General features: G+C 70.7%; 48 protein-coding genes (2 of these 48 only partly in view). 16 read left to right on the top strand and 32 right to left on the bottom strand.

Annotation, left to right across the window (positions count from 1 at the left end):
* The 4 genes from ACFWJX_RS29050 to ACFWJX_RS29035 all read right to left on the bottom strand — a co-directional run.
* Positions 1-746 carry the 5' portion of a hypothetical protein gene (locus ACFWJX_RS29050; RefSeq protein WP_383248922.1) on the bottom strand. The gene continues 1582 nt to the left of window position 1, outside the view, so the window shows 746 of its 2328 coding nt (coding positions 1-746); its start codon is at positions 744-746; its stop codon lies beyond the left edge, outside the window.
* Between the two features lie 154 nt (positions 747-900).
* Positions 901-1311, bottom strand: coding sequence for a DUF6113 family protein (locus ACFWJX_RS29045; protein WP_383248920.1), 411 nt, complete (start codon positions 1309-1311; stop codon positions 901-903).
* Complete coding sequence (gene mshB / locus ACFWJX_RS29040) at positions 1311-2174, bottom strand: N-acetyl-1-D-myo-inositol-2-amino-2-deoxy-alpha-D-glucopyranoside deacetylase (RefSeq protein WP_383248918.1); 864 nt, start codon at positions 2172-2174, stop codon at positions 1311-1313. The genes ACFWJX_RS29045 and mshB overlap by 1 nt, the downstream gene beginning before the upstream one ends.
* A gap of 77 nt (positions 2175-2251) precedes the next feature.
* Complete coding sequence (locus ACFWJX_RS29035) at positions 2252-2446, bottom strand: hypothetical protein (protein WP_073498771.1); 195 nt, start codon at positions 2444-2446, stop codon at positions 2252-2254.
* Positions 2447-2625: 179 nt separating this feature from the next.
* On the opposite strand from ACFWJX_RS29035, the gene ACFWJX_RS29030 reads away from it, so the two are divergent.
* The gene (locus ACFWJX_RS29030) at positions 2626-4782 is read left to right on the top strand and encodes a prolyl oligopeptidase family serine peptidase (RefSeq protein ID WP_383248916.1); all 2157 of its coding nucleotides are present in this window, start codon (positions 2626-2628) and stop codon (positions 4780-4782) included.
* A gap of 205 nt (positions 4783-4987) precedes the next feature.
* On the opposite strand, the gene ACFWJX_RS29025 is transcribed toward ACFWJX_RS29030, so the two are convergent.
* From ACFWJX_RS29025 to ACFWJX_RS28970, 12 genes are all read right to left on the bottom strand, one after another.
* Entirely contained in the window at positions 4988-6091 is a 1104-nt protein-coding gene (locus tag ACFWJX_RS29025) for an ABC transporter ATP-binding protein (protein WP_383248914.1), read from the bottom strand.
* Complete coding sequence (locus ACFWJX_RS29020; protein ID WP_383248912.1) at positions 6084-7058, bottom strand: ABC transporter ATP-binding protein; 975 nt, start codon at positions 7056-7058, stop codon at positions 6084-6086. Before ACFWJX_RS29020 ends, ACFWJX_RS29025 begins: the two co-directional genes overlap by 8 nt.
* A 7-nt stretch (positions 7059-7065) precedes the next feature.
* Positions 7066-8079, bottom strand: coding sequence for an ABC transporter permease (locus ACFWJX_RS29015; protein WP_383248910.1), 1014 nt, complete (start codon positions 8077-8079; stop codon positions 7066-7068).
* Positions 8072-8995 (bottom strand): ABC transporter permease, encoded by a 924-nt coding sequence (locus ACFWJX_RS29010; RefSeq protein ID WP_383248908.1) that lies wholly within the window; start codon positions 8993-8995, stop codon positions 8072-8074. The genes ACFWJX_RS29015 and ACFWJX_RS29010 overlap by 8 nt, the downstream gene beginning before the upstream one ends.
* 6 nt (positions 8996-9001) lie before the next feature.
* Positions 9002-10630: an ABC transporter substrate-binding protein gene (locus tag ACFWJX_RS29005; RefSeq protein ID WP_383248906.1), complete on the bottom strand. Its 1629-nt coding sequence runs from the start codon at positions 10628-10630 to the stop codon at positions 9002-9004.
* Positions 10631-11680: 1050 nt separating this feature from the next.
* On the bottom strand, positions 11681-12817 hold the full coding sequence (locus ACFWJX_RS29000; protein WP_383248904.1) for an ABC transporter ATP-binding protein: 1137 nt from the start codon (positions 12815-12817) through the stop codon (positions 11681-11683).
* A gap of 13 nt (positions 12818-12830) precedes the next feature.
* On the bottom strand, positions 12831-13892 hold the full coding sequence (locus tag ACFWJX_RS28995) for an ABC transporter ATP-binding protein (protein ID WP_383248902.1): 1062 nt from the start codon (positions 13890-13892) through the stop codon (positions 12831-12833).
* Between the two features lie 15 nt (positions 13893-13907).
* Entirely contained in the window at positions 13908-14885 is a 978-nt protein-coding gene (locus tag ACFWJX_RS28990) for an ABC transporter permease (RefSeq protein WP_383248900.1), read from the bottom strand.
* A gap of 101 nt (positions 14886-14986) precedes the next feature.
* On the bottom strand, positions 14987-16780 hold the full coding sequence (locus tag ACFWJX_RS28985) for an ABC transporter substrate-binding protein (protein ID WP_383248898.1): 1794 nt from the start codon (positions 16778-16780) through the stop codon (positions 14987-14989).
* Positions 16781-16880: 100 nt separating this feature from the next.
* Positions 16881-17927 carry an ABC transporter permease gene (locus ACFWJX_RS28980; protein ID WP_383248896.1) on the bottom strand — a complete coding sequence of 349 codons (1047 nt, stop codon included), beginning with the start codon at positions 17925-17927 and terminating at the stop codon, positions 16881-16883.
* A 420-nt stretch (positions 17928-18347) separates the two neighbouring features.
* Positions 18348-20255 (bottom strand): translational GTPase TypA, encoded by a 1908-nt coding sequence (gene typA, locus ACFWJX_RS28975; RefSeq protein WP_383248894.1) that lies wholly within the window; start codon positions 20253-20255, stop codon positions 18348-18350.
* A 162-nt stretch (positions 20256-20417) separates the two neighbouring features.
* Positions 20418-22658: an ABC transporter family substrate-binding protein gene (locus tag ACFWJX_RS28970; RefSeq protein WP_383248892.1), complete on the bottom strand. Its 2241-nt coding sequence runs from the start codon at positions 22656-22658 to the stop codon at positions 20418-20420.
* Between the two features lie 297 nt (positions 22659-22955).
* Here ACFWJX_RS28970 and ACFWJX_RS28965 point away from each other — a divergent pair, with 297 nt between their 5' ends.
* From ACFWJX_RS28965 to ACFWJX_RS28950, 4 genes are read left to right on the top strand one after another with little or no spacing between them, the layout of a single operon-like run.
* On the top strand, positions 22956-23246 hold the full coding sequence (locus tag ACFWJX_RS28965; RefSeq protein WP_383248890.1) for a hypothetical protein: 291 nt from the start codon (positions 22956-22958) through the stop codon (positions 23244-23246).
* Positions 23247-23263: 17 nt separating this feature from the next.
* Positions 23264-24082, top strand: a complete 819-nt coding sequence (locus ACFWJX_RS28960; RefSeq protein WP_383248889.1) for a hypothetical protein — start codon at positions 23264-23266, stop codon at positions 24080-24082.
* A gap of 17 nt (positions 24083-24099) precedes the next feature.
* Positions 24100-26067, top strand: coding sequence for a fumarate reductase/succinate dehydrogenase flavoprotein subunit (locus tag ACFWJX_RS28955; protein ID WP_383248887.1), 1968 nt, complete (start codon positions 24100-24102; stop codon positions 26065-26067).
* Positions 26064-26840: a succinate dehydrogenase/fumarate reductase iron-sulfur subunit gene (locus tag ACFWJX_RS28950; RefSeq protein ID WP_383248885.1), complete on the top strand. Its 777-nt coding sequence runs from the start codon at positions 26064-26066 to the stop codon at positions 26838-26840. The genes ACFWJX_RS28955 and ACFWJX_RS28950 overlap by 4 nt, the downstream gene beginning before the upstream one ends.
* Positions 26841-26858: 18 nt before the next feature.
* Here the strand turns inward: ACFWJX_RS28950 and ACFWJX_RS28945 are convergent, their stop codons facing one another.
* On the bottom strand, positions 26859-27797 hold the full coding sequence (locus tag ACFWJX_RS28945) for a class I SAM-dependent methyltransferase (protein WP_383248884.1): 939 nt from the start codon (positions 27795-27797) through the stop codon (positions 26859-26861).
* Between the two features lie 173 nt (positions 27798-27970).
* Positions 27971-29020, bottom strand: a complete 1050-nt coding sequence (locus tag ACFWJX_RS28940) for a hypothetical protein (protein WP_383249006.1) — start codon at positions 29018-29020, stop codon at positions 27971-27973.
* Between the two features lie 161 nt (positions 29021-29181).
* On the opposite strand from ACFWJX_RS28940, the gene ACFWJX_RS28935 reads away from it, so the two are divergent.
* A complete protein-coding gene (locus tag ACFWJX_RS28935) occupies positions 29182-30753 on the top strand; it encodes a hypothetical protein (protein WP_383248882.1) in 1572 nt (523 codons plus the stop codon).
* 215 nt (positions 30754-30968) lie between these two features.
* Here ACFWJX_RS28935 and ACFWJX_RS28930 read toward each other — a convergent pair whose 3' ends face one another.
* The 7 genes from ACFWJX_RS28930 to ACFWJX_RS28900 all read right to left on the bottom strand — a co-directional run bounded on the left by ACFWJX_RS28930 (position 30969) and on the right by ACFWJX_RS28900 (position 38702).
* Positions 30969-33620 (bottom strand): SpoIIE family protein phosphatase, encoded by a 2652-nt coding sequence (locus ACFWJX_RS28930; RefSeq protein WP_383248880.1) that lies wholly within the window; start codon positions 33618-33620, stop codon positions 30969-30971.
* A 286-nt stretch (positions 33621-33906) separates the two neighbouring features.
* Positions 33907-34371, bottom strand: a complete 465-nt coding sequence (locus tag ACFWJX_RS28925) for an ATP-binding protein (protein WP_383248878.1) — start codon at positions 34369-34371, stop codon at positions 33907-33909.
* A 78-nt stretch (positions 34372-34449) separates the two neighbouring features.
* Positions 34450-34908: a (deoxy)nucleoside triphosphate pyrophosphohydrolase gene (locus ACFWJX_RS28920; RefSeq protein ID WP_383248876.1), complete on the bottom strand. Its 459-nt coding sequence runs from the start codon at positions 34906-34908 to the stop codon at positions 34450-34452.
* 51 nt (positions 34909-34959) lie between these two features.
* Entirely contained in the window at positions 34960-35151 is a 192-nt protein-coding gene (locus ACFWJX_RS28915) for an SPOR domain-containing protein (RefSeq protein ID WP_383248874.1), read from the bottom strand.
* A 396-nt stretch (positions 35152-35547) separates the two neighbouring features.
* Entirely contained in the window at positions 35548-36300 is a 753-nt protein-coding gene (locus ACFWJX_RS28910) for a GntR family transcriptional regulator (protein ID WP_383248872.1), read from the bottom strand.
* A 147-nt stretch (positions 36301-36447) separates the two neighbouring features.
* A complete protein-coding gene (locus ACFWJX_RS28905; protein WP_383248870.1) occupies positions 36448-37665 on the bottom strand; it encodes a DUF4190 domain-containing protein in 1218 nt (405 codons plus the stop codon).
* Between the two features lie 209 nt (positions 37666-37874).
* A complete protein-coding gene (locus ACFWJX_RS28900) occupies positions 37875-38702 on the bottom strand; it encodes an SDR family NAD(P)-dependent oxidoreductase (RefSeq protein WP_383248868.1) in 828 nt (275 codons plus the stop codon).
* Positions 38703-38798: 96 nt separating this feature from the next.
* On the opposite strand from ACFWJX_RS28900, the gene ACFWJX_RS28895 reads away from it, so the two are divergent.
* On the top strand, positions 38799-39716 hold the full coding sequence (locus ACFWJX_RS28895) for a LysR family transcriptional regulator (protein WP_383248866.1): 918 nt from the start codon (positions 38799-38801) through the stop codon (positions 39714-39716).
* Positions 39717-40201: 485 nt separating this feature from the next.
* Here ACFWJX_RS28895 and ychF read toward each other — a convergent pair whose 3' ends face one another.
* Positions 40202-41290: a redox-regulated ATPase YchF gene (ychF, locus tag ACFWJX_RS28890; protein WP_383248864.1), complete on the bottom strand. Its 1089-nt coding sequence runs from the start codon at positions 41288-41290 to the stop codon at positions 40202-40204.
* Positions 41291-41702: 412 nt separating this feature from the next.
* Between ychF and ACFWJX_RS28885 the strand changes: the two genes are divergently transcribed.
* Complete coding sequence (locus ACFWJX_RS28885; protein WP_383248862.1) at positions 41703-42104, top strand: DUF6542 domain-containing protein; 402 nt, start codon at positions 41703-41705, stop codon at positions 42102-42104.
* 3 nt (positions 42105-42107) lie between these two features.
* Here the strand turns inward: ACFWJX_RS28885 and ppgK are convergent, their stop codons facing one another.
* Together ppgK and ACFWJX_RS28875 are read right to left on the bottom strand one after the other, a co-directional pair.
* Positions 42108-42857, bottom strand: a complete 750-nt coding sequence (ppgK, locus tag ACFWJX_RS28880) for a polyphosphate--glucose phosphotransferase (RefSeq protein ID WP_383248861.1) — start codon at positions 42855-42857, stop codon at positions 42108-42110.
* A gap of 29 nt (positions 42858-42886) precedes the next feature.
* Entirely contained in the window at positions 42887-43912 is a 1026-nt protein-coding gene (locus tag ACFWJX_RS28875) for a 4-hydroxy-3-methylbut-2-enyl diphosphate reductase (RefSeq protein ID WP_383248859.1), read from the bottom strand.
* An 82-nt stretch (positions 43913-43994) separates the two neighbouring features.
* Here ACFWJX_RS28875 and xseA point away from each other — a divergent pair, with 82 nt between their 5' ends.
* From xseA to ACFWJX_RS28860, 3 genes are all read left to right on the top strand, one after another.
* A complete protein-coding gene (gene xseA / locus ACFWJX_RS28870; protein WP_383248857.1) occupies positions 43995-45218 on the top strand; it encodes an exodeoxyribonuclease VII large subunit in 1224 nt (407 codons plus the stop codon).
* Positions 45215-45439, top strand: coding sequence for an exodeoxyribonuclease VII small subunit (locus ACFWJX_RS28865; RefSeq protein WP_383248855.1), 225 nt, complete (start codon positions 45215-45217; stop codon positions 45437-45439). The genes xseA and ACFWJX_RS28865 overlap by 4 nt, the downstream gene beginning before the upstream one ends.
* A 147-nt stretch (positions 45440-45586) precedes the next feature.
* On the top strand, positions 45587-46177 hold the full coding sequence (locus ACFWJX_RS28860) for a malonic semialdehyde reductase (protein WP_383248853.1): 591 nt from the start codon (positions 45587-45589) through the stop codon (positions 46175-46177).
* A gap of 90 nt (positions 46178-46267) precedes the next feature.
* On the opposite strand, the gene ACFWJX_RS28855 is transcribed toward ACFWJX_RS28860, so the two are convergent.
* Positions 46268-46795: a DUF4245 domain-containing protein gene (locus ACFWJX_RS28855; protein ID WP_383248851.1), complete on the bottom strand. Its 528-nt coding sequence runs from the start codon at positions 46793-46795 to the stop codon at positions 46268-46270.
* 125 nt (positions 46796-46920) lie between these two features.
* Between ACFWJX_RS28855 and glpX the strand changes: the two genes are divergently transcribed.
* The gene (glpX, locus tag ACFWJX_RS28850) at positions 46921-47955 is read left to right on the top strand and encodes a class II fructose-bisphosphatase (protein WP_383248849.1); all 1035 of its coding nucleotides are present in this window, start codon (positions 46921-46923) and stop codon (positions 47953-47955) included.
* A 262-nt stretch (positions 47956-48217) separates the two neighbouring features.
* Here the strand turns inward: glpX and ACFWJX_RS28845 are convergent, their stop codons facing one another.
* Positions 48218-48592: a WhiB family transcriptional regulator gene (locus ACFWJX_RS28845; protein ID WP_383248847.1), complete on the bottom strand. Its 375-nt coding sequence runs from the start codon at positions 48590-48592 to the stop codon at positions 48218-48220.
* 105 nt (positions 48593-48697) lie between these two features.
* A complete protein-coding gene (locus ACFWJX_RS28840) occupies positions 48698-49387 on the bottom strand; it encodes a DUF1707 domain-containing protein (RefSeq protein WP_383248845.1) in 690 nt (229 codons plus the stop codon).
* 178 nt (positions 49388-49565) lie between these two features.
* Here ACFWJX_RS28840 and ACFWJX_RS28835 point away from each other — a divergent pair, with 178 nt between their 5' ends.
* From ACFWJX_RS28835 to ACFWJX_RS28820, 4 genes are all read left to right on the top strand, one after another.
* Complete coding sequence (locus ACFWJX_RS28835) at positions 49566-51233, top strand: fumarate hydratase (RefSeq protein ID WP_383248843.1); 1668 nt, start codon at positions 49566-49568, stop codon at positions 51231-51233.
* Positions 51234-51504: 271 nt separating this feature from the next.
* Entirely contained in the window at positions 51505-52890 is a 1386-nt protein-coding gene (locus tag ACFWJX_RS28830) for a class II fumarate hydratase (protein ID WP_383248841.1), read from the top strand.
* Positions 52891-52963: 73 nt separating this feature from the next.
* Positions 52964-53656 carry a DUF402 domain-containing protein gene (locus ACFWJX_RS28825; protein ID WP_383248839.1) on the top strand — a complete coding sequence of 231 codons (693 nt, stop codon included), beginning with the start codon at positions 52964-52966 and terminating at the stop codon, positions 53654-53656.
* A gap of 296 nt (positions 53657-53952) precedes the next feature.
* Positions 53953-56061 (top strand): SpoIIE family protein phosphatase, encoded by a 2109-nt coding sequence (locus ACFWJX_RS28820; protein WP_383248837.1) that lies wholly within the window; start codon positions 53953-53955, stop codon positions 56059-56061.
* Positions 56062-56140: 79 nt separating this feature from the next.
* Here the strand turns inward: ACFWJX_RS28820 and ACFWJX_RS28815 are convergent, their stop codons facing one another.
* A protein-coding gene (locus ACFWJX_RS28815) for a transglycosylase domain-containing protein (RefSeq protein WP_383248836.1) crosses the window boundary here: on the bottom strand, positions 56141-57671 show its 3' portion. It continues 881 nt past the right edge of the window; 1531 of the gene's 2412 nt are visible here — the last part of the coding sequence; its start codon lies off the right edge, out of view; its stop codon occupies positions 56141-56143.

Below are 57671 nucleotides of genomic sequence, written 5' to 3'. Positions count from 1 at the left end.
TGGGGGCCCGCGGCGAGCGCCTCGGTCACGTCGAAGGAGCCGGTGCCGCCACCGTGTCCGGGAGCCACGGGGCCACCGGTGGCGCCGGACATCCCGGCGCCGTTGGTGCCGCCGGGGCGCGGGGCACCGGGTGCGCTCATCGAGCCGACCACGCCGCCGGGCCGCCCGGCACCCGGACGCGCGCCGCCGGGCGCACCGGCGCCGGCACCGGTCGCGGAGGGAGCGGACGGGGCGCCGGAGGGCGAACCGCCCGCCGGAGCGGCGCCGTTGGCCGGGGCGCCGCCCTGGGCGCCCTTGGCGGGCGCCCCTGCCTTGCGAGGGGCGAACCAGTCGCTCGGCATCTTCTCCTCGGCCGTCGACGCGGGGTCGCCGGGTGCCTCGGCGGTGCCGTCGGTTCCCGCGCGCCCGGTGGCTCCCGTGGTGGGGGCGCCGCCCGCGGCTCCGGCGGGGCCGGTGCCCTGCGCGTCGGCGCCGCCGCCGTCGCCCGCGGAGTCCGCGTCGGCGACGGGCGTGCGCACGACGACCGGCGGGATGGGCCGCGATCCGGGGATGTTGATCCGGATCCGGGTCGTCAGCGTGGTCTCGGTCTTGCGTTCCTCCGGCCGTGCGGCCGAACGGCCCGCGTCCGGGCCGCCGTCGGACACCATCGGGGTGCCGTAGGGCGGCGTGCCCGAGGGGTATGCGGCTCCGCCGCGCCCGTTGGACCCGTTGGGCCCGGAGGACGGACTGTCAGTTTCACGACTCAAGGCAGGTTCTCCAGGTTGGCTCCGCCGCCCGCCACGACCTCACGGGCAGCTCGGCGGCGCGCACCACCATACTGGCCACTTCTGGCCCGTATCCCATGACCGCCGTTGAAACCATCACGGGACTCGCACGACCGCGCCACGGCGAAGTGGTACGTCACTTGCCAAGTCGGACCCCGTCGCCGACCGGTTGCCGCCCCCAGCCGATGGTGGCGCAGATCACAGCAAGTGCCATGCCGCCGAGCAGGAAGAGGTAGGAACCGCCTCCCGCGCCGAACAGGAAGTCGCCCTCGGGGCGGCCCGCGGTGAGCAGGACGACGGCGATCATCCAGCCGGCGGCGGGCGCGACGGCCCCGGCCCGGCTGCCGAGGGCCCGTGCCCCGCCGAGGAACAGCCCGGCGGCGCCCGTGAGCGCGAGCAGCAGCCCGCCGGGGAACCAGCCGGCCTGGAGGAGCGCCCCGGCCAGGGCGGTGAGCGCGCCGAGCAGCAGGAGCCCGAGGTAGGCGGCGATCCGTCCGGCGGAGGGCCGCTGGAGGGGCTGGGCGAGCAGGGAACCCTGGTCCGGCATCAGCGGGCCTCCTCGATACCGGCGAACAGGTCGGTCTCCCGCTGCCGGGGCCGCTCTCCGCCGACGAGTTCGTAGTACTCGGTGGTGAAGAGGGGCTGGGCCAGCTCGTTGGAGAGCGCGAAGTGGCGCTCGCCGGGGGCGACCTCGATCTGGGTGGCGTGCGCGCGCATCGCGGCGGCCTTGGCGGCGGCGTACGCGCCGCCGTCGATCTCGGTGGTGACGCTCTCGTCGTCGACGACGCCGGGTACGTCCTCGATGCCGGCGCTCTTGGCGAAGGGCAGGCCCGGCAGTTCCTCCCGGAGCCGGGCGAAGGCGGCCTCGGCGACGGAACGCGGGACGCGGTTCCAGTAGACCTTGGGGACGCTCCAGCCGGCCTCCGCGGCCAGCTCGACGGCCCGCGTGGCGACGCGGTGGGCCTGGATGTGGTCGGGGTGGCCGTAGCCGCCGTGGTCGTCGTAGGTGACGAGGACCTGGGGGCGCAGGGCGAGGATCACCTCGACGAGAGCTCCGGCGGCGGCGTCGACATCGGCCTGCCAGAAACAGGCGGGCTCGTCGTTGTCGGGCAGGCCCATCATCCCGGAGTCGGCGTAGCGCCCGGTCCCGCCGAGCATCCGGAAGTCCCGGACGCCCAGTTCGCCCATGGCGGCGGTGAGTTCGCGCAGGCGCCACTCGCCCAGGTGGGCACCGGTGAGGTGCCGCAGCTGCGGCGGGATGACCTCGCCACGCTCGCCGAGGGTGCAGGTGACCAGGGCCACCTGGACGCCCTCGGCCGCGTACCGGGCCATGGTCGCGCCGTTGTTGATCGACTCGTCGTCCGGGTGCGCGTGCACCAGCAGCAGACGCCGGGCTGGCAGTTCCGTCATGGGGCAACCCTACGAGGCGGGCATGCATCTCCGCCCGAGGGGCAGGCGCAGAGACGGACCCGGGGTCGGGCGCCCGGTCAGAACTTGATGCTGCCGATCATGCTCGCCACGCTCGTCGTCAGGTCGCTGATGGTGGGCGCGATCGTCGAGGAGGCGAGATAGAAGCCGAGCAGGATGCATACAACAGCGTGACCACCCTTCAGTCCTGACTTCTTGATCAACAAGAAGACGATGATCGCCAGCAGCACCACCGCCGAAATCGAGAGTGCCACGGCGGCTCACCTCCAAGAACCCGGGTACGTGGGGGAATGACAGAGCTAGGGAACCTGTAAATCCATACAACAGCCAGCAGGTTCATACCCACACAGCGCTAGTGATCATAACTATGGGTGCGTGCGCATCTCTCGGCGCACAGCCGCACAAGGGGGCGCATGGCCAATATGGTCGGGGGATGACGACCGAGTCCGACTCATTCCCCCGCCGGCACGCGCGGACCCAGCGGTTCACGCTCGGCGCGCCGCGTTCGTTCACCGTGGCGCCCGACGGCTCTCGCGTGGTGTTCCTGCGCTCCTCCGCCGGCGACGACCGCAGCAACGCGCTGTGGGTGCTCGACCCGGCGGACGGTCGCGAGCGCGTGGCCGCGGACCCGCGCACCCTCCTCGGCGGCGCCTCGGAGAAGCTCTCCCCCGAGGAGCTGGCGCGCCGCGAGCGCAGCCGCGAGGGCGGCGCCGGGATCGTCGGGTACGCCACCGACGCGGCTGTCGAGCTGGCCTCCTTCACCTTGTCAGGGCGGCTTTTCACGGCGGAACTGCGGGCCGGTACGGCGCGTGGGATCCGCGTTCCCGGGCCGGTGATCGACCCCCGTCCGTCACCCGACGGGCGGCTCGTGGCGTACGTGGCGCAAGGCGCGCTGCGGGTCGTGGGCGCCGAGGGTGAGGGTGATGTGGCGCTCGCCGAGCCGGAATCTGAGTCGGTTTCATATGGATTGGCCGAGTTCATCGCGGCGGAGGAGATGGGCCGTTCGCGGGGTTTCTGGTGGGCCCCGGAGTCCGACCGGCTGCTGGTGGCGCGGGTGGACGACACGCCGGTGGAGCGGTGGTGGATCTCCGATCCCTCCCAGCCGAAACGTGACCCACAACACGTCCCCTATCCGGCTGCCGGGACGGCCAACGCGGACGTACGGCTGTTCGTGCTCGGCCTCGACGGGGTGCGCACGGAGGTCGTCTGGGACCGGGCCCGCTATCCGTATCTGGCGCGAGTGCACTGGTCAGAGGCGGGTGCTCCGCTGCTGCTCGTCCAGGCGCGCGACCAGCGCAGTCAGCTGTTCCTGGCCGTGGACACCGAGTCCGGGGCGACCCGGATGGTACACGCCGACGAAGATCCGATTTGGCTTGATCTTTTCCCTGGGGTGCCCTGCTGGAGCCCCTCGGGACAGCTGGTGCGGATCGCCGACGAGGGCGGCGCCCGGGTGCTCGCGGTCGGCGAACGTCCGTTGACCGGTGCCCAGTTGCACGTCCGGGCGGTGCTGGACGTGACGGCCCACGACGTGCTGGTCTCGGCCTCGGCCGGGGAGTCGGCGGAGAGCCCCGAGATCGGCGAGGTGCACGTCTACCGCGTCAACGAACTCGGCATGGAACGCCTGTCCGACGAGCCCGGCGTGCACTCGGCCGTACGGGCCGGGGGCGTGACCGTCCTGGTCTCGGCGACCCTGGACCGGCCCGGGAGCCGGGCGCGGGTACTAAGGGACGGCAAGGCAACAGCCACTGTCCGGTCGTATGCGGAGGATCCCGGCCTCTCTCCCCGCGTGAAACTCACCCAGGGGGGCGCACGGCGGATCCCGTGCGCCGTGCTTATGCCTAGGGACTACCCCGGTGACACCTCACTCCCGGTCCTGCTGGACCCCTACGGTGGCCCGCACGGGCCCCGCGTACTCGCCGCGCACAACGCGCACCTGACCTCGCAGTGGTTCGCCGACCAGGGGTTCGCGGTGGTCGTCGCCGACGGACGGGGCACACCGGGGCGTTCACCGGCGTGGGAGAAGGCGATCAAGGACGATATGGCGGCCGTCGTGCTCCAGGACCAGGTCGACGCGCTCCAGGCGCTCGCCGCCGACTTCCCGCTCGACCTGAGCCGGGTCGCCATCCGCGGCTGGTCCTTCGGCGGCTACCTGGCGGCCCTCGCGGTGCTGCGCCGCCCGGACGTCTTCCACGCGGCGGTGGTCGGCGCCCCGGTCACCGACCTGCGCCTGTACGACACGCACTACCAGGAGCGCTACCTCGGACACCCGGGGCAGCAGCCGGAGGTCTACCGGCGGAACTCACTGGTGGACGACGCGGGACTGGTCGACCCCGCGGAACCGGCCCGCCCGATGATGATCATCCACGGCCTCGCGGACGACAACGTGGTGGTCGCCCACTCCCTGCGGCTGTCCTCGGCCCTGCTCGCCGCCGGCCGCCCGCACGAGGTCCTGCCCCTGGCCGGCGTGACCCACATGACCCCGCAGGAAACGGTCGCCGAGAACCTGCTGCGCCTTCAACTGGACTTCCTCCGCCGCGCTCTCGGCCGGCCCGAGCAGCAACACCCGCAGAGCACCGCGACCATTGATTGAGGAACCACGACGAAGCACCGGCCACCTCCGCGAGAGCGGCGCCGGCTCAGGCGCGAAAAGGGGCAACGGGCCGGGAGACATGGTGCTCCCGGCCCGTTCACGGCACCCGCACGGCCGTACGCTGTTCAGCCTGACGCGTCCGTATATCGGAATCGCGTCGGCCAAGTTGCCTGCGTGTTAACGCGATTGCGGCTCAAATGTGCCTCTATGCCCTCTGGTTTCCATGATCGCCCCGGGGTTCCTCGGGCGGGACCACCTGCTTCTCCTCCGCGAAATGGCAGGCCGAGTCGTGGGCCGCGGGGCCGCCGGTGTGGCGGAACTCGGCCGGGACGGCGAGGGCCGGCACCTCCAGGGCGCACCGCTCCCGTGCCTTCCAGCAGCGGGTGCGGAAGCGGCAGCCGGAGGGGATGTTCGTCGGGGACGGCACGTCGCCGGAGAGGATGATCCGCTCCCGGTGCTCGCGCGCCTCGGGATCCGGCACGGGCACCGCCGAGAGCAGCGCCTGGGTGTAAGGGTGCGTGGGGTGCTCGTAGATCTCGGCGTCCCGGCCGGTCTCCACGATCCGGCCGAGGTACATCACGGCGACCCGGTCGGAGATGTGCCGGACGATCGACAGATCGTGCGCGATGAAGATGTACGAGAGGTCGAACTCGCTCTGGAGGTTCGCCATCAGGTTGATGACCTGCGCCTGCACGGACACGTCGAGCGCCGACACCGGTTCGTCGGCGACGATCACCTCCGGGCGCAGGGCGAGCCCCCGCGCGATGCCGATGCGCTGCCGCTGACCACCGGAGAACTGGTGCGGATAGCGGTTGATGTACTCGGGGTTGAGCCCGACGACGTCCAGCAGGTCCTGGACCTTCTTCCGCCGGTCCCCCTTGGGCGCCACCTCGGGGTGGATCTCGTACGGCTCCCCGATGATGTCGCCCACCGTCATGCGGGGGTTGAGGGAGGTGTACGGGTCCTGGAAGACCATCTGGATGTTGCGGCGTACGGCCCTGAGGGCCCGGCCGGAGAGCTGGGTGACGTCCTCGCCCTTGTAGCGGATCCGCCCTGCCGTCGGCTTCTCCAGGTTGACCAGCATCCTGGCGACCGTGGACTTGCCACAGCCCGACTCGCCCACGATGCCGAGGGTCTCGCCGCGGCTCAGGGTGAAGTCGACGCCGTCGACGGCCTTGACCGCGCCGACCTGCTTCCTGAAGACGACGCCCCGGGTGAGCGGGTAGTGCTTGACGAGCCCGGTCACCTCGAGAATCGGCTCGGTCGACGAGGTGGCCGAGGCAGCCGGGGTGGCTGAGGTACTAGCCATGCAGGCACTCCCTCCAGAAGTGGCAGGCGCTGCCCCGCTCCTCGTCCACCTCGTACAGGGGTGGCTCGTCGGTGCGGCACACGTCCTGGGCCATCGGGCAGCGCGGGTGGAAGGCGCAGCCCGGCGGGATGTGCATGAGGTTGGGCGGCAGGCCCTTGATGGCGTACAGCTCCTGGCCCTTCTGGTCCAGGCGCGGGATGGAGTCGAGCAGGCCGCGGGTGTAGGGGTGGGCGGGCGCCTTGTAGATGTCGTGGACGGGCGCCGACTCCACGATCCGGCCCGCGTACATCACGGCGATGCGGTCGGCGACGTCGGCGACCACACCGAGGTCGTGGGTGATCAGGATGAGGCCCATGTGCAGCTCGCGCTGCAACTCCGCGAGCAGTTCCATGACCTGGGCCTGGACGGTGACGTCGAGGGCGGTGGTCGGCTCGTCGGCGATGATGAGCGCGGGTTCCAGGGCCATCGCCATCGCGATCATGATGCGCTGGCGCATACCGCCGGAGAACTGGTGCGGGTACTGCCGGACCCGCTCCTTCGCGGCCGGGATGCGGACCCGGTCCATCAGCTCCACGGCCTTGGCGCGGGCGTCCTTCCTCGACATGCCTCGGTGCACGACGAACATCTCACCGAGCTGGTCGCCCACGGAGAGCACGGGGTTGAGGGAGGACAGCGCGTCCTGGAAGATCATCGCCATCCGGGCGCCCCGGACCTTGCGGCGCTCCTCCTCCTTGAGTGTCAGCAGGTCCCGGCCCTGGAAGAGGATCTGGCCGCCGGTGATCCGGCCGGGCGGGATGTCGAGGATGCCCATGACGGCCTGGGCGGTGACGGACTTGCCGGAGCCGGACTCGCCGAGCACGGCGAGGGTCTCGCCCGCGTCGACGCCGTAGGTGACACCGTTGACGGCCTTGGCGATCCCGTCGCGGGTGCGGAACTCCACGTGCAGGTCGCGCACTTCGAGCAGCATCGGCACGTCACCTCAGCTTCGGGTCGAGGGCGTCGCGCACCGCGTCGCCGAGCATGATGAACGCCAGCACGGTGAGCGCCAGGGCGCCGGAGGGCCACAGCAGCGCGTGCGGGGCGTTGCGGATGTACGGCGAGGCGGCGGAGATGTCGATGCCCCAGGAGACGGTCGGCGGCTTCAGGCCGACGCCGAGGTAGGACAGGGTGGCCTCCAGCGCGATGTACGTGCCGAGCGCGATGGTCGCCACGACGATCACCGGGGCCACGGCGTTGGGCGCGATGTGCCGCAGCAGCATGCGGGAGTTGGAGGCGCCGAGCGCCCGCGCGGCCTGGACGTAGTCGTTCTGTTTGGCGGTGATGACCGAGCCGCGGGCGATGCGGGAGATCTGCGGCCAGCCGAGCAGCACCATGAACCCGATGACGGGCCAGACGGTGTTGCTGGTCACCACGGAGAGCAGGACCAGGCCGCCGAGGACGACCGGGATCGCGAAGAAGATGTCGGTGATCCGGGACAGGACCGAGTCCCACACCCCGCCGAAGAATCCGGCGAGCCCGCCGAGGACGCTGCCGAACAGGGCGACGCCGAGCGTGGCCAGGACGCCGACCGTGACGGACGTACGGGCGCCGTAGACGGTGCGGGTGTACACGTTGCAGCCCTGGCCGTCGTAGCCGAACGGGGCGCCCTGCCGGGAGCCTTCCTGGGCCTTGGCGAGGTCGCACGTGAGGGGGGAGCCGGAGGCGATCACCGAGGGCCACAGGGAGATGAACACCAGGAAGAGGATGACCAGGCCGGAGATGATGAAGACGGGGTTGCGGCGCAGGTCGCGCCAGGCGTCGGACCACAGGGAGCGGGGCTTGTCGGTGGGGCCGGTGCCGTCCTGGCCGGCCGGGGTCCCCTCCAGGGTCTCGCCCTCGGAGGTGGCGAGGTCCATCGCGCCGCCCATGCCCGTCGCGGCGATGGCGCCGTCCTCCGGAGCGCGGCCCCCGCCGGACGGGTGCGGCTCCGGCGGCATCGGTTCAGGCATAGCGGATCCTCGGGTCGAGTACGGCGTACAGGAGGTCGACCAGCAGGTTGGCCACCAGGAAGACCAGGACGAGGACGGTCACGAAGCCGACGACGGTCTGGGTGTTCTGGCGGAGGATGCCCTGGTAGAGCTGGAAGCCGACGCCGTGGATGTTGAAGATGCGCTCGGTGACGATCGCGCCGCCCATCAGGGCGCCGATGTCGGTGCCGATGAAGGTGACGACCGGGATGAGCGAGTTGCGCAGCAGGTGGCGGGTGACGACGCGACGCCTCGGCAGGCCCTTGGCGATGGCCGTACGGACGTAGTCGGACCGTTTGTTCTCCGCGATGGAGGTGCGGGTCAGGCGGGTGACGTAGGCCAGTGAGACGCTCGCCAGGACCAGGCCCGGCACGATCAGCTCGCCGAAGGTGGCGTCCGAGGACACCGACGGCTTGATCCAGCCCCATTTGACGCCGAGCAGCAGCTGGAGCAGCAGGCCGGTGACGAAGGTGGGGACGGAGATCACCACGAGGGTGACCAGCAGGACGCCGCTGTCGACGGGGCGGCCGCGGCGCAGGCCGGTGACGACTCCGAGGGTGATGCCGATGACGATCTCGAAGATGATCGCGATGATCGTCAGCCGGATGGTGACGGGGAACGCCGTCGACATCAGCTCGGTGACCGGCTGGCCGTTGAACGCCGTCCCGAAGTCACCGGTGAAGACGTTCCCCATGTAGGTCAGGTACTGCTGCCAGACCGGCTTGTCGAGGCCGAACTCCTTCTCCAGCTGGGCGGCGGTGGCGGGGTCGCACTGCCGGTCGCCGCAGAGACCGGCGATGGGGTCGCCCATCACGTTGACCATCAGGAAGATCAGCAGCGTGGCTCCGATGAACACCGGGATCATCTGGAGGAGACGCCGGATCACATACCGCCCCATCGCGGATCAGCTGACCTTGATCTCGTTGTAGACCGGCACGGAGAACGGGTTGAGCTTGACGTTCGACAGACGGTCCGAGTAGCCGGCGCTGCCGTTCTGGTACCAGAGCGGGATGGCGCCCATGTTGTCCCGGAGCACCTCCTCGGCCTGCTGGAACGTTTCGACGGCCTTGGCGGTGTCGGTCTCGGCGTTGGCCTTGTCGACGAGGTCGTCGAACTCCTTGTTGGACCACTTGCCGTCGTTGGAGGAGGCGTTGGTGTAGTACAGCGGCTGGAGGAAGTTCTGGATGAGGGGGTAGTCCATCTGCCACCCCGCCCGGAACGGGCCGCTCATCTTCCGGTCGGTGATCTGGCCGCGGAAGTCGGCGAAGGTGCCGACCGGGTTGCCGACGCAGGCCCTGTCGTTGCCCAGGGCGTTGTTGATGGAGTTGCAGACGGCGTCGACCCACTGTTTGTGGGAGCCGGTGTCCGCGTTGTACGTGATCTTGACCTGGCCGCCGGGGAGGCCGCCACCCTCCTGGATGAGCTTCTTGGCCTCGGCCGGGTCGTAGTCGCAGGCGTCCCCGCACAGGCCCTCCTTGAAGCCGCCGTCCTCGCCGAGCACCGGGGAGGTCCAGTCGGTGGCGGGGGTGCGGGTCCTCTGGAAGATCGTCTCGGTGATCTGCTCCCGGTCGATGGCCCGGGACAGGCCGGTGCGGACCTTGTCCGAGCCGCTCTTGTTCCAGTTCTCGTCGTAGAACGGGAAGGCGAGGGTCTGGATGATGCCGGCGGGGGTGTTGAGGTAGCGGTCCCCGAGGTCGTTCTTGACGTTCTTGAGCTGGGCCGCGGGCACGTCGTCGACCAGGTCGAGGTTGCCGGCCAGCAGGTCGGTGTAGGCGGTGTTGTTGTCGGTGTAGACCTTCAGGTCCACGCCGCCGTTCTCCGCCGCGTCGTCGCCGGGGTAGTCCTCCCACTTGCGCAGGCTCATCTGGGAGCCCTTGGCGTAGGAGTCGATGGCGTAGGGGCCGTTGCCGACCGGCTTGGACAGCCAGCCCGCGTGGTCGGTGAAGAAGGCCTGGGGCAGCGGGGCGTAGGCGGGGTAGCCGAGGGTGTCGGGGAAGGTCGAGAACTTCTGGCTGAGCCTGACCGTGAAGGTCCTGTCGTCGACGACCTTCAGCCCCGAGAGGGTGTCGGCGGTCTGCTTGCTGCCATCCTCGGGGTGCGTCTTGTCGTAGCCCTCGATGTACCCGAAGAAGTACGCGTTCTTCTGGTTGTTCTTCAGACTGGCGCCGTAGTTCCAGGCGTCGACGAAGGACTTGGCGGTGACCTTCTCGCCGTTGCTGAAGGTCCAGCCGTCCTTGACGGTGATGGTGAAGTTCTGCGAGTCCGAGGTCTCGATCTTCTCGGCGAGCATGTCCTCGGCCTCACCGGTCTCCGGGTTGTACTTCTTGAGGCTCCGGAAGATCATGTCGAGGACCTTGCCGCCCTGCACCTCATTGGTGTTGGCCGGCTCCAGCGGGTTCTGCGGGTCTCCCCACGAGGAGCTGAGCACCGCGCCGCTGTCGCCCCCGCTGTCGCCCCCGCCCCCGCAGGCCGTCGCCACGAGGGCTACGGCCACCGCGCATGCGGCCCACTTGGCGTGCGTGGCTCCACGCATGGATGCCTCCTCTTGACCGCGCTTCACCTGAGCGCTGTGCCATCGGTGTCGACGTCCGTATCGACGTACTGATCCTTTATCAGCCAATATCGACGCAAAAGGTGCATGGCGCACACGCGCGCCACCCGTCCGGGTGCCGACACTCCGGGGACCGTGGGCGCAAGGCGACAGCGGGGAACCTCACCGGCCGGGGTATGCGGCCCTCGGTCCCGCGGTCCGACCGAACTGGTGGTACGGGAGGCCGGGGCCGACCCCGACATGGGCCGCGGCACGGAACGGCAGCTCGGGCGGGCCGGGGAGACAGGGCCCGCGGGCCCCTCACGGGGCGTCGCGATGCGCGAATGCGGGGTGGGTGCTCGGGGGACGTCTACTCCACGAGGTGCCGGGAGGAGGTCGACCTCGTGGTGATGACCGGACGGGCGGTCACAGGAACTGGCGGCGGCGGGACACCGCGCCGCACGCCCGCCCGCCCGCCCGCCCGCCGTGGGGTCATGTCGCGTTCGGGAGCCGCGATCCGGCAGCGCGGGCCTGGGAGCAACGGGCACCCGCCGACGCCCACGAGGTGACGACGGCGAGCCCGGGAGAAACAGGCACCCGCCGACGCCCACGAGGTGACGGCGGCGGACGGCATCCGGGTACGGCGGCGGCACGCTCAGCTCCCTCAGGGAGCCGGGCTCACCGCGCAAGGGCCGTACGGCGACGGGAGGCTGGGGTCACCGACCCCAGCCTCCCGTCGAAATCGTCACCGTCGCGGGGTGAACCCGGACAACGGCGCACACATGCCGCAGGGCGAACCCGGCGCCGACACTCGGGGCGCGCGGCGAACCCGGTGCCGACACGCTCCCGCCTTACGGCGAACCCGGCGCCGACACTCTCCCGCCTCACGGTGAACCCGGTGCCGAGGCCGGGGACGCGCGGAACGCGGCCGTCGTCACCGCCCTCCCCGGGGCCGTAGCCACCCTCGCCTCACGGTGAACCCGGTGCCGACACACTCGCGTCGCAAAGGGCGAACCCCGCGCCGACGCCCGCCGCGCAGCGAACCCGCGCTGATCACCTCTTGTCGGCGGAACCGCCCTCCGCGTCGCTCTCCAGCGCCCTCAGCGCCGGGTCGAGGACGACGTCCTCGTCGCGGGGCTCCGTGGTCGGGTCCTCCGGGAAGTGGCAGGCCGTCAGGTGGCCGGGGCGGTTGCCGGAAATCTGGACCAGCGGGGGCTCCTCCGTCACGCACTTGTCCTGCGCCTTCCAGCAGCGGGTGCGGAAGCGGCAGCCGGACGGCGGGTGGATCGGCGAGGGCACGTCACCGGAGAGACGGATCCGCTCGCGGGCGGGTCCCTCGTCCGCGATCTCGACCTCGGGGACGGCGGAGAGGAGGGCGTGGGTGTACGGGTGCCGGGGGCCGTTGTAGATCGACTCACGGTCGCCGACCTCGACGATCTTGCCCAGGTACATCACCGCGACCCGCTGCGAGAAGTGCCGGACGACGGCCAGGTCGTGGGCGATGAACAGGAACGCGATGCCGAGTTCCCGCTGCACCTTCTGGAGCATGTTGACGACCTGCGCCTGGATCGACACGTCCAGCGCGGAGACCGGCTCGTCCGCCACGATCAGCTTCGGCTCCAGGGCCAGCGCGCGGGCTACACCGATGCGCTGGCGCTGCCCGCCGGAGAACTCGTGCGGGAAGCGGTTGTAGTGCTCCGGGTTGAGGCCGACCAGTTCCAGCAGCTCACGGACCTTGGCCTCCCGGCCGCCCGCCGGCTCGATGCCGTTGACCTCCATCGGCGACTTGATGATCGTGCCGACGGTCTGCCGCGGGTTCAGCGAGGAGTACGGGTCCTGGAAGATCATTTGGATCTCGGAGCGCACCGGCGCCAGCTGTCGGCGCGAGGCGTGGGTGATGTCCTGCCCCGAGTAGGTGATCTTGCCCGCGGTGGGCTCCAGCAGGCGGGTGATCAGCCGGCCGGTGGTCGACTTGCCACAGCCCGACTCGCCGACCAGGCCGACGCTCTCGCCGACGCCGACGGTCAGGTCGACGCCGTCGACGGCCTGGACCGCGCCGACTTTCCGTTTGATCGGGAAGCCGCCGTAGATCGGGAAGTGCTTGGTCAGGCCCTCGACCTCGAGCAGCGGCTCGGGGGACGGGGTGTCGGTCGATCCCTGCTGTGTGGGGAGGGTGAGGTTGTCGCTCATGTCTCGGTGCTCCCTAGCGCAGCCGGGGCTGGATCTTGTCGATGAAGATGGTCTGCTTCTGCTCGGCCGTCAGATGACAGGCCGCGGCGCGCCCTGCGGCCAGCGGCGGCCGCTCCTGCGAGCAGAGGTCTCCCGCGACCTGGTCCTTGAAGGCACAGCGCGGATGGAAGGGGCAGCCGGAGGGCGGGTTGAGCAGCGACGGCGGGCTGCCCGGGATCGGGTCCAGGGCCTGGTGGATGTCCCCATCCAGGCGCGGCATCGAGCTGAGCAGCCCCCAGGTGTAGGGGTGCTTCGGCGTGCGCAGCACCTCCTTGACGGAGCCGCGCTCCACGGCCCGGCCGGCGTACATCACCAGCAGGTCGTCGGCCATGCTCGAGATGACGCCGAGGTCGTGCGTGATGAAGATGATCGCGGAGCCGAACTCCTGCTGGAGGTCCTTGAGCAGGTCCAGGATCTGGGCCTGCACCGTCACGTCCAGCGCGGTGGTCGGCTCGTCGGCGATCAGCAGGTCGGGGTCGCACATCAGCGCCATGGCGATCATCGCGCGCTGGCGCATACCGCCGGAGAACTGGTGCGGATAGTCGTCGAAGCGCGTCTTGGGCTGGGGGATGCCGACCTTCTCCAGCATCTGGACCGCCCGGTCCTTCGCCTCCTTCTTGGAGGCGCCCCGGTGCTTCATGTAGGGCTCGGACAGCTGGCGGCCCACCGTGTAGTACGGGGAGAGCGCGGTCAGCGGGTCCTGGAAGATCATCGCCATCTTGTTGCCGCGGAGCTGCTCCAGTTCCTTCTCCGTGGCGGTGACGAGTTCCTTGCCGTCGAGGACGATCTCGCCGTCGACGGTGCTGGTCCGCGGGTTGTGCAGACCGAGAATCGTCAGGTTCGTGACGGACTTGCCCGATCCGGACTCCCCCACGATCCCCAGGGTCTTGCCGCGCTCGACGTCGAAGGAGAGCCCGTCGACCGCCTTGACGATGCCGTCCTCGGTGGAGAACCGCACCTTCAGATCACGCACCGACAGGAAGCTCTCCGGGCCGGTAGGGGCCGGGGCGTCCTCGGTCTTGGTCAGTGTGGTCACGGTGGTTCGTTCTTCCTAGGAGAGCCGGACGCGCGGGTCGATGTAGGCGTACGCGATGTCGACGAGAATGTTCAGGATCAGGATGAAGAAGGCCCCGAACAGCATGACGCCCATCGTCAGCGGGAGGTCCTTGGTGACCGCGCCGTTCACGGCGAGGCGGCCGATTCCCTGGAGGGAGAAGGTCAGTTCGGTGACGACACCGCCGCCGAGCAGGGCGCTGATGTCGATGCCGAGCACGGTGACGATCGGGATGAGCGAGCCACGCCAGGCGTAGCGGAAGAAGACGTACTTCTGTGACATGCCCTTGGCCCGGGCGGTGCGGACGTGTTCCTCCGCGAGCTGCTCGATCATCGAGGCGCGTGCCATACGCGTGTACTGCGCGGTGAAGATGGTGGCCATGACGACCATCGGGATGGACAGTCCGACGAGCCAGCCCACCGGGTCCTGCGTGAACGGCACGTACTTCGGGTCTTCCATCCAGCCGGTCTGGTAGACGAGGACGGTCAGCGCGATCGGGCCGAGGAAGTAGATCTGGAACGAGCTGAGCACCATGGACCCACCGGTGGCGACCTTGTCGACGAGGGAGCCACGCTTGAAGGCGGCGAGCATGCCCGCGCCGATGCCCACGAACAGGAAGACGACCAGCGCACCCAGCGTCAGCGACAGGGTCAGCGGGAAGCGGTCCATGATCGTGTCCCACACGAACTCGCCCGAGTAGAACGACTGTCCGAGGCAGGGGGCGGGGCAGTGACCGGTGGGGAAGTCACGGCCCACCACGATGCCGGACATGAAGTCCCAGAACTGTGTGTGCAGCGGCAGGTTGAGGCCGAGTGCCGTGCGGATTTCCTCGAGTCTCGTGGGCGAGCAGTCCTTGCCACAGGCCAGTGAGGCGTAGTCGGACGGCGCGGCGACGAACAGGAAGAACGTGACCGCACCGATCAGGAACAGGGTGACGGCGGCACCGACCGTGCGCCGGATGATGAACTGAAACATGGCGGGAGGGCTGCTCTCTGCGGAGACGGTGTGGGGCGGGTTCACGGAACCGCGGGGGTGCGCTCCGCCTGGTGCGCACCCCCGCGATCAGCCGTACAGAGTTACGACTTCAGGAACAGTCGGGTGACGTCGATGTAGCTGGACTCGGCGCTGTAGCGGGCGCCGCCGATGTTCGAACCGTAGAGCTGGAGCTGCTTGGTGTACCAGAGCGGGGCACCCGGGAGGACCTTCTCCAGGATGTAGTGGTGGGCTTCCCGCCAGGTCGCCGCGGCCTCGGTCGGCTCCTGGGTCAGAGCCTTCTTGATGAGCTTCTGGACCTCGGGGTCGTTGATGTGCGAGTAGTTCGGCGAACCGTCGGCGACCTGGTCACCGTCGTAGATCGGCGTGACGACCGTGGCCGGCGACGGCCAGTCCTGGCCCCAGCCGTTGATGTACATGTCGTACGGGTTCTTGAGCTTGCCGACCTGCTCGCTGTAGCTCGCGGCGTCGACCTCCTTGGCGACGACGTCGATGCCGATCTTGCTCAGCGCGTCGACGATGGCGACCTTGCGCTTCTGGCCGGCCTCGCTGTTGGCGTAGGCGAAGACGAGCTTCTTCTCGGCGGCCGGAACGTCCTTGAGGAGTTCCTTGGCCTTCGCGATGTTGCCCTGGGGCGTCTTCAGACGGCCGTACGGGTCGTAGGTCGGCTCGTAGCCCGGCAGGGTCGGGGCGAACAGGTTCGGGGCGACGTCACCGCCGTACGCACCGCCCTCACCGGCGATGAGCGACTTGGAGTTCACGCCGTAGGCGACGGCCTCGCGGACCGCCTTGTTCTTGACCCGGTCCAGGTTGAAGTTCAGCGCCATCACGTAGGGCTGGTATCCCTTGATGGTGCGCTTGTTGACGGCGGCGTTGCCGACGACGTCCTGGATCTGGGTGGACTCGACGGAGCCGGTGAGCTGGATCGCGTTCTTGGAGGCACCCTGGTCGGCGATCAGACGGCTCGTCTGGGTCGACTCGGTGACACCGAAGTCGAAGTTGAAGCCGTCGACGTACTGGTGACGGACCGAGTCGGTCTTCGGGTCCCAGTTCGGGTTCTTGACCAGCTTCATGGTCTTGCCGGCCTTGTACTCAGCGATCTTGTACGGGCCGGTGGAGACGGGAGCCGTGTCGTACTTCGCCTTCGTGTCGGTCTTCTCCGGCACGACGCCGTAACCCGGCATGGCCAGCGTCTGCGGCAGGTCGGGACGCGGCGAGTCGAAGTGGAAGACGACGGTCTTCGCGTCCGGGGTGTCCAGGACGGTGGCCGGCAGGTGCTTGGTTCCGAAGCCGCCGTCCGGCAGCGCCTCGCGGTACTTCGGGCCGCTCAGCCAGGTCTGCAGGTAGGTCGGCCCGTCGAAGATGAACTCGGCGTACTGGCGCTCGATGGTGTGACGGATGTCGGCGGACGTGATCACGTTGCCGTTCTGGTCCTTCACGCCGTCCTTCAGCGTGTACGTCCAGGTCTTGCCACCGTCCGAGGACGTGCCCGAGTCGGTCGCGAGGTCACCGACGACCGCGGTGCCGCCCTTGCCGTCCTCCTCGAAGTTGGTCAGACCGCGGAAGAGCAGGTTGGCGACCTGGCCACCGTCGGAGACGTAGATCTGGCCCGGGTCGAGGTGCGAGAGGCCCGCCTCCTGGTAGACCTCGATGGTGCCGCCGCTCTTGGCGCCGGGCACCTCCTCGGCGGGACCCGTGGACGCGGCGGCGTCGCCGTACGTGACCGGCTTCGACTGGACGGCGGCCTCGGCCTGGTCCTTCTTCGAGTCCTTGCCGCTGCTGCCGCCCTTGTTCTCGGAGCAGCCGGTGAGCACGAGGGAGCCGGTCGCGATGACGACCATGATGGCCCGAGCTCTGCGCGAGTTGAACGACTTCATGTGGTGAAAGCACCTACCTGTCGGTTGTTATCCATGAGTACTGCCTGACGCGGCTGGTAGGCCGACGCGGGGGCGGCAGTCACCCCCCACCAATGGACGATCAGCGTCCGGACTTGGGGTCGAACGCATCCCGAACGGAGTCTCCGAGGAGGTTGAAGCACAGGACGAAGATCACCAGTGCCGTGCCCGGGAAGAACATGAACGCCGGATCCTGCTTGGCGTAGCCGGCGGCGGCGGCGAACAACCGCCCCCAGTCCGGGGTCGGCTCGACGAACCCGACACCGGCGAAGGAGAGGAACGCGATCGTGAGAATGGTGCTGGGCAGCTGGTACGTGAACTGCACCAGGATCGGCGAGACCACGTTCGGCAGGATCTCCTTGCGGATGATCCGCCACGGCGAGGCGCCCGAGACCTTCGCTGCCTCCACGAACTCCCGCTCGCGCAGGGACAGCACCGTGGAACGCACCAGTCGCGACATGCCCATCCAGCCCAGCACCCACAGCACGATCAGGATCGCCAACGCGCGGAAGTATGTGGGGGTTTCTTCCTGCGGGTCGACGAAGAAGGCGGTGACCACCGGCATGAACGCGATGAAGAACAACTGCGACGGGAAGGACAGGAAGAAGTCCGTGACCCGTCCGATCCAGTAGTCGGTGCGACCACCGAAGTAGCCGCCGACCAGACCGATGATGATACCGGTGACCATGAGCAGGATGGTCACGCCCAGCGCCATGTACAGCGAGGTCCGCATGCCGTACATCAGCATGGCGAACAGGTCACGGCCGTACTGCGGCTCGACACCGAACCAGTGGGTTCCCGACATTCCGCCGAAGTAGCCGAGCGGCAGTCCGAACTCGTCGAGGACGGGGCTGTCCGCGTACGTGGGGTCCTGGCCGTACAGCGTGTACGGGTTCGTCCCGCTGAGCTTGGTGAGCAGCGGGGCCGCCAGCGAGATGAGGAAGTAGAAAATCACTACGCAGGCGCAGATGACACCGGTACGGTCACGCTTGAAGCGCTGCCACATCAACTGCCCGGGGGAACGACCCTCAAGCTTCTTCGCCACCTCGGCGGGCTCGGTGTTCGTATCGAGCTCGGGATCCAAGGCGATCGAGGGCCCGGAGCCTTCAGCCTTGGCTGGACTGGTCATGTGTGTACTTCCCCCGGGGGGTTGGAGAGTTGAGCGCAGCACAGATACCGGCAGGTTCTGTGGTTTGGGGGAACTTTCGCCAAGTAAGTCAACGCGCGTCAAGGCCGGAAGACATAGGGATCTCCCTACCGTCCATATTTTGAGCAAAAATTGCAAAGATTGACACCTGCGCGCGCTTGACAGGTGAAATCGTAAACGGCTATTTCAGACATACGGCGACTATTTTCTGTTTACATGTCCGAAACGCGTTGGCCGGATAACCGATAAACGGACGGCAACTCCTGGGACACGAACAGCGGCTTCACAGCCCGCCCGGGAAGCGCCGCGGCACACTTCTCACGGTGCCGTCCGGAGCCGGCCGCGGGCACGCCGAAGTCCCGGCCCTCCGCTCGGGAGGACCGGGACCCGGCGTGAGGAACGTCAGCCGTGCTTGGCGCGGCTCGCGGAGCGGGCCCGCTCGCGCTGGTCGAGGACGACCTTGCGGATGCGAACCGCCTCCGGGGTCACCTCGACGCACTCGTCGTCGCGGCAGAACTCCAGCGACTGCTCCAGCGACAGCTTGCGCGGCGGGACGATCGCCTCGAAGGAGTCGGCCGAGGCGGACCGCATGTTCGTGAGCTTCTTCTCCTTCGTGATGTTCACGTCCATGTCGTCGGCGCGCGAGTTCTCGCCGACGATCATGCCCTCGTACACCTCGGTGCCGGGGTCGGTGAACAGCACGCCGCGCTCCTGAAGGTTCGTCATCGCGAACGCGGTGACGGCACCGGCGCGGTCGGCGACCAGCGAGCCGTTGTTACGGGTCGTCAGCGTGCCGAACCACGGCTCGTGGCCCTCGTGGATGGAGTGGGCGATGCCCGTGCCGCGCGTACCCGTGAGGAACTCGGTACGGAAGCCGATGAGGCCGCGGGAGGGCACGACGAACTCCATGCGGACCCAGCCCGAGCCGTGGTTGGACATGTTGTCCATCCGGCCCTTGCGGACGCCCATGAGCTGGGTGACGGCGCCCATGTGCTCCTCGGGCACGTCGATCGTCATGCGCTCGACCGGCTCGTAGACCTTGCCGTCGACGAGCTTGGTGACGACCTGCGGCTTGCCGATGGTCAGCTCGAAGCCCTCACGGCGCATCTGCTCGACCAGGATGGCCAGCGCCAGCTCACCGCGGCCCTGCACCTCCCAGGCGTCCGGACGCTCGGTGTCCAGGACGCGGAGGCTGACGTTACCGACCAGCTCGCGGTCCAGGCGGTCCTTGACCTGACGGGCGGTCACCTTGCGGTCCTTGACCGCGGCCTTGTTCTCGGCGCCCTTGCCGGTGCCGCCACGGCCGACCAGCGGCGAGGTGTTCGTACCGATCGTCATCGAGATCGCCGGCTCGTCGACCGTGATGAGCGGCAGCGCGACCGGGTTCTCGGGGTCGGCGAGGGTTTCACCGATCATGATCTCCGGGATACCGGCGACGGCACAGATGTCACCCGGGCCGGCCTTCTCGGCGGGCTTGCGGGTGAGCGCCTCGGTCATCAGCAGCTCGGTGATGCGCACGTTGGACATCGTGCCGTCGCGCTTGATCCACGTGACGGTCTGGCCCTTGCGCAGCTCGCCCTGCTCGACGCGCAGCAGCGCGATACGGCCGAGGAAGTTGTCGGCGTCCAGGTTGGTGACGTGCGCCTGGAGCGGAGCCTCCTCGTCGTACTCCGGAGCCGGGACGTGGGACAGGATCGTGGAGAAGAACGGCTCCAGGTTCTCGCTGTCCTTCGGGACGGTGCCGTCCTCGGGCTTGTTCAGCGAGGCGACGCCGTCACGCGCGCACGCGTAGACGATCGGGAACTCGATCTGGTCCTCGTCGGCGTCGAGGTCGAGGAAGAGGTCGTAGGCCTCGTTGACGACCTCGTCGATGCGCGAGTCCGGGCGGTCCGTCTTGTTGATGCACAGGATGACGGGCAGGCGGGCCTGGAGCGCCTTGCGCAGCACGAAGCGGGTCTGCGGCAGCGGGCCCTCGGAGGCGTCCACCAGCAGCACGACGGCGTCGACCATCGACAGACCACGCTCGACCTCACCGCCGAAGTCGGCGTGACCGGGGGTGTCGATGATGTTGATGGTCACGACGTCCCCCCCGTCCTTGGGGTGGTACTTCACCGCCGTGTTCTTGGCGAGGATCGTGATGCCCTTCTCACGCTCCAGGTCGTTCGAGTCCATCATGCGGTCGTCGAGCGACTCGGCGGCGTGCGCGGCGAAGGCGCCGGCCTGCTTGAGCATGGCATCGACCAGGGTCGTCTTGCCGTGGTCGACGTGGGCGACGATGGCTACGTTGCGAATATCGTGGCGCGTGGCCATAAAGCGGCGATCTCCCGGAGTGTGAGGGCGGCCCTGCTGCGTACGTCTGTGTTACGCGGGCCCTGCCGGGCTTGACACGCCACGGCCTCACCCCATCGTACGTGGCCCGGCGGGGGACGGCCTCCGCAGGGCCGCAGGGTTCATCCGACGATCACCCGGGGCTCACTTCTCCGAGGGGCTCGCGGAGACCTTCACGCCCTTCTTCAGGAAGCCCATGTCCTCGTAGACGGGGGTCTGGAAACCGAAGGCACCGGCGTTGACCACGTTCTTCCGTACGGCCGTGAGCTGAGGGCGCTGGTAGAGAGGAATCGATCCGGCAGCGGCCCAGATACGGGCGTCGGCCTTGCGGATCAGGGACCGCCCCTCCTCCTCGTCCAGGGTCGAGACCGCCTGGTCGAACAACTGGTCGACCTGGTCGGTGCCGACCCTGGTGTAGTTCTGCTCGACGATCAGCGACCCGTCGGCGCCCGGGACCGGCTTGGCGTAGATCGGCCGGGCGTCGGTGGCCGGGAAGGCGGAGGCGGGCCAGGAATAGAGGGCCAGGTCGTACTCGCCGGAGGCGATGTGGTCCTTGAAGTAGCTCTCGTCGGAGACCTTGGTGGTCTCGGTGCGGATGCCGACCTTCTCCAGCATCCGCGTGATCCGCCCGGCCACCAGGTGCAGGGACTCCGAGCCGGGACCGGTCGGCAGCACGAACCGCAGGGTGAGCGCCTTGCCGTCCTTGGCCAGCGCCTCGCGCGCGGCACCGGCCGGGGCGGCGGTGCCCCGGGGGGCGTAGGCGCCGGGAGCGCCGTGCCGGTTGAGGTACTGCTTGCCGTCCTGGGCGAGCCGCCTGCCGTGGTCCTCGTGGTCGCGGCCGTGCTCCGCGGGCGCCTTGCCGTCCTGGCCGACGATGTACGTGCCGTCGTCGCCGCCCTCGGACTTGTCGTCGCCGTCGGCCTTCTTCCCGTCCCCCGGCTCCTTCTCCCCGTCGGACTTCCCGCCCCTGGCCGTCTCGCCCTCGGATCCGGCGGCCTTCTCGCCCTTCTCGCCCTTCTCCACCGGGCCGCCGGGCACCCAGCCCGCGTCCGCGAGGAGCGCCTGCGCCTCCTCGGTGTCCTGGCCGCCGAGCGCGCCGCTGTTGTCGGCGTACGCCTCCTGCCCGGAGAGCGCCAGGTGACTGCCGACCGGCACGGCGGGCAGGCCGAGCGGCTTCAGCACCACCTTCGCCAGTTCCTTGCGGTCGAGCGCCCTGGCCACGGCCCGGCGTACCCGCTCGTCGGCGAGGGGGCCGCCGGCGCCGTTGAGGGCCAGCTGCGTGTAGGCCGGCTCCAGCGACTTGCGCACCTCGTAACCGCGCAGCTCCTTGCGCTGCCGCTCCCAGGCGGCGACGGCCTTGCGCAGGTTCTCGCGCGCGTACACATGCCGGTCGTCCTGGTCCTGGTCCTCGTCCTGGTCCTCGACGGAACCGTCGGCGACGGCCCACGAGCGCAGCGCCTTGGCCGCGGTGCGGCCGGCGCCGGGGCCGGAGAGCGGTCCGGCGGCGCCCGCGGCACTCTCGATGCCGCGGGCCGCGGCCGGGTCGATCTCGGCCACGTCGAGGTCGCCCTCGGCGAGCCGGCCGGCCCGTTCGTCGCGCGGTACGGCGGCCAGCACGATCTCGGTGAGCTTGGCGGGCCGGCCCCACCAGCGCGGGTTGCGGGTGAGCCGGATCTGGTCCTTCTCGCGGTCGATCTGCTTCAGGGCGAACGGCCCGGCGGTGACCTTGAGCTTGCGCCGCGCCCCGTCGTTGAAGGCGTCGGGCGTGCCCATGACGTCCTTCGGGTACAGCGGGGAGAACAGCGACCGCCAGTCGGCGTAGGGGCGGGCGAAGGTGACCCGGACCTCCAGGTCGTTGGCGCCCCGCTCGATCTTCTCGATGCGGTCGTAGCCGGCGTTGCGGGCGGTCCAGTAGGCGCTGTCCTTGCCGGACAGGGCGCGCCACTGGGCGGCGAAGTCGGCGGCGCCGATCTCTCGGCCGTCGCTCCACACCGCCTGCTGGTTCAGCCGGTACAGGACGACCTGCCTGGGCTGGGTGTCGACGACCTTGGCGGACTCCAGGAAGTCGGGGTTCCGCCGGGGCCGCCCGTTCGCGTCGAGCCGGTACATCGAGGGCAGGACGGCCTGGGCGACCCGGGTGGTGGTGGCGTCGGCGTCGGCCTGGAAGGTGTTGAGGGTCTCCGGTACGGCGTCCACGGCCCAGCGCAGGGTGCCGCCGTCGGTGATCTGGGCGCGGGCGGCCGGGGCGATGTCCTGGGCGGCGAGCGGCTTGCCGGCCTTGTCCTCGGCGGAGCAGGCGGAGAGCAGGGGTACCGCGAGCGCTCCCGCGGTGAGGAAGGCAACCGAGCGCATGACCGCGCGGGGTCCGAGGCCGTCGTGGGACATCTCTGCTTACCTCCGGGAGCCGCGGGCGTTATGATCACTTTTGGCGGTATATGGAGCTGATCACATCTATTCGGCCACTGAAGAGGAAAGGGTTCGGCAGCGGAGGGCGACACGGCGACGACAGCCGGGAAGCCCACCCGTGCGGCGCAACGCACCACGGCATGCACCCCTAGGTCACCCGTACGCATCGGCCAATCGGTGCACATCCCTTCCCACCGACCGGTGTGACGCGCAACACTCGCAGGCGCATGACCGTTGCCACCCACGGCCGCCGGGCCGACGGAAGCGAGGTACGTCATGTCCGTGCACGACGAACTGAGGTCGCTACAGCGCTGTCTCGACGACCTGACCCGGTCGGTCGGGCGTCTGGAGCAGCAGATGGGCAGCGGCGGGCTGGACATGCGCCGCGTCCGCACCGACACCGAGCACCTGCGTGAGAGCGTCGGGATCCTGCGTGAGGCGGCCTCATCGCCGGCCGCCGCCAAGCGCCCGGATCTCGTGACCATCCCCGACACCCCGTACGACGACTCGCTGTGGATCGACACGGACGACGAGGGACTCGGCGCCCGCGACCGCCGCGCCCCCTGACCGACCGGAGTCACACCTTGGCCACTGGTACGGAACCCCAACCCCGCGGCGGCGTGCGCAGCAGTACGCGCGCCGCCATCGACGCCCCGCACCTGCGGACCGACCGCTGGTGGCTCGCCCCGGCGGTCACGGCCGCCGGGCTGCTCGCCTTCATCGTGTACTCGACATGGCGGGCGTTCGCCGACGCCGACTACTACGCCGCGCCCTACGTCTCGCCGTTCTACTCCCCGTGCCTGGCGGAGCGGTGCGAGCCGATGCACGCCGGCCCCAACTGGGAGATCTTCGGCGGCTGGTGGGGGATCTCCCCCGCGATCATCATCCTGATCTTCCCACTCGGCTTCCGGCTGACCTGCTACTACTACCGCAAGGCCTACTACCGGGGCTTCTGGGCGTCCCCGCCGGCCTGCGCGGTGGCCGAGCCCCACAAGAAGTACACGGGCGAGACCCGCTTCCCGCTGGTGCTCCAGAACATCCACCGGTACTTCTTCTACGCCGCGATCGTCGTCGCCGGGATCCTGACCTACGACACCGTGCTCGCCTTCCGCGACGAGCACTACGCCTGGGGCCACATGGGCCTGGGCACCCTCGTCTTCCTGGTCAACATCGTGCTGATCTGGGCGTACACGATCTCCTGCCACTCCTGCCGGCACATCGTCGGCGGCAAGCTCCGACACTTCTCCAAGCATCCCGTGCGCTACCGGATGTGGCAGTGGGCGGGGAAGCTCAACGCCCGGCACATGCAGCTCGCCTGGGCGTCGCTGGTGAGCGTGGCGCTCGCCGACTTCTACGTCTACCTCGTCGCGTCCGGCGCCTTCGACGATCCGAGGTTCTTCTAGATGAGTGGGGCCCTTTGATGTCCGTGGTCGACCGCCAGCAGTGGGACGTCGTCGTGGTCGGGGCCGGCGGCGCCGGTCTGCGGGCCGCGATCGAGGCCCGCGAGCGCGGCGCCCGTACGGCCGTGATCTGCAAGTCGCTGTTCGGCAAGGCGCACACCGTGATGGCCGAGGGCGGTATCGCGGCCGCCATGGGCAACGTCAACTCCGGCGACAACTGGCAGGTCCACTTCCGCGACACCATGCGTGGCGGCAAGTTCCTCAACCAGTGGCGGATGGCCGAGCTGCACGCCAGGGAGGCCCCGGACCGGGTGTGGGAGCTGGAGACCTGGGGCGCCCTGTTCGACCGGACGCGGGACGGCCGGATCTCGCAGCGCAACTTCGGCGGCCACGAGTACCCGCGCCTCGCGCACGTCGGCGACCGCACCGGCCTGGAGCTGATCCGGACCCTCCAGCAGAAGATCGTGTCGTTGCAGCAGGAGGACTTCGAGGAGACCGGCGACTACGAGTCCCGGCTGAAGGTGTACCAGGAGTGCACGGTCACCCAGGTGCTCCAGGACGCCACCGGCCGGGTCGGCGGGGTCTTCGGCTACGCCCGCGAGTCCGGCCGCTTCTTCGTGCTGGAGGCGCCCGCCGTGGTGATCGCGACCGGCGGGATCGGCAAGTCCTTCAAGGTGACGTCGAACTCGTGGGAGTACACGGGTGACGGTCACGCCCTGGCCCTGCTCGCGGGCGCGCCCCTGCTGAACATGGAGTTCGTGCAGTTCCATCCGACGGGCATGGTCTGGCCGCCGTCGGTGAAGGGCATCCTCGTCACCGAGTCGGTGCGGGGCGACGGCGGGGTGCTCAGGAACTCCGACGGCAAGCGGTTCATGTTCGACTACATCCCGGACGTCTTCAAGGACAAGTACGCCGAGTCCGAGGAGGAGGGCGACCGCTGGTACGAGGACCCGGACAACAACCGGCGGCCTCCCGAACTGCTCCCCCGCGACGAGGTCGCCCGCGCCATCAACTCCGAGGTGAAGGCGGGCCGCGGCTCCCCGCACGGCGGCGTCTTCCTCGACGTGTCCACGCGGATGCCCGCGGAGGTCATCAAGCGCCGGCTGCCGTCCATGTACCACCAGTTCAAGGAGCTGGCCGACGTGGACATCACCGCGGAGGCGATGGAGGTCGGGCCCACCTGCCACTACGTGATGGGCGGCATCGCGGTCGAGTCCGACACGGCCGCCGCCCGCGGGGTGCCGGGCCTGTACGCGGCCGGCGAGGTGGCCGGCGGGATGCACGGCTCGAACCGGCTCGGCGGCAACTCGCTCTCCGACCTGCTGGTGTTCGGCCGCCGGGCGGGTCTGCACGCCGCCGAGTACGCGGCGGCCACCGCCCGGCCCGCCATCGACGACACCCAGATCGACACGGCCGCCGCGGAGGCCCTGCGCCCGTTCTCCGCCGAGACCGGGGAGAACGGGACGGACGGGGAGGACGGGACGGACGGGGAGCACGCGGGAACCGCGCCGGAGAACCCGTACACCCTCCACCAGGAACTCCAGCAGACCATGAACGACCTGGTCGGCATCATCCGCCGGGAGGGCGAGATGGAGCAGGCCCTGGAGAAGCTGGCGCAGTTGCGCGCACGGGCCCGCCGGGCCGGGGTGGAGGGGCACCGCCAGTTCAACCCGGGCTGGCACCTCGCGCTGGACCTGCGCAACATGCTGCTGGTCAGCGAGTGCGTGGCGCGGGCCGCGCTGGAGCGCGTCGAGTCGCGCGGCGGCCACACCCGCGAGGACCATCCGTCGATGGACCGCGCCTGGCGCAACGTCAACCTGCTGTGCTCGCTGGCCGAACCCGTCGACGGGCCGCCGGTCGTCGACCCGGCACGGGGTCAGATCACCCTCACCCGCGAGACCACCGAGCCCATCCGCCCCGACCTGCTCGCCCTCTTCGACAAGGAGGAGCTGGTCAAGTACCTCGCCGAAGAGGAGCTGTACGAGTGAGCAGCTACGAGGCCCGTTTCAAGGTGTGGCGGGGTGACGATCGGGGCGGCGGCCTGGCGGACTTCCAGGTCGAGGTCAACGACGGCGAGGTCGTCCTCGACATCGTCCACCGCCTCCAGGCCACCCAGGCGCCCGACCTGGCCGTCCGCTGGAACTGCAAGGCGGGCAAGTGCGGTTCGTGCTCGGCGGAGATCAACGGCCGGCCGCGGCTGCTGTGCATGACCCGCATGTCGGTGTTCGACCGGGACGAGACGATCACCGTGACGCCGCTGCGGGCCTTCCCGGTGATCCGTGACCTGGTGACGGACGTCGGCTTCAACTACCGCAAGGCCAGGGAGGTCCCGGCCTTCGTGCCGCCCGAGGGGGTGGGCCCCGGCGAGTACCGCATGTTCCAGGAGGACGTGGACCGGCCGCAGGAGTTCCGCAAGTGCATCGAGTGCTTCCTGTGCCAGGACACCTGCCATGTGGTCCGCGACCACGAGGAGAACAAGGCCGCTTTCGCCGGCCCCCGGTTCCTCATGCGGATCGCCGAGCTGGACATGCATCCGCTGGACGCGGCCGAGGAGAACGGCCTGGACCGCAAGCGCGCGGCCCAGGACGAACACGGCCTCGGCTACTGCAACATCACCAAGTGCTGTACGGAGGTCTGCCCCGAGGGCATCAAGATCACGGACAACGCGCTGATCCCCCTGAAGGAGCGGGCCGTGGACCGCAAGTACGACCCGCTCGTCTGGCTCGGGAACAAGATCAGGCGGCGGACCTCGTCGGAGTGAGGGCCGCGGCACACGGTGTCAGGACGAGGCCCGCAGATACCCCGAGTGCGCCACACCGCCCAGGAACGTGAACCGGGTGTCGGTGGCCATGTGCTTGTCGAACGCCTCCTTGATGCCCGGCCACTTGGGGTGCCCGAAGTCGTCCAGGACGACGATGCCGCCCGGCGCGACGATCTTCTCGGCCCACTCCAGGTCCGCCGCGACACCGGCGGCCGAGTGGTCGCCGTCGACGACGACCACGCCGTAGGCACGGTCGGATACCAGGGCGCGCACCTCGGGGTCCTCGGAGAAGCCCTGCTGGATCCGGGCCGCGACGCCGGCCGCGCCCGCCAGGGAGAGGTTGGTGCGCACGGCGGCCTCCCGCACGGGTGTGCCCGAGGCGTCGTCCGAGATGGTGGTGCCGGGCTGCAACTGGGTCCCGGCGAGCGGGTCGACGATCGTCAGCCGGGGGTCGCGGCCCGCGCGCTCCATCATGCGGATGAGGGCCGCGCCGAACATCCCGTACAGGGTGCCGATCTCCAGCATGTCGTCGTTCGGCGGATCGAGCAGCGGTACGGCGGACAGCTTGCCGACGATGTTCATCGTGCCGCCGGCGATCCGGCCGACCCCGAGCGCCTCCAGGGCGATGAGCAGCCGGAACGCCTGGGCGACACTGCGCTCGGCGTCGTCCCGGTCGCCGGTCACCGCGGCGAGTTCGTCGATCAGTTGGTTCAGGTGGGTCGCGGACGGCATGCGTGCCATGCCGCGCCCGGTGCCGTCGAAGAAGAGTTCCATGGGGCGCTGGCGGTTGCGGAGCGCCTGGAGTTCCCGCTGTACCGCGTCGAGGGAGACGTCCGGGGCGGCGCGCCGCTCATCGCGGACGGCACGGCGCACTTGGCGCTCGATGCGCTGGTCGATGAGTTCGGCCACCGGGCGCAGGGCTCGACGGACGGCCTTACTGGTGAGTAGCGATCGCATCAGAGTGTGACCCTTACAGGGATAGGAGATCTGGACGCTAGGGCGCTCACAGACCCTGCACAACCAACGCGGGCGGCCCTGGAGGCAAAGCTCGCATGACGTCCGGGCGACGGTTCGATGGCGTCCCAGGTGACGGGCCGACGGCCGCGCGTGACGGGACGCCGGCGCGGGGATCAGCGCACCCAGCCCTCGCGGTACGCCGTCCAGTCCGCCTCCTCCGCCGCGAAGTCCACGTACAGCGCGACACCGAAGTTCGCGCGGTCGGCGTCCGTACGGGACAGGCCCAGGCGGACGCCCCGGACGCCGGCGGGGACGGTCTCCGCGTGATTCCAGTGGCCGAAACGGTTCTCGTGGTAGAAGGGCAGGCCCATCAACAGGTCGGTGGTGGGCGGGGCGACCTCCAGGGCGAGGGCGGTCTGCTGGGCGACATAGCCGCCGTAGGTGCTCTCCAGCGGCTGGATGGTGTCGTAGGACATGACGGCGATCTGGTCGACGCGGCGGGCGACCTCGCCGAAGAACTTCTGCGACCACCACTTCGGGTGGCCGGTGGTCGCGCCCCAGAAGGAGTGGAAGCCGGGCACCGGGTCGATCTGGTGGGCGGCGACGGACAGGGGCGCGTCCTGGGCGGCGGTGACGCGGTGCAGGGAGTCGAGGAGGCTCAGGTAGTTCCGGTCGCCGGAGTGCAGGGGCTCCAGGTCGAAGTGGACGCCGTCGAAGCCGGTGGCGAGGATCTCGCGCGTGGACCGCACGACCGCCGCCCGCGTCGCCGCGCGCTCCAACCGCATGCCGTGCGGGCTCTCGCTGGCGAGCACGTCACCGAGCCAGGCCTGGACCCGGATCCCCGGCATCTCCCGGTGGACGGCGGCGATGAACCAACGGGCGTTCGGATACGACGACTCGGGAAGCGTGCCGTCGTGCTCCAGGGGACCGGAGTGGACGTAGAGGTCGCGGATGCCGGTGTCCTTCAGACGGGCGGCCAGGGCCGTCACGTCCGCGTCCTTCTTGCGGCCGTCCACCCAGGCGTGGCCGAGCCAGATGGCGTCCTTGCCGCGGGTGTACGTGCCGTCGGCCGGGTCGCCCATGTAGTTGATACGCAGCGCGGTGAGCGCGACGAGGATCGGGAGCAGGAGGAGGAGGGGGACGGCGAGGGCGATCCGTATCCGGCGGCGGACGCGCCGGCGCCGCCGCAGGGCCGCTTCCTCCTCGGGCCTCTCGGTCGGCACCTCGGCGGACGTCGCCTCCGCCTCGGTGTCGGGCGTCTCCTCCGCGTCCGTACCGGTGGACTGGTCCGTCACTGTTCCCCCTCGGTGTCGCCCGCCCCACGCGCCCCGTCCCGGGTGCGTCCCGGTCGCGTGGCCGCACGGGCGGCCATACGCTCGCCCATGTGACGTCGTCCAAGCTCCGGGGCCGGTCGCGGCGGGCCGGTCCGCAGGTGTCCGTGCGGGTGGTGCTCGCCGTGCTGGGCGGAGCGACGGGAATCGCGTGGCTGGTGTTGCCGGGGATGACGACGGGAACGGACGCTCCGGTTGCGATCACCGGTCCCGCCTCCGCCTCTCCGGCCGCGGCTCGCGCGGAGGACGGGACGTCGACCGCCGCCGACCTGGTCCTGCCGCTCGTCGCGGCCGGCGCGGCCGGGGCGCTCGCGGGGTACGGCTACGTACGCCGCGTCCGTCGCGCCCGCACCCGCACGACACCGGGCGGCAGCACCCCCTCCCCACCGCGGACCGAGCCCGGCCCACCGGACGACCGGTCCCGCGCGGCCCTCGTCGCGGCCGACGACCGTGTCCGGGCCGCCCGCGACGAACTCGGCTTCCCGCGGATGCTGTTCGGCGCGGAGGCGGTGGCGCCCTTCGCCGGTGCGCTGCGCGAGGCGGAAGGGGAACTGGCGGCCGCGTTCCGGATGCGGCAGCGCTACGACGACGGCGTACCGGAGGACCCGGCGGCCCGGCGGCAGGCGCTCGCCGGGATCGTCGGGCGGTGCGCCGAGGCCGAACGGCGGCTGGACGCGGCGGCGGACAGCTTCGGGCGGCTGCGGGGGCTGGAGCAGGGGGTGGGTGAGGCGCTGGGGGTCGCGGAGGCACGGTTCCGGGAGCTGACCGGGCGGACGGCCGCGGCCGAGGCGGTTCTCGGCGAGCTGCGTGAGCGGTACGCGGCCACGGCGAGCGCCTCCGTCACCGGGTACGTCGAACAGGCCAAGGACCGGCTGGTGTTCGCCACCGTCCGGCTCAACCAGGCCCGCCAGGCGGACGACTCGGGCCACCCGGAGGAGGCGGCCCGCCACCTGCGTACCGCCGAGGGCGCCGTCGCCCAGGCCGCCGTCCTCGTCGAGGCCGTGGAGCGGACCGCCGCCGAGCTGCGGGAGGCGGCCGGGCTGATCCCGGCCGCGCTGACCGGCGCGGAGGCCGAACTGGCCCCCCTGCGCGACACGGGCGGCGAGGCGGTCGCCCACGTCCTGCACGCCGACGGGGTCCTGTCCTCCGTACGCCGGGAACTGACCTCGGACCGGCCGTACGACCCGGTCGACATGCTCCGCCGCGTCGTGCGCGGGATCTCACCACCGGTGTCGGGGCAGGCCGGGGTGCTCGCGGCCGCCGCCAGGCTCACCGCCCGCAGCTCCACCGCCTCGGCGGCCGACTTCGTCGCGACGCACCGGGGCGCGGTCGGGGCCGCCGCCCGCACCCGCCTCGCGGAGGCCCAACGCCTCCTGGCCGCCGGCGACAGTGCGGGGGCCGACGCCCTGGCCCTGGAGGCCCGCGCCCTGGCCGAACAGGACGTACGCCTCCAGGGCAACCCGTACACGCCGGCACCGCCCGTCTCCGACGCGTCCCGCCCGACGCCCACAGCCGGAACCGCGGGCGCCGTCCTGGGCGGCATCCTCCCCGCCGACGATCCGGAGAACGCCCACCCGGCCGGGTTCACCGGACGACCGGGCGCGTCCGAGACGCCACCCGTGTAGGGCCTGTCGTCACCTTCCCGTCGTCCGCCCGGAGGGCGGGCCTCGCGGCCTCGGGTGCGTGCTCCGGGGGTCCCCCCGGCCGAAGGCTGGGGGAGTGCCGGGCGCAGTCCCTCGTACTGGTTGTACGTGGGTCTGCGCCCGGTGCGGTGAGAGGGCGTGCATGGCGTCGCGAGGCGGACGGGAACGTGACGACAGACCCTAGGGGCAGCAACCCGTCAGAACAGGCTCAGCAGCGCCTCCGCCGGGTCCGCGAGGCCCGTCTCGCCGTCGGGGAGGGGGAGTTCGAACCAGACCGTCTTGCCGCGGGGCGTGCGGCGGGAGCCCCAGGCGGCGGAGAGCAGGCCGACGAGCTGGAGGCCCCGGCCGCCCTCGTCGGTGTCGCGGGCGCGGCGGCGGCGCGGCTGGACGAGGCCGGAGTCCCACACCTCGCAGACCAGGGTGCGGTCGAGCAGCAGCCGTAGCCTGATCTCGCCCTCGCCGTAGCGGAGCGCGTTCGTCACCAGTTCGCTGACGAGGAGTTCCGTGGTGTCGACGAGCGGTTCCATGTCCCAGCTGAGCAGCTGCCCGCGGGCGTACTCGCGGGCGCGGCCCACGCTGCGCGGCTCGCGCGGCAGCGTCCAGTCGCCGACGGAGTCGGCGGGCAGGCCCTGGACGCGGGCCATCAGCAGCGCGATGTCGTCCTCGCCGTGGTGGGTGTCGAGGGTGTTGAGGACGTGGTCGCAGACGTCCTCCAGAGGGCTCGCGGGGTCCGTCAGGGCGCCCACGAAGGCCTGGAGGCCCTCGTCGAGGGGGTGGTCGCGGGATTCGACCAGTCCATCCGTGTAGAGCGCGAGCAGCGCGCCCTCGGGGAGTTCGACCTCGACCTCCTCGAAGGGCTCCCCGCCGACGCCGAGCGGCATGCCCGGCGGCACGTCGAGCATCAGCGCGGGCTCGCCGGGTTCGACCAGCACGGGCGGCAGATGGCCGGCGTTGGCGAAGGTGCACCTGCGGGTCACCGAGTCGTACACCGCGTACACGCAGGTCGCGAGGTACACCTCGGACAGGTCGGCCTCGCGGGGCCGGCGGGCGGCCCGGGTGGCCTGCTGGACGCCGCCGGGGGTGCCGAGGCCGCGCGCGATCTCGTCCAACGCCGAGAGCACCTCGGCCGGTTCGAGGTCGAGCAGGGCAAGGGTCCGTACGGCGGTGCGCAGTTCGCCCATGGCGACCGCCGCCCGCAGCCCGCGCCCCATCACGTCGCCGACCACCAGCGCCGTGCGGTGGCCGGGCAGTTCGATGACGTCGAACCAGTCGCCGCCGACCTCGCTGGGGCGGCCCGAGGCGACGCTGCCCGGCAGGTAGCGGCAGGCGATGTCCAGGCCGGAGGCGACCGGGTCGCCCGGCGGCAGCAGCGACCGCTGGAGCATCAGCGCCCGCTCGTGCTCGCGCCGGTACAGCCGCGCGTTGTCGATACAGACCGCCGCCCGCGCCGCCAGCTCCACCGCGAGATCCCGGTCCCGGTCCCCGAACGGCTCGCTGCCCTTCGTCCGCGAGAACTGCGCCAGGCCTACGACCGTGTCGTGCGCGACCATCGGAATGGCGAGCGTGGACTGCACGAGGCCGCCCTCCTCGCCGGGGATGCTTCCCGGGCGGGCGGTGCGCAGGGCGTCCGCATGGGGCGAGTTGAACGGGAAGTGGTGGACCGCGCCGACCGCGACGGCCGTACCGCTGCCGGTCAAGGGCCCGTCGGACACCGCGGACGAGAAGGCCACCCGGCGCAGCTCGGCGCTGCCGTCGGCGAGGCCGGGCGGGGTCTCGTCGCCGGCCAGGAGCCCTTGGTAGAGGTCGACGGTGGCCAGGTCGCAGAACCCGGGCACGACGACGTCGAGGAGTTCGCGCGCGGTCGTCTCCAGGTCGAGGGAGTTCCCTATGCGGGCGCCCGCCTCGTTCAGCAGGGCGAGATTGCGCCGTGCGGCGGCGGCCTCGCGGGCGGCGGCGCGGCGGGCGGTGATGTCGGTGCCGAGCCAGGCGATGCCGATGGGCCGGCCGGAACCGCTGTGCACGCGGTAGAGGTTGATGGACCAGTGCCGGCGTTCCTCGGAGCCCGGCACGAAGCCCGTGACGTGCATGTCCGTGATGGAGTCGCCGGTCTCCAGGACCCGGCGCAGCACCGCGCTGACCCGCTCGGCCTCGGGCCTCGGCAGATAGTCCTGGACGCCCTTGCCGCGGTGGTCGTCCGGGGTGCCGCCGAAGATGGACGCGAACCGCTCGTTGGCGCGGCGCACCCGCAGTTCGGGGTCGATCAGCAGGAAGCCGAACGGGGATTGACCGAATATCGCCTGCGAGGCGGCCAGGTCGGTCTCGATGCTGCGGAGCGTGCGGACGTCGACGACGATGCAGACGGCGGCCTTCTCGCCCTCCTGGGTGCGCGTCGGCATGACGTACACCTCGGCGAGGCCCTGCTCGCCGCGCGTCCCGTCCCTGGTGTCGGGGGTATCGGGCATCCGGAAGGGGACGACGCCGGTCCACTCACGGCCGTCGAGGATCTCGGCCATCTTGCGCTGGCCGCGCTCGCGCTGGTCGGGGTCGACGAACGCGTCGATGGGGTCCATGCCGACGGCCCGGTCGGCGGGGATGCCGAAGATCTGCTCGGCGCGCAGGCTCCACTGGTCGACGAGACCGTCGGGGCCGATCGAGAAGGAGGCGACCTTGATGTAGTCGTAGATGGAGCCGGGCGGACTGCTCTGCCACAGGGCGTCGCCGGCCGGCACCTCGCCCTGGCCGTCGGCAAGGGTGTGTCCGGCGTCGCACGCGAGCGCACCCGCGGTCTCCGCCCTCGCGCCGCCCGACGGGTCCTCGGACTCCGTGGCCTTCGCTGGTATCTCGCTCACGCGAACCGTCCCCTCCAGCTCACCGCGCCCGGCACCGGTCACCGGTTGCGGCTGCCCGCAGTATCCAGCACTACGGCGCCGCACGACACGGTGTTCACGATCACAGCACGGTCCAGGCTTTTTTCGGACCGTCCCGTGACAACACTTCCAGTCTTCTAACCAGCGGACACGTCGTCGAACCACACCTGACGGCACCGGTCGCCGGACTGATGTCCGGGCGGTCGGCGGTCGCGTCGCCGAATCCGGGTCCACGGTCTCGTTCCCGGCCTCCGGGACCCGGTGGATCTCAGTCGGGGACCGCCAGTTCGAACCACACCGTCTTGCCCGTGCTGCCGGCTCTGCTCCCCCAGCGGCGCGAGGAGGAGGCGACCAGCTGCAGTCCGCGGCCGCTCTCGTCCTCGGGCCGGGCGGCGCGCTCTCGCGGTGGGTCCGAGACCGGGTCGGAGACCTCCACGAGGAGCACCTCGGGCAGTCCGGGGGGCCGGACCAGGCGGACTCCGATGGGGCCGGTGGCGTGCCGCAGGGCGTTCGTCACGAGTTCGCTGACCAGCAGGGCGGCGATGTCACCGAGGCTGTCCAGGCCCCAGCCGCGCAACTGCCCCCGTACCGCGGCGCGGGCGGTGCGCACGGCGCCGGGTTCCGCGGGGAACGTCCATTGGGCGCGGTCGCCTTCGGTGTCGATCACACCGATCACTTCCCAGGCCAGCGAAGTACCCACCCATGTCCGGTTTCGTGGGGTTAATGGGGACATACCCGGTATCTGGGACGCAGTACCCCACGAGACGGCGCACTGAGGCACCGAGGGCGTGCGGGGGGTGCGACGGTGGTGTCAGTCCCGGTCGGCCGCCGCCTGCGGCGGCTGTCCGGTCCGTGCGCCGGCGCCCGCGCCGGCCCCCAGCCGCGCGGCCACTTCCCGTACGGCCGGGACGTCCTGGTCGAGCCAGTCGACGTCCCAGATCTCGCCGGGCGTGAGCCAGCGCAGACCGTCGTGGTCCTGAAGCGGGGCGGGAGCGGCGGAGGCGGGCTCCAGACGGGCGGTCCAGACATGCAGGGCGTAGGGCGGCCTCAGCGGCCACTCCCCCGGGACGCGCTCCACGGCCCGCGCGTCGACGCCGAGTTCCTCGCGCAGTTCGCGCACGAGGGCCTCCTCGGGCCGCTCGCCCGGTTCGACCTTGCCGCCGGGCAGTTCCCAGCGTCCGGCGAGTTCGGGGGGCGCGCTGCGGCGTGCGGCGAGCAGGCGGTCACCGTCGAGAAGGGCGGCTCCGACCACCACGATCCGTTCCGTCATGCGCCGGAGCCTACGGGAGCGGCCGGGGGTCAGTTCCGTACGCCGTCGCCGTCAGTCGTGTGCGCCGTCGCCGTTCTGCCCGATGCGTTCGACCCAGTAGAGCTGCTTGTGGCCGCGGTGGTCGAGGCTGTCCGCGATCTTCTGGGCCTCGGCGCGGGTCGCGTACCGGCCGACGCGGTAGCGATTGCCGTTGTCGTCCTGGCGTATGACGAGCCAGGGCAGCGAGACGGTGCTCTCGTTCATCGCACCCCACGCCCCCTTCTCGCCCCGGCCAGGTCGGAGCCCGTCCGCGGTGCGACCCGCGTCCCGCCCTCTGAGGAAACCGCAATCCGCATATGCCCGAGCGTACGCCTAACCTTTACGGAGCGAACACGGCTTTTCACAAATAGGTACGCAACCAGCCAAGGCGCAGGGGGCGCACGGGACCGAACGCGCCGCCCGCGCAACGCGATGCCTCCGGTCGGCGGGCTGTCGGGCACCTGGCGGGCGACCTGCGGGAACGTACGGAAACGACCGGATTCAGACGGCCCCCGGAGGGCCGCGCGGCGGGCTGTTTCCGGGGGCAACTGCCAGGGGGGTGTGCGCCGCTGCCGCAAGGGTGTGCGCCGCTTCACCCCCGCGCCGGGGCGGGCGGCCCTGTCACCTCACCGGCAGGTGGTAGGCCACCTGGTAGCGGTCGGCGGGGATGACCACGTCGGCCGTCTCGACCGGGCGGCCCGAGGCGTAGTACGTGCGCTGGACGACCAGGACGACATGCCCCGGTACGCCGCCGAGGGCGAGGAGTTCCTCGGACAGGCCGGGGCGGGCGCCGACCTCCTCGGTCACGTTGTCCACGATCACGTCGATGGCGCGCATGCGCTCGACGACGCCCATGCCGCCGAGCGGTCCCTCCTCGGGCAGCATGACGGGCGTGCGGCCGGTGACGGCGAGAGGCTCCCAGGAGGTGGAGAGCATCATCGCCTCGCCGGCCTCCCGGAACACGTATCTGGTGCACATCACGCGGTCGCCGGGCTTGACGGCGAGCCGCTCGGCGACCGCCCGGCTCGCCTCGGCCTGCTCGCTGCGCGACTCCCAGGTGCCGCGCGCCTGGGCGTCGGCCTGCTCCTGCCGGAAGGGTGTCGCGCCGGTCTCCGGGCGGTACCCGGAGCGGGCGATCCGCCGCGGCACGGGCCGCTCGCGCACATACGTCCCCGAACCGGAACGGCCCTCGACCAGACCCTCGGCCATCAGCACCTTGCGCGCCTCCAGCGCGACGGTGTCGGAGACGCCGTACTCCTCGCGGATGCGGGCCTGGGACGGGAGGCGGGTGTGCGGTGGCAGCGAGCCGTCGACGATCTGCTTGCGGAGATCGCCCGCGACCCGCAGGTACGCAGGCTGCTCACCGAATGTCACTGGCCGCTCCCATCAGGTTGTACAGACAGCTACAGCGTGGCAACCATCAGTTGTCCTGTGCAAGCAAAGGCCAGAGAATCACTCGATGTGATGACTTATCCCGGGGAAGGGCTTTACGCAGGCAGTTTCTCCCCGCTATGGAAGCGATCACACGTCCAGGCCGCCGTCACTTCCCCCGCTGCTGCCGCCCCCACTGTCGTCCTCGTACGCGGGCGGGGTGGAGGCCAGTCCCAGGGCCTCGCGAGCGGCGACGGTCTCGTCGCCGTCGACGTAGGAGTAGGCGGTGTCGTAGTGCTCGTAGAAGGTGTCCACGTCCGAGGCCTTCGACGCCGCCGTCCACTCCTTGCCGGCCTCGCCCATGGCCTTCACGAGGTCGGCGACGGGCTGCCGGGCGGCGGACTGCCAGGTGTGCCCGTTCAGCGCCTCGGCCTGCTCGGCGGTCGCGTCCGCCACGTCACCGGCCCAGGCCGTGTTGACGTCCAGGTCGTCCTCGGCGTACTCCTCGGGCTCCTCGTAGAGCGCGTCGTCGAGGGTGTTCACGGCCTCGAGGAAGGCCAGTTGATCGACGGTCAGCGTCGTGGCGTCGGAGCGCAGCGAGCCGGTCAGTTTGGACCGCTCGTCGGTGTGGGCGAAGACGCAGGCGATCTGGCGGTCGCCCCACTCCCAGCTCTCACGGGTGGGCGTGAGGTGGTAGACGTCGACCTCGTCGGTCAGCATCCAGGTGTCCATCGTGTACTGGGTCTCGAGGGTGTAGCACTTGTCCTCGGCCTCGTCCGACACGTGCGCGTCGCCCGGGTAGCTCCCGCCGGACAGCCGGACGGTGCCGAACACCTCGCCCTCGTGCTCACCGGCGCAGTCCACCGTGTCGACGTCGTAGACGTCCTCGTCGATGGAGTCACCCGGCACGTCGAAGCAGTCGCCCTTGACCAGGGACAGGCTGGAGTTGCCGTTCGCGCCTTCCTTGAAGCCCTCCCAGAACGAGGAGGCACCCCCGGTGGCCAGCATCACCACCCACAGCGCGAGCCCGAGCGAGGACAGCACGGCCCCGCCGATCGCCATGCCCGTGCCGCGCTCCCCCCGCTTCTTGATCTGCACCAGCGCGATGATCCCGAGCACCAGGCCCACGGCCGGCAGGAAGCACAGCACGCCGAGGACGAGGGCGGCGATCGCGACCCCGTTGACCGGCGCGGGCCGGTTGAGGGGCAGGTACCCCTGCCCCCAGACCGCGTACGGCGCCCCCGGGTACGGCCCCTGGGACGCCTGCGGGCCGTACGGGTACTGCGGATACGGACCGGGAGCCTGCGGCTGTGGCGGCCCGTACGGGTCCTGAGGCTGCTGGGGCCCGGGGGGCGGGGGTATGGACACGAGTACCGTGCTCCTGGATCAGACGGGCGGGCGGGGCGGGACGCACGCACCAGGCTGCACACGGCGATGCAGAACTGACGTACGACTGGGCGCATCGTAAGCGCGGCACGCGCGGGGGCGGTACGGGAGGCACCAATCCGACGATCCGGGCGGCGAGCTGGGCATCGTGAAAGGGCACTGCACGCCCTCCGGCCTGCCCTGGCGATCCGTCAGTCGTCGAGGGCGGTCGCCCGGGTCCGCTCCTCCCAGGCCGCGATCTCGGCCCGTACGGCGTCCAGTTTGCCGAGGACGGCCGTGACCCCGTCATCGCCGAGCGGCAGGTGCAACGGGGTCTCCTCCGCGTCGAGCGCGGCCCTGATCAGGGCGGCCGCCTTCGCGGGGTCGCCGGGCTGACCGCCGCCGCCGGAGACGAACCCACGGGTCTGGCTCACCCTGGGGTACGTGCCACTGTCGGCGCTGACCCCGGCCCGGCCGGCATCGAACAGACCGGTGCGGAAGCTGCCCGGCTCCACGATCAGCACCTTGATCCCGAAGTCGCGCACCTCGTCGGCGAGCCCTTCGCTCAGGCCCTCCAGCGCGAACTTGGTCGCGCTGTACGCCGAGAACCCGGCGAACGACATCTGCCCGCCCATGCTGCTCATCTGCACGATCGCGCCCGAGCGCCGCTCCCGCATCTGCGGCAGGACGGCGCGGGTGAGCGCCGCCGGCCCGAAGAGGTGCACGTCGAACAGCGCCCGCAGCTCGGCGTCCGTGGTCTCCTCCAGGGCTCCCACATGGGTGCGGCCCGCGTTGTTGACGAGGACGTCGATCCGCCCGTGCCGCGCCACGACGTCCCGCACGGCCGCCTCCGCCGCCGCTGTGTCGGACACGTCCAGGGACAGCGCCTCCATCTGATCGGGATGAGCGGCCACGAGATCCTCCAGCGCCTCGGTCCGCCGGACCGCCCCGACCACCACGTCACCGCCGGCCAGCGCCGCCTCGGTGATGGCCCGGCCGAACCCACTGCTCGCACCGGTCACCAGCCACACCTTGTTCATGACCACTCCCGTCTTCCTCAAGATCCTGGTCTGCGCTCGCGTGAACAAGACTGCTGCGAAAGGCGGTTGCCCGTCCAAGACCCACACTGATAACCGATGGCTATGACTTCGGACGTCCATGTACGGGACCTGCGTTACTTCACGGCCGTGGCCGAGGAACTGCACTTCACGCGTGCGGCCGAGCGGCTGTACGTGTCACAGCCGGCGCTGAGCAAGCAGATCCGGTCGCTGGAGCGGCAGTTGGCCGTGGAGCTGTTCCGGCGCGACCGGCAGAAGGTGGCGCTGACCGCGGCGGGCAGGGCGCTGCTGCCACACGCGCGCCGGGTGCTGGCGTCCTGGGCGGAGGCCGCGGCGGCGGTGGAGGAGGTCCGCTCGGCGGAACACGGCACGCTGACCGTCGGCATGAGCACCAGTCCGGGGCGCGGCGGGATCCTGCCCGCGATCCGCTCCCGTTTCACGGCCGCGCACCCCCGGACGGTGGTACGGCTGCGCCAGGTCAACTGGGCGGACCCGACGGCCGGCCTCGCCGACGGCGACGCGGACGTGGCGTTCGTCTGGCTGCCGGTGCCCGACCAGGACCGGTACGCCTGGACGCTGATCGCCGAGGAACCCGTCCACGTGGCCCTCCCGGAGACCCACCCGCTGGCCGCCACCCGCACCGCGATCGACTTCGCCGAACTCCTGGACGAACCGTTCCTCGCCCTCCCCGAGTCCAGCGGCCCCCTGCGCGACCACTGGCTCGCCCTGGACTCCCGCGGCGGCCGGCAACCCCGGATCGGCGGCGAGATCGCCGGCACCGAGGAGACGTACGAGGCCCTCGTCGCCGGCCTCGGCCTCTGCCTGCTCGCCGAGGGCAACGTCCCGCTCATCACCCTCGGCGGCGTGACCACCCGCCCGGTCCACGGCATTCCCCCGAGCCGCTACGTCCTGGCCTGGCGCCGCGAGGAGGGGGACCGGGCTCTGGTACGGGGCTATGTGGAGGCGTGCCGACGGGCGGCGGGGCAGGGGGTGTGAGGGTGGGGGCACGCGCGCCGGGGCACGGGGGACGCGTCCGTCAGCCGAAGGCGACGCGCCTGGACCTGACCCGTCCATTGGCCATACGGCGGTCCGTGCGGCGGCGCCTCACCGGCCCGTGAGGTGACGAGGGACAAGGCGACGATGCCGGCGCTGATGCCGAGAACCAGCTGGTCGACGTCCGTCACCTTGGTCACCGCGAACGCTTTGCCCGCGAGCACCGCGCACGCAACTCCTCGACACCCGCCCTCAGTGCCTGTGCGTCGTCCTGTTCAGGTCCTCCGAGATACCGAGCCAGCCATGGAACCCGTACACGCCCTCACTCCAGCGGAGTCGTATCGACCACCGGCTCGAACGTGCCTTGCGGCTGCCCGAGCATCTACGCCGTCCCAGCACGGGCACAAGCCAGGGGCCCGACCCCGAGGAGCCGGACCCCATCCGACCCGCGTATCGGCAGGAGACCGACGTGGCGCTGTGTCATCCGGTCAGACGTTGAAGCGGAACTCCACCACATCCCCGTCCTGCATCACATAGTCCTTGCCCTCCATGCGGGCCTTGCCCTTGGCTCGGGCCTCGGCCACCGAGCCGGTTTCCACCAGGTCGGCGAAGGAGATGACCTCCGCCTTGATGAAGCCCTTCTGGAAGTCGGTGTGGATGACGCCGGCGGCCTCCGGGGCGGTGGCGCCCTGCTTGATCGTCCAGGCGCGGGATTCCTTGGGGCCGGCCGTGAGGTAGGTCTGGAGGCCGAGGGTGGCGAAGCCGACGCGGGCCAGGGTGGCGAGGCCGGGCTCCTCGGCGCCGACCGACTCCAGCAGCTCCATGGCGTCCTCCTCGTCCAGCTCGGCGAGGTCCGACTCCAGCTTGGCGTTGAGGAAGATCGCCTCGGCGGGGGCGACCAGGGCACGCTGCTCGTCCTTGAAGTCCTCGTCGACCAGCTCGTCCTCGTCGACGTTGAAGACGTAGAGGAAGGGCTTGGTGGTGAGGAGGTGCAGGTCGTGCAGGGGCTCGTTGCGCTCGGTGCCCTGGACGATGCCGTGCGAGAAGAGCGTGTCGCCCTTCTCCAGGATCTCCTTGGCCTCCTCGACGGCCTTCACCTTCGGGACGATGTCCTTCTTGATGCGCGACTCTCGCTGGAGCCGGGGAAGGACCTTCTCGACGGTCTGGAGGTCGGCGAGGATCAGCTCGGTGTTGATCGTCTCGATGTCGTCCTTCGGCGAGACCTTGCCGTCGACGTGCACGACGTTCTCGTCCTTGAAGGCGCGGATGACCTGGCAGATCGCGTCGGACTCGCGGATGTTGGCCAGGAACTTGTTGCCCAGGCCCTCGCCCTCGGACGCACCGCGCACGATGCCCGCGATGTCGACGAAGTCGACGGTCGCCGGGAGGATCCGCTGCGAGCCGAAGATCTCGGCGAGCGTGGTGAGCCGGGCGTCGGGAACGCCCACGACGCCCACGTTCGGCTCGATCGTGGCGAACGGGTAGTTGGCCGCCAGCACGTCGTTCTTGGTCAGGGCGTTGAACAGGGTCGACTTGCCGACATTCGGCAGACCGACGATTCCGATCGTGAGCGACACGTTGCGACTTCCCGTAGTGAGAGGGCCAGGGGGCCAGAGGGCTGGCCGATCCACCAGTTTACGGCGTGCCCGCGCCCGCCCCGGCGGACCTGTCGAACGCATGGCCAAGGGCGCCCCTCCGGCGTGTCCCGCGCCCGATTCGGCACATTAACCGACCTAAGTTGGACGGGTGGAGCAACACAGGACGCGACGCGGCACCGTGCCCCTGCCGCCACAGACCGGCCGCGGCGGGGCCGGCGACGCCCGCCGCGGGAACGGTTCGGTGCGCGCCGGCCGGGCGGACGCGCCACGCGGTTCCGGCTCCTGTTCGCGTCCCGGTTCCGGTACGCCGCCCCGGGTCGGCGGTGGGCCCCGGCTTCCGAAGCCGGCCCGCTCCCCCGCCACCGCCGCTCCGCCGGCCGCTGGCCGGCGTATGCCCAATCCCCGGCTCACCGGTCTCGGCACCGGCCTGTTCAGCGTGCTGGTGACGGTGACGCTCGGCTGGCTCGACCGGCTGCTGCTGGGCTCCTCGCAGACGGCGTACGGCGTCCTGTTCCTGCCGGTGTGCCTGCTGTGCGGGCTGTGGGTGCGCCGGGCCGACCTGTTCGCCGCGCCCGTCGTGGTGCCGATCGCCTTCGCCGTGGGCATTCTGCCGCTGGCGAAGGACGGCGACGGGCCCGTCGCCCGGCTGGTGGCACTGGCCACCGCTCTGGCCACACAGGTGGGCTGGCTGTACGGCGGGACGCTGCTGGCCGCACTGACCGTGCTGGTGCGGCGGGTGGTCCTGGTGGCCCGGCGCCGCCGGGCCACCGTCCGCCGATGGCGCCGGGCCTGACCGCTACCGGCTCTCCTTCGCCGCCCGCATCGCCGCGCCCACGATCCCCGCGTTGTTCTGCAGCTGCGCCGGAACCACCTCGGCCTTGATGCCGTCGATGAAGTGCAGGAACTTCTCGGACTTGCGGCTGACACCGCCGCCGATGATGAACAGTTCGGGCGAGAAGAGCATCTCGACATGGGCGAGGTACTTCTGGACGCGGTGCGCCCAGTGCTCCCACGTCAGGTCGCCGTCCTCCTTGGCCTTGCTGGAGGCGCGGGTCTCCGCGTCATGGCCGTGCAGCTCGAGGTGGCCCAGCTCGGTGTTGGGGACGAGCACGCCGTCCACGAAGACGGCACTGCCGATGCCGGTGCCGAAGGTGAGGAGGATGACGGTGCCCCGGCGGTCGCGGCCGGCGCCGAAGGCGACCTCGGCGACACCCGCCGCGTCGGCGTCGTTGACCACGGTCACCGGCAGACCGCCCAGCCGCTCGCTGAACAGGGCACGCGCGTCCGTGTCGATCCAGCCCTTGTCGACGTTGGCCGCCGTACGGATCGTGGAGCCGCCGGTGACGACGCCCGGGAAGGTCAGGCCGACCGGGCCCGTCCAGCCGAAGTTCTCGACCACCTGCCGCACGCCGTCGGCCACGCCGTCGGGCGTCGCCGGGTGAGGGGTGAGCACCTTGAAGCGCTCCTGGGCCAGGTCGCCCCTGTCCAGGTCCACAGGAGCGCCCTTGATCCCGGATCCACCGATGTCCACGCCGAAGATCTGCATGGCTCCACGTTACGACGGCGGACTGACCGTCACTCCGCCGAGGTCTGCGCCGGGCCGCTCCCGCCACGCCCGGCCACCAGCGCGGCGGCCTCCTCGCGCAGGTCGCGGCGGAGCTCCTTGGGCAGCGAGAAGACGATGTGCTCCTCGGCCGCCTTCACCAGCTCCACATCGCCGTAGCCGCGCTCGGCGAGCCAGCCGAGGACCTCCTCGACGAGGACCTCCGGGACGGAGGCACCGGAGGTGACGCCGACCGTCGTCACGCCCTCCAGCCACGCCTCGTCGATCTCGCTCGCGAAGTCCACCAGGTACGCCTCGCGGGCACCGGCGAGCTTGGCGACCTCGACGAGCCGCTTGGAGTTCGAGGAGTTGCGGGAGCCGACGACGATCACCAGCTCCGCCTCGGCGCCCATCTGCTTCACCGCGAGCTGACGGTTCTGCGTGGCGTAGCAGATGTCGTCGCTGGGCGGGGAGATCAGCTGCGGGAACTTCTCCTTGAGGGCGTCGACCGTCTCCATCGTCTCGTCGACGGAGAGGGTGGTCTGCGACAGCCAGACGACCTTCTCCGGGTCGCGGACCTCGACCTTGGCGACGTCCGCGGGCCCGTCGACGAGCTGGATGTGGTCGGGGGCCTCGCCGGAGGTACCGATGACCTCCTCGTGGCCCTCGTGGCCGATCAGGAGGATGTCGTAGTCGTCGTCGGCGAACCGGACGGCTTCCTTGTGGACCTTCGTGACGAGGGGGCAGGTCGCGTCGATGGTGGCGAGCCTGCCGCGCTCGGCCTCCTGGTGGACGACCGGGGCGACGCCGTGCGCCGAGAACATGACGATGTTGCCCGGCGGGACCTCCTCCGTCCGTTCGACGAAGATGGCACCCTTCCTCTCCAGCGTCTGCACGACGTACTTGTTGTGGACGATCTCGTGGCGGACGTAGACGGGAGCGCCGTACTGCTCCAGGGCTTTCTCGACGGCGATCACGGCGCGGTCCACACCCGCGCAGTAGCCCCGGGGGGCGGCGAGCAGGACACGGCGGCCAGACGAAGCAGTCATGCGTCCCATCGTAAGGCCGGGCGCGGGGGCGCAGAGATCGCGCACGCGTCTGGGGCCCCGCGTTGTCAGCGGGGGCCACTACCCTCGCGGCATGGCTGTCAACACGTCTGCTGAGGCTCCGCTGCCCGTCGGTGAGGTCTCGCGGCTCATCGGGGGGTGGATCGAGCGGCTCGGCGCGGTGTGGGTCGAGGGGCAGATCACCCAGTTGTCGCGGCGCCCGGGGGCGGGTGTCGTGTTCCTGACGCTACGCGACCCGTCGCACGACATCTCCGTGGGCGTGACCTGCTTCCGGCAGGTCTTCGACACGGTCGCGGACGTCGTCGGGGAGGGCGCGCGCGTCGTCGTACACGCCAAGCCGGAGTGGTACGCCCCGCGCGGGCAGCTGTCGCTGCGGGCCGTCGAGATACGGCCGGTGGGCGTCGGGGAGCTGCTGGCGCGGCTGGAGCAGCTGAAGAAGTCCCTCGCCGCGGAGGGGCTGTTCGCCGCCGGGCGGAAGAAGGCACTGCCCTTCCTGCCGCAGCTCATCGGGCTGGTGTGCGGGCGGGCCTCCGCCGCGGAGCGGGACGTGCTGGAGAACGCCCGGCACCGCTGGCCCGCGGTCCGCTTCGAGGTGCGCAATGTCGCCGTACAGGGCGTGCACGCGGTACCGCAGGTGGTTCAGGCGGTGAAGGAGCTGGACGCCCGGGAGGACGTGGACGTGATCATCGTCGCGCGCGGGGGCGGCAGCGTGGAGGATCTGCTGCCGTTCTCCGACGAGCAGTTGGTGCGGGCGGTCGCGGCCTGCCGTACGCCGGTCGTGTCGGCGATCGGGCACGAGCCCGACAACCCGCTGCTGGACCACGTGGCCGACCTGCGGGCCTCCACGCCCACCGACGCGGCGAAGAAGGTCGTGCCGGACGTCGGCGAGGAGCTGGAGCGGGTGCGGATGCTGCGCGGCCGGGCCCGGCGGTGCGTGGAGGCGTTCGTGGAGCGCGAGGAGCGCGGGCTCGGCCACGCCCTCGGCCGGCCGGTGATACGGGATCCGCACCGGATGATCGACGAGCGGGCGGACCACGTCTCCTCGCTGGCCGACCGCTCCCGGCGCACGCTCGGGCATCTCCTGGACCGCGCCGACTCCGAGCTGTCGCACACCCACGCGCGCGTGGTCGGGCTCTCCCCGGCGGCGACACTGAAGCGGGGATACGCGGTGCTCCAGAAGGCCGACGGCCATGTGGTCCGCGATCCCGACGAGGTGGCGGCCGACGAGGTGCTGCGGGCACGGGTCGCCGCGGGTCAGTTCACAGTTCGAGTCGACGATCAGGGATCGGGTGCATGACGAGCAAGACGGACGAGGCGCTCGGGTACGAGCAGGCGCGCGACGAGCTGATCGAGGTCGTACGCCGCCTGGAGGCCGGGGGTACGACGCTGGAGGAGTCCCTCGCCCTGTGGGAGCGCGGGGAGGAGCTGGCCAAGGTGTGCCGGCGCTGGCTGGAGGGCGCGCGGGCCCGACTGGACGCGGCCCTCGCCGAGGAGGAGGGGTCGACGGAGAAGGAGTAGAGGGACGAGGAGGGCTCTGATGTGGCGTGTGAGGCCGGTCACCGGCACCTCGGATTTTGTTGAACGTTGAAGTTCTGTCCCGTAGTGTCGAACACGTCAACCGGCCCGGCGTTCGGGTTCCGGACGCCCACCCGAGAAAGATCGCTCATGTCTCTCGTTCTTGACCCCGCCGCCCAGGACCTGCTGTTCCGCGAAGCCCGCACCGCGAACACCTTCACCGACGAGCCGGTGACCGAGGAGCAGGTCCAGGCGATCTACGACCTGGTCAAGTTCGGCCCCACCGCCTTCAACCAGACGCCGCTGCGCATCACCCTGGTCCGCTCCGCCGAGGCCCGTGAGCGCCTCGTGCAGCACATGGCCGAGGGCAACCAGGCCAAGACGGCCTCCGCCCCGCTGGTCGCGATCCTCTCCGCGGACAACGAGTTCCACGAGGAGCTGCCGACCCTGTTCCCGGCGTTCCCGCAGGCCAAGGACCTCTTCTTCGCCGAGCGCCCGGCCCGCGAGGGCTCCGCGACGCTGAACGCCGCCCTCCAGGCCGCGTACTTCATCGTCGGCATCCGCGCCGCCGGTCTCGCCGCCGGCCCGATGACCGGCTTCGACGCCGAGGGCATCCGCAAGGAGTTCCTGGACGACGACCACACCCCGCTGGTCGTCGTCAACATCGGCAAGCCGGGCGAGGGCGCCTCCTACCCGCGCTCCCCGCGCCTGCCGTACGAGCAGGTCGTCACCACCGTCTGAGACGCGACGCGCGTGACACGACGAAGGCACCCGGCGGATCCGCCGGGTGCCTTCGTCGTGCTCGTGAGCGCTCGGGGCACTCAGTGGTGCTTACGCCAGCTTCAACGCGCCCGCCATCTTGGACAGCTGGGCGAACGACGCCGTACCCGCGACGACCGTCGTGGCGCCGTCAGTGTCCTCCAGGACCAGGGCGTCGTAGCGGCCGCCGGTGTACCGGGTCCAGGTGCGGCCGCCGATCTCCTCGGTCACCTTCGTCTCCCGGGCGCCCTGGCTCGCGTCGTCGATGAACCGCGCGCGCTTCTCGGTCGACTGCTCCACCGCCACGTACTCCCCGTCGGGGGAGTGGAAGCCGAGGTGCCAGGCGTCGAACTGAGCGCCGTCGAAGCGCACCGAGGTCGCCTTCCAGTCCGAGGACAGGCCCTCGGGCGCGGCCACCGGGTACGAGGCCGCACGGCGTGCCGTGAGCAGCTCCACGCGGTAGTCGACCCGCTTCACGTCGGGAGCGGCGCTGTCGTCGTGCGGGATGAAGAAGTACATCACCAGACCGGCGACCATGATCAGGCCCAGGGAGAGCACCATGTCCCGGACCGTCTGCGTCTTGCCTTTCGAACCTGCCACGCCCCCTATCGTCGCAGGTGCCGGGTGCGCTCATCCGTGGGGTCCCCTGCTCATTTTGTCGGACTGACGATAGAGTCGGGTCGAACCCTCATCCGGCCGTCGTCGTATCAGAAAGGTGCGCTCCGATGACCGAGAATCATCATCTGCCGTCCGAACTCGATGTCCCCTCCGAGGCCCCCGACCGCAACCTCGCCCTCGAACTGGTCCGGGTGACCGAAGCCGCGGCGATGGCCGCGGGCCGCTGGGTGGGACGCGGCGACAAGAACGGCGCCGACGGTGCCGCGGTGCGCGCCATGCGGACCCTCGTCTCCACCGTCTCGATGAACGGCGTCGTCGTCATCGGTGAGGGTGAGAAGGACGAGGCGCCGATGCTCTTCAACGGCGAGCGCGTCGGTGACGGGACCGGGCCCGAGGTCGACATCGCCGTCGACCCGATCGACGGCACCACGCTGACGGCAAAGGGCATGCCGAACGCGATCGCCGTCCTCGCGGCCACCGAGCGCGGCGCCATGTTCGACCCGTCCGCCGTGTTCTACATGGACAAACTGGTCACCGGCCCCGACGCCGCCGACTTCGTCGACATCGACGCCCCGGTGTCGGTGAACATCCGCCGGGTCGCCAAGGCCAAGCGGGCCACCCCGGAGGACGTCACCGTCGTCATCCTGGACCGGCCGCGGCACGCGGGGATCATCGACGAGATCCGCCAGACCGGCGCCCGCATCAAGCTCATCTCCGACGGCGACGTCGCCGGGTCCATCCTCGCGCTGCGCGAGGGCACCGGCGTCGACCTTCTCCTCGGTGTCGGCGGCACCCCGGAGGGCATCATCTCGGCCTGCGCCGTGAAGTGCCTGGGCGGCACCATCCAGGGCAAGCTGTGGCCCAAGGACGACGAGGAGCGGCAGCGGGCGATCGACGCCGGGCACGACCTCGACCGCGTGCTCACCACCGAGGACCTGGTGACCGGGGAGAACGTGTTCTTCGTCGCCACCGGGATCACGGACGGGGAGTTGCTGCGGGGGGTGCGGTACCGGTCCGAGACCGCGGTCACCGATTCGATCGTGATGCGGTCGAAGTCGGGGACGGTGCGAAGGATCGACTCCGAGCACCGGCTGAGCAAGCTGCGGGCGTACAGCGCGATCGACTTCGACAGGGCGAAGTAGCCCCACCCCTCAGGGTGCCGCGATCCCCTGGCCGAAAGGGCGCCCCCGGTGCGGTGGGGGCGCCCTTTCGCGTGGGCGTGGGCTCTAGGGGCGTGGTTCGAAAGTCCCGTCTGCCAAGCGACGCCTGACAGGCACGCTCGCCGCGTTGTCGGGATCGTCCCGATACAACCAGTACCGGGACGACCCTCCGCCTTGCGATCACACGCCCCAGACGCCGCCCGGCCTGCCCTTCGGGCAGACGACGCTACTTTCGAAACATGCCCTAGCCGGCTGCCGCTATGCGGTCCGTCGGCCTGGTCGCCTTTTTCAGTTCCACGTCTCGGCGGCGACGGCGGGCCAGGACCACTCGGCGTTCCGCGGCGGTGAGGCCGCCCCAGACGCCGTAGGGCTCCGGCTGGAGCAGGGCGTGGTCTCGGCACTCCACCATGACCGGGCAGCCGCCGCAGACCCGCTTGGCCGCCTCCTCGCGGGAGAGCCTGGCCGCGGTGGGTTCTTTGGAAGGGGCGAAGAACAGGCCTGCCTCGTCGCGCCGGCACACCGCTTCGGTGTGCCAGGGCGCGTCTTGGTCCCTGTCTCGCGCGGGCACCCGCTGGGCCGGTACGGCAGCGACCTGGGACGAATGCGGCGATTGCAGCACGGTCTACTCCTGACGACGGCTTCGCGAGCGAGAGACGATGCAGCAAGGCCTACCCGCTGTGCGCGCGCCTATGCACTGAGTCCCCAACCGCCGGATTCACGAGCGTCAACGGTCCAGGTGCTTGCGCAAACTCCGGTCGACCTTGCGGTGGACCCGGTCGAGGATGTCCGCGACGATCTTGCCGCGCTTGGGGCGGGCCTCGATGTTCCCGAGGACGGACCAGCCGTCGACGTAGACGACGGGGGCGTCGGGGTCGGGCGAATCGAGGGTGTCCACCTCGAAATTGCCGAGGACGCCGCCGCCGGTGCCGCGCAGCGACACGTTCTCCGGGACGCGGATCTCGACGTTGCCGAAGACCGAGAACGCCTTGATGACGACCTGCTGGTACTCGAACAGCGCCTCGCTCAGGTCGATCTCCACGCTGCCGAAGATCGCGTACGCGTGGATACGGCGGCCCGCGCGCCAGCGGCCCTTGCGGACGGAGGCGCTGAAGACCGCGATCAGGTTGTCGTCAGGGTCGGCCGGGATCGCGCCGGCCGTCGGGCGGTTGGGGGCCGGCATGCGCGGCGAGGCATGTCGCTGGTGTGCGGCGGGCAGGTCCCGGACGAACACGTCCAGCTCGCCGACCGTCTTCGCGGCCAGCACGCCCTCGACCCGCTCGGCGTGCTCCTCGGCGGTGAGCCGCCCCTCGGCGAGAGCCTCGCGCAGGATGTCGGCGATGCGGTCGCGGTCGGCGTCGGAGGCGCGCAACTCGCTCACCGCGGCAGGCGGTTCGGTCTGCTTCTGAAGGTCCACGGCAGCAGCGTACCGAAACACGATAGATCGCGATAGTCCCCGCCAGGGCCGATCGGTGCCGAACCGAGCTGGAACTGAGCCTTACCTCACAAGCTCGCTGTCAGTTGCACGTTCTACGCTGGTGGACGCTTGCCAATGGAGGCCGGCCGTGCTGTCTGTCGAGTGAGGAATGGGCGAGATGCCTGAGTTCGCGTACACCGATCTGCTCCCCATGGGAGAGGACACCACCCCCTACCGGCTGGTGACCTCCGAGGGTGTCTCCACCTTCGAGGCCGACGGGCGGACCTTCCTCAAGGTCGAGCCGGAGGCGCTGCGCAAGCTCGCCGAGGAGGCCATCCACGACATCCAGCACTACCTGCGCCCGGCCCACCTCGCGCAGCTGCGCCGGATCATCGACGACCCCGAGGCGTCCGGCAACGACAAGTTCGTCGCCCTGGACCTGCTGAAGAACGCGAACATCGCGGCGGCCGGTGTGCTCCCCATGTGCCAGGACACCGGCACCGCCATCGTCATGGGCAAGCGCGGGCAGAACGTGCTGACCGACGGCGGCGACGAGGCGGCCCTCTCGCGCGGGATCTACGACGCGTACCTGAACCTGAACCTGCGCTACTCGCAGATGGCTCCCCTCACCATGTGGGAGGAGAAGAACACCGGTTCCAACCTGCCGGCCCAGATCGAGCTGTACGCCACCGACGGCGGCGCCTACAAGTTCCTCTTCATGGCTAAGGGCGGCGGCAGCGCCAACAAGTCCTTCCTCTACCAGGAGACCAAGGCCGTCCTCAACGAGGCCTCCATGATGACGTTCCTGGAGGAGAAGATCCGCTCCCTCGGTACGGCCGCCTGCCCGCCGTACCACCTCGCGATCGTCGTCGGCGGCACCTCCGCCGAGTACGCGCTCAAGACCGCCAAGTACGCCTCCGCGCACTACCTCGACGAGATCCCCGCCGAGGGCTCGCCGCTCGGGCACGGCTTCCGGGACAAGGAGCTGGAGGACAAGGTCTTCGAGCTGACGCAGAAGATCGGGATCGGCGCGCAGTTCGGCGGCAAGTACTTCTGCCACGACGTGCGGGTCGTGCGGCTTCCGCGGCACGGGGCCTCGTGCCCCGTCGCGATCGCGGTGTCGTGCTCCGCCGACCGCCAGGCCGTCGCCAAGATCACCGCCGAGGGCGTCTTCCTCGAGCAGCTGGAGACCGACCCGGCGCGGTTCCTGCCGGACACGACGGACGAGCACCTCGAGTCCGACGGGGACGTCGTGCGCATCGACCTCAACCAGCCGATGGACGACATCCTCGCCGAGCTGACCAAGTACCCCGTGAAGACCCGCCTGTCCCTGTCCGGGCCGCTCGTCGTCGCGCGTGACATCGCGCACGCCAAGATCAAGGAGCGGTTGGACGCGGGGCAGGAGATGCCGCAGTACCTCAAGGACCACCCGGTGTACTACGCCGGACCGGCGAAGACGCCCGAGGGGTACGCGTCCGGGTCGTTCGGGCCGACCACCGCGGGGCGGATGGACTCCTACGTCGAGCAGTTCCAGGCGGCCGGGGGATCGAGGGTCATGCTCGCGAAGGGGAATCGGTCGCAGCAGGTCACGGACGCGTGTGCGGCGCACGGGGGGTTCTATCTCGGGTCGATCGGTGGGCCCGCGGCCCGGCTCGCCCAGGACTGCATCAAGAAGGTGGAGGTCGTCGAGTACGAGGAGTTGGGGATGGAGGCGGTGTGGCGGATCGAGGTGGAGGACTTTCCGGCGTTCGTCGTCGTCGACGACAAGGGGAACGACTTCTTCCGGGATCCGGCGCCTGCGCCGACGTTCACGTCGATCCCCGTGCGGGGGCCTGGGCTGGCGTAGGGGTTTCCCCGCCCCCGCCGCCCGTTCCCGTCCCGAACCTGGGGACTGCGCCCCCAGACCCCCGCTTCGGCCCTGAACGGGCCTCGTCCTCAAACTCCCCCATTGGGGGGGCTCCCAGACGGGCTGGATCGCCCGGCCGGCACTTTCAGCTTGCCGAGCCGGGTGGTGGGTGGGCACAGGCCGGGGTCTGGGGGCGGAGCCGCCAGGGGGACCGGCACCCCGAACAGCCCACCGCCGGAACAACCGCGGCACCCCGCACGCTGTACCCCGTATGACCGAATACCGCATCGAGCATGACTCCATGGGCGAAGTCCGCGTACCGGCGGATGCCAAGTGGCGGGCGCAGACGCAGCGGGCCGTGGAGAACTTCCCCGTGTCCGGGCAGCGCATCGAGCGCGCGCACATCGAGGCTCTCGCCCGGATCAAGGGTGCCGCCGCGAAGGTGAACGCCGAGTTGGGCGTGCTCGACAAGGAGATCGCCGGGGCGATCCAGGAGGCGGCCGCCGAGGTGGCCGCGGGGAAGTGGGACGAGCAGTTCCCGGTGGACGTGTTCCAGACGGGCTCCGGGACCTCGTCCAACATGAACACCAACGAGGTCGTGGCCACGCTGGCGACCGAGCGGCTCGGACGGGACGTCCATCCGAACGACCATGTGAACGCCTCACAGTCGTCCAACGACGTGTTCCCGTCGTCGATCCACATCGCCGCCACCGCCGCCGTCACCCATGACCTGATCCCCGCCCTGGAGCACCTGGCCGCCTCCCTGGAACGCAAGGCGGAGGAGTTCGCCGATGTGGTGAAGTCGGGGCGCACCCACCTCATGGACGCCACGCCCGTGACCCTGGGTCAGGAGTTCGGGGGGTACGCCGCACAGGTGCGGTACGGCGTCGAGCGGCTGACGGCGTCCCTCCCCCGGCTCGCCGAACTGCCCTTGGGCGGCACCGCCGTGGGCACGGGCATCAACACGCCGCCCGGCTTCTCCGCGGCGGTCATCGAGGAGGTCGCCCGGGTCACCGGGCTGCCGCTGACGGAGGCGCGCGACCACTTCGAGGCGCAGGGTGCGCGCGACGGCATCGTGGAGACCAGCGGGCAGCTCCGGACGATCGCCGTGGGGCTGACGAAGATCGCCAATGATCTGCGGTGGATGGCGTCCGGGCCCAGGACCGGGCTGGCGGAGATCTCGCTGCCCGATCTCCAGCCGGGTTCCTCGATCATGCCGGGCAAGGTCAACCCGGTGATCCCGGAGGCGGTGCTGATGGTCGCCGCGCAGGTCGTCGGCAACGACGCCACCGTGGCGACGGCGGGCGCGGCCGGCAACTTCGAGCTGAACGTGATGCTGCCGGTCATCGCCAAGAACGTGCTGGAGTCGATCCGGCTGCTCGCCAACGTGTCGCGGCTGCTCGCCGACCGGACCGTGGACGGGATCGTCGCCGACCGTGAACGAGCCCGCGAGTACGCCGAGTCGTCGCCGTCCGTCGTCACCCCGCTGAACAAGTACATCGGGTACGAGGAGGCCGCGAAGGTCGCCAAGAAGGCGCTGGCGGAGCGCAGGACGATCCGCGAGACGGTGCTCGACGGCGGCTACGTGGAGCGCGGCGACCTCACGCTTCAGCAGCTCGACGAGGCGCTCGATGTCCTGCGGATGACACACCCGTAACCTTTCGCGCCCCGGCGTGAGAACCATGACGCGCGCCGCAGCGTCGTATGCCCATGGCACCTAATATCTCTGCATGGCAGACGGTGGAGCGGTGAGGCGCATGGGAACGGGCGGGGCGGCGGGCTTCTGGCGGCCCGGGGACCAGATCCTGTGGCGGTACCGGGAGAACGGCGGCGCGGGTGTCCACATCGCCCGCCCCGTCACGGTCGTCCGGGACGACGAGGAACTGCTCGCCGTGTGGCTGGCCCCCGGCACCCAGTGCGTCAGGCCCGTGCTCGCCGACGGCACTCCCCCGCACCAGGAGCCCCTGCGCACGCGCTACACCAAGCCGCGGACGGTGGTGCCTGGCCGCTGGTTCGGCACCGGTGTGCTGAAGCTTGCCCGGCCCGGCGAGCCCTGGTCGGTGTGGCTGTTCTGGGAGCCGGGCTGGCAGTTCAAGAACTGGTACGTCAACCTCGAGGAACCGCTCGCCCGTTGGGACGGCGGCGTGGACTCCGAGGACCACTTCCTCGACCTGTGTGTATATCCCGACCGCTCCTGGGGCTGGCGCGACGAGGACGAGTTCGCGCAGGCTCAGCAGGACGGACTGATGGACGAGTCGGTGGCCGAGCGGGTCCGGGAGGCCGGCCGGTCGGCGGTGGAGGTGATCCGTGCCTGGGGGACGCCGTTCGCCGACGGCTGGGAGAACTGGCGCCCGGATCCGTCCTGGGCCGTACCGTTGCTGCCGGAGGACTGGGACCGAACGCCCGCGCGCCTGTCCACATGAGACCCTTGATGCGCCCCCGGGCGGCAAACGTAGGATCAACCTCCGCAAGGGCGCTTCAACCGCAACTCCAGGAGCGGGCGCCGGGTCTGACCGAACGTCACCGAGGGGCGGCAGGACGTGAGCGAGGGGTACGAGGGCAGTACCGGCAAGGGACGCGGCAGGTCCACCGGTTGCACAGGAACAGCCTCTGACCACGCGGGAATTCCGTTCCAGGGACATGTATTCCGGGTATCGGGTTCTCTGCGGGACCGACTGCACGCGCGGCGCGCAGCCCCGGACGGACGGATTCGACACGCGTGACGGAGCAGCCCACCTCCTACGAACGCCCCCAGGGCGTGGACCCCGCGGACGCCCGCGGGGCGCTTCTGCGTACCCAGGGGCCCGCGCCGGGCGCCACCGCCTTACCGCCCGCCGCCGCCCAGGCCCGTACCGACGGCACCCCGGGCACCACCACGCCGGGCGGCCCGGCGCCCCGCCCCCAGGGGAAGGATCCGGCCGTTTCCGACGCCGAGCACTCACAACCCGCGGCGGCCGCCGAGCCGGACGCCCACCGGCCGCGCCCCGCGCCCGAGGCCATACCGCTGCAACCGGGCACGGAGACACGCGTGGAGCGGCCCCCGGACAGCCGGGACCGGCGTACCGGGCAGGCGCCCACGGCCGGCCGGCAGCCCACGCCGATGCGGCGGGACGGCGACCGGCTGCGCTTCGTGGGTGCGGCGACCCGGCGGATCGCCCGCGGCCTGGACCTGGACGAGATCGTGATGGGGCTGTGCCGGGCCACCGTGCCGACCTTCTCCGACGCGATCCTGGTCTATCTGCGCGACCCGCTGCCCGTCGGCGACGAGCGGCCGGCCGCCGACCGGGTCGTACTGCGGCTGCGCCGCACCGACCGGATCCCCGAGGAGCGCGAGCCCGAGCCCGGGTTCGCGCAGCTCGGCATGCCGCCCCCGGAGACGCCGGAGCTGTCCGAGCTGTCGGCGGCGATCGCGGAACTGTGCGAGGTACGGCCGGGCGGGGCGCTCGCGGAGGTGCTGCGCGGGGTGCGTCCGGTGTTCGCGGACACCCCGGCCGCGACCGCCGCGCTGCCCGAACTCCTCGGCGCGGAGAGCCGGCTGGACATTCCGGGCGGCCAGCGGGCGATCCTCGCGCCGCTGCGCGGCCGGCGCCGGGTGATCGGCGCGGCGGTGTTCATCCGCCGCCCCGAGCGCATCCCGTTCGAGACGGACGACCTGCTGGTGGCCGCGCAGCTCGCCACTCACAGTGCCCTGGGCATCGACAAGGCGGTGCTGTACGACCGTGAGGCGTACATCGCCGACGAGCTCCAGCGCACGATGCTGCCGGAGACCCTGCCGCGCCCCACGGGCGTGCGGCTGGCCTCCCGCTATCTGCCGGCCGCGGAGACCGCGCGGGTCGGCGGCGACTGGTACGACGCGATCCCGCTGCCGGGCAGCCGCGTCGCGCTGGTGGTCGGCGACGTCATGGGCCACTCCATGACCAGCGCGGCCATCATGGGACAGCTCCGCACCACGGCCCAGACGCTGGCCGGCCTCGACCTGCCCCCGCAGGAGGTCCTGCACCACCTCGACGAGCAGGCTCAGCGCCTCGGCACCGACCGCATGGCGACCTGCCTCTACGCCGTCTACGACCCGGTGTCGCACCGCATCACCATCGCCAACGCGGGCCATCCGCCGCCCATCCTGCTGCACCTGGGCGGCCGGGCCGAGGTGCTGCGGGTGCCGCCGGGCGCCCCGATCGGGGTCGGCGGCGTCGACTTCGAGGCCGTCGAGCTGGACGCGCCCGCGGGCGCCACCCTGCTGCTGTACACGGACGGTCTGGTGGAGTCCCGGCTGCGGGACGTGGCGACCGGCATAGAGCAGTTGCGCGAGAAGCTCGCCGCGACCGCGCAGCTGACCGGGCCGGATCATCCGCCGCCGCTGGAGGCGCTGTGCGACGAGGTGCTCGACATGCTCGGTCCGGGCGACCGGGACGACGACATCGCGCTGCTCGCCGCCCGCTTCGACGGGATCGCGCCCAGTGATGTCGCGTACTGGTTCCTGGAGCCGGAGGACGCGGCTCCCGGGCGGGCCCGGCGGCTGGCCCGGCGGGCTCTGGTGCGCTGGGGCATGGAGGACATGACGGACTCCGTCGAGCTGCTGGTGAGCGAGGTGGTCACCAACGCGGTCCGGTACGCCACGCGGCCCGTGTCGCTGCGGCTGCTGCGCACCGATGTGCTGCGCTGCGAGGTCGGCGACGACGTGCCACAGCTGCCCCGGCTGCGGCAGGCCCGCGCCACCGACGAGGGCGGCCGCGGCCTGTACCTGGTGAACCGGCTGGCCCGACGGTGGGGGGCGACCCGGCTGAGCACCGGCAAGGTCGTCTGGTTCGAGCTGAACCGGGGCTCGTAGGACACGGCGGAGGATGACGGAGAGGGGGCGCCCGGCATGATGCCGGGCGACCCCTCTCCGTCGCCCTCCGCCCTCGCCCCTACTGGCCGAACTGCGGATCCAGCGGATTCTCGGGTTGCTCCGTCGACGGCTCCCCCGTGCTCGGCTCCTCGGACGGTTCCTGCGTCGTCGGCTCCTCCGACGGCTCCTCGGTGGTCGGCTCCTGCGACGGCGTCTGAGACTTCGACGGCTTCGTCGACGGGGTCGCCGTGGTCGGCTCCTCCGACGGCTCCTCCGAGAGCGTCGGCGAGGGGCTCGCCGTGATGGTCGGCTGGACCGCCGCACCCTGGTCGGTCTCCAGGTCGAACTTGCTGACCTTGGAGGCGACGCCGAAGGTGTACGCCGCCCAGATCTGCGCCGGGTAGCCACCGCCGTTGATGCGGCCCTTGCCGGGGATCAGGCCGGTCGCGCCGGTCATGGTGACCTGGGGGTGCGGCGGCTTGGCGGACTCGCCGAACAGGCCGACCGCGGTGACCAGGTCGGGCGTGTAGGCGGTGAACCAGGCCGACTTGTTGTCGTCGGAGGTGCCCGTCTTGCCCGCGACCTTCTGGCCGTTGCGCTGGGGGTTTTCCAGAACGGACTTCCGCGCCGTACCGTCGTCGACCACGCCGGTGAGCACCGAGGTGACCGAGTCGGCGGCCTCGCGGGTGATGACCTGCTCGCCGATCGGGTCGGGCGCCTTCACCACGTGGACGCTGTTCTCCACCGACTTGATGAGGGTCGGGGTGACCTTGTTGCCGTGGTTGTCCAGGGTCGCGTAGACGCCGGCCATCTGCAGCGGGCTCGCGCCCATGGTGCCGAGGGTCTGCGCGGGTACGGCCTTCAGGTCCGCGGTGTCCATGCCGAGGTCGTCCGCGGTCTTGAGGACCTTGTCCATGCCGACGTCGACGCCCATCTGCGCGAAGACGGAGTTGATGGACTTGTTCATCGCCGTCTGGACGGTCACGTCGCCGTAGTCGACGTCGTCCTCGTTCTCCGGGGCGAAGCCGATGTCGCTGCCGACGACCGGGCGCTTGCTGGTGCCGTCGTAGACGGTGTTCGCGCTGATCTTCTCTTCGTCCTGCGTCACCGCCCCCTGGTCCAGGGCGGCCGCCAGGATCACCGGCTTGAAGGTGGAGGCGGGCTGGTAGTCGGTACGGGTGGCGTTGTTGGTGTAGTGCTCGACGTAGTCCACACCGCCGTACATCGCCACGACCGCGCCCGTCTTCGGGTTCACGGAGACGGCACCCGCCTGGACGTCGCCGTCGACCGGGCGCTTCTTCGCGTCCAGCTTGCTGGTCAGCTGTTCCTTGACGGACGCCTCCAGCGCCTTCTGCTTCTTCTTCTCGACGTTGAGGGTGATGTTCCAGCCGCCGGCCTTGACCATCGTCAGGGCGTCGTTGACGTTCTCCGCGGTGCCCTGGCTGACCAGTTGCCGGGCCAGCTCGTTGTTGGCCGCGTCCACCAGGTAGCCGGTCTGCCCCTGCATGCCGGGGGCGGGCTTGGGCTCCTTGGGGATCGGGAACGTCATGGCGTCGCGCTCGGACTTGTCGAGCCAGTCCTCCTCGACCATGTTGTCGAGGACGTAGTTC

The organism is Streptomyces sp. NPDC058335 (assembly GCF_042723915.1).
In the GTDB taxonomy this organism is placed as follows: domain Bacteria; phylum Actinomycetota; class Actinomycetes; order Streptomycetales; family Streptomycetaceae; genus Streptomyces.
This window is presented reverse-complemented; position numbering and strand designations above follow the sequence as displayed.

Coding starts and splice junctions, on each gene's coding strand:
- ACFWJX_RS29045 (WP_383248920.1), bottom strand. CDS start 1,311: ATGCCGGACCAGGGTTCCCTGCTCGCCCAGCCCCTCCAGCGGCCCTCC.
- mshB (WP_383248918.1), bottom strand. CDS start 2,174: ATGACGGAACTGCCAGCCCGGCGTCTGCTGCTGGTGCACGCGCACCCG.
- ACFWJX_RS29030 (WP_383248916.1), top strand. CDS start 2,626: ATGACGACCGAGTCCGACTCATTCCCCCGCCGGCACGCGCGGACCCAG.
- ACFWJX_RS29025 (WP_383248914.1), bottom strand. CDS start 6,091: ATGGCTAGTACCTCAGCCACCCCGGCTGCCTCGGCCACCTCGTCGACC.
- ACFWJX_RS29020 (WP_383248912.1), bottom strand. CDS start 7,058: ATGCTGCTCGAAGTGCGCGACCTGCACGTGGAGTTCCGCACCCGCGAC.
- ACFWJX_RS29015 (WP_383248910.1), bottom strand. CDS start 8,079: ATGCCTGAACCGATGCCGCCGGAGCCGCACCCGTCCGGCGGGGGCCGC.
- ACFWJX_RS29010 (WP_383248908.1), bottom strand. CDS start 8,995: ATGGGGCGGTATGTGATCCGGCGTCTCCTCCAGATGATCCCGGTGTTC.
- ACFWJX_RS29005 (WP_383248906.1), bottom strand. CDS start 10,630: ATGCGTGGAGCCACGCACGCCAAGTGGGCCGCATGCGCGGTGGCCGTA.
- ACFWJX_RS29000 (WP_383248904.1), bottom strand. CDS start 12,817: ATGAGCGACAACCTCACCCTCCCCACACAGCAGGGATCGACCGACACC.
- ACFWJX_RS28990 (WP_383248900.1), bottom strand. CDS start 14,885: ATGTTTCAGTTCATCATCCGGCGCACGGTCGGTGCCGCCGTCACCCTG.
- ACFWJX_RS28985 (WP_383248898.1), bottom strand. CDS start 16,780: ATGAAGTCGTTCAACTCGCGCAGAGCTCGGGCCATCATGGTCGTCATC.
- ACFWJX_RS28980 (WP_383248896.1), bottom strand. CDS start 17,927: ATGACCAGTCCAGCCAAGGCTGAAGGCTCCGGGCCCTCGATCGCCTTG.
- typA (WP_383248894.1), bottom strand. CDS start 20,255: ATGGCCACGCGCCACGATATTCGCAACGTAGCCATCGTCGCCCACGTC.
- ACFWJX_RS28970 (WP_383248892.1), bottom strand. CDS start 22,658: ATGTCCCACGACGGCCTCGGACCCCGCGCGGTCATGCGCTCGGTTGCC.
- ACFWJX_RS28965 (WP_383248890.1), top strand. CDS start 22,956: ATGTCCGTGCACGACGAACTGAGGTCGCTACAGCGCTGTCTCGACGAC.
- ACFWJX_RS28955 (WP_383248887.1), top strand. CDS start 24,100: ATGTCCGTGGTCGACCGCCAGCAGTGGGACGTCGTCGTGGTCGGGGCC.
- ACFWJX_RS28945 (WP_383248884.1), bottom strand. CDS start 27,797: ATGCGATCGCTACTCACCAGTAAGGCCGTCCGTCGAGCCCTGCGCCCG.
- ACFWJX_RS28925 (WP_383248878.1), bottom strand. CDS start 34,371: ATGTCCCCATTAACCCCACGAAACCGGACATGGGTGGGTACTTCGCTG.
- ACFWJX_RS28920 (WP_383248876.1), bottom strand. CDS start 34,908: ATGACGGAACGGATCGTGGTGGTCGGAGCCGCCCTTCTCGACGGTGAC.
- ACFWJX_RS28915 (WP_383248874.1), bottom strand. CDS start 35,151: ATGAACGAGAGCACCGTCTCGCTGCCCTGGCTCGTCATACGCCAGGAC.
- ACFWJX_RS28900 (WP_383248868.1), bottom strand. CDS start 38,702: ATGAACAAGGTGTGGCTGGTGACCGGTGCGAGCAGTGGGTTCGGCCGG.
- ACFWJX_RS28895 (WP_383248866.1), top strand. CDS start 38,799: ATGGCTATGACTTCGGACGTCCATGTACGGGACCTGCGTTACTTCACG.
- ACFWJX_RS28885 (WP_383248862.1), top strand. CDS start 41,703: ATGCCCAATCCCCGGCTCACCGGTCTCGGCACCGGCCTGTTCAGCGTG.
- ppgK (WP_383248861.1), bottom strand. CDS start 42,857: ATGCAGATCTTCGGCGTGGACATCGGTGGATCCGGGATCAAGGGCGCT.
- ACFWJX_RS28875 (WP_383248859.1), bottom strand. CDS start 43,912: ATGGGACGCATGACTGCTTCGTCTGGCCGCCGTGTCCTGCTCGCCGCC.
- xseA (WP_383248857.1), top strand. CDS start 43,995: ATGGCTGTCAACACGTCTGCTGAGGCTCCGCTGCCCGTCGGTGAGGTC.
- ACFWJX_RS28865 (WP_383248855.1), top strand. CDS start 45,215: ATGACGAGCAAGACGGACGAGGCGCTCGGGTACGAGCAGGCGCGCGAC.
- ACFWJX_RS28860 (WP_383248853.1), top strand. CDS start 45,587: ATGTCTCTCGTTCTTGACCCCGCCGCCCAGGACCTGCTGTTCCGCGAA.
- glpX (WP_383248849.1), top strand. CDS start 46,921: ATGACCGAGAATCATCATCTGCCGTCCGAACTCGATGTCCCCTCCGAG.
- ACFWJX_RS28835 (WP_383248843.1), top strand. CDS start 49,566: ATGCCTGAGTTCGCGTACACCGATCTGCTCCCCATGGGAGAGGACACC.
- ACFWJX_RS28830 (WP_383248841.1), top strand. CDS start 51,505: ATGACCGAATACCGCATCGAGCATGACTCCATGGGCGAAGTCCGCGTA.
- ACFWJX_RS28825 (WP_383248839.1), top strand. CDS start 52,964: ATGGCAGACGGTGGAGCGGTGAGGCGCATGGGAACGGGCGGGGCGGCG.